Annotated in this window: 50 protein-coding genes and 1 pseudogene (1 of these 51 running past the window's edge); 23 read left to right on the top strand and 28 right to left on the bottom strand. The window is 71.7% G+C overall.

All coding sequences use genetic code 11. The features are described from left to right. Positions 1–548: the 5' portion of an LLM class flavin-dependent oxidoreductase gene (locus ACIRGB_RS00255; RefSeq protein WP_403856864.1), read on the bottom strand. The gene continues 481 nt to the left of window position 1, outside the view; the window shows 548 of its 1029 coding nt (coding positions 1–548); the start codon lies at positions 546–548; its stop codon lies off the left edge, out of view. 254 nt (positions 549–802) lie between these two features. Here ACIRGB_RS00255 and ACIRGB_RS00250 point away from each other — a divergent pair, with 254 nt between their 5' ends. Next, on the top strand, positions 803–1135 hold the full coding sequence (locus ACIRGB_RS00250; protein ID WP_403856861.1) for an ATP/GTP-binding protein: 333 nt from the start codon (positions 803–805) through the stop codon (positions 1133–1135). A gap of 8 nt (positions 1136–1143) precedes the next feature. Here ACIRGB_RS00250 and ACIRGB_RS00245 read toward each other — a convergent pair whose 3' ends face one another. The 7 genes from ACIRGB_RS00245 to mce form a co-directional block, all read right to left on the bottom strand. After that, the gene (locus ACIRGB_RS00245; RefSeq protein ID WP_403856858.1) at positions 1144–2013 is read right to left on the bottom strand and encodes an ABC transporter permease; all 870 of its coding nucleotides are present in this window, start codon (positions 2011–2013) and stop codon (positions 1144–1146) included. Continuing rightward, positions 2010–3263 (bottom strand): ABC transporter ATP-binding protein, encoded by a 1254-nt coding sequence (locus tag ACIRGB_RS00240; RefSeq protein ID WP_403856855.1) that lies wholly within the window; start codon positions 3261–3263, stop codon positions 2010–2012. Before ACIRGB_RS00240 ends, ACIRGB_RS00245 begins: the two co-directional genes overlap by 4 nt. 134 nt (positions 3264–3397) lie before the next feature. Continuing rightward, positions 3398–4168: an ABC transporter permease gene (locus tag ACIRGB_RS00235; RefSeq protein WP_403856852.1), complete on the bottom strand. Its 771-nt coding sequence runs from the start codon at positions 4166–4168 to the stop codon at positions 3398–3400. A gap of 2 nt (positions 4169–4170) precedes the next feature. Beyond that, positions 4171–5163 carry an ABC transporter ATP-binding protein gene (locus ACIRGB_RS00230; protein ID WP_403856849.1) on the bottom strand — a complete coding sequence of 331 codons (993 nt, stop codon included), beginning with the start codon at positions 5161–5163 and terminating at the stop codon, positions 4171–4173. A 111-nt stretch (positions 5164–5274) separates the two neighbouring features. After that, positions 5275–6207 (bottom strand): hypothetical protein, encoded by a 933-nt coding sequence (locus tag ACIRGB_RS00225; RefSeq protein WP_059301484.1) that lies wholly within the window; start codon positions 6205–6207, stop codon positions 5275–5277. A 207-nt stretch (positions 6208–6414) separates the two neighbouring features. Then, positions 6415–10395, bottom strand: coding sequence for a polarized growth protein Scy (scy, locus tag ACIRGB_RS00220; RefSeq protein ID WP_403856845.1), 3981 nt, complete (start codon positions 10393–10395; stop codon positions 6415–6417). Positions 10396–10629: 234 nt separating this feature from the next. Further along, complete coding sequence (gene mce / locus ACIRGB_RS00215) at positions 10630–11070, bottom strand: methylmalonyl-CoA epimerase (protein ID WP_059301486.1); 441 nt, start codon at positions 11068–11070, stop codon at positions 10630–10632. A 149-nt stretch (positions 11071–11219) separates the two neighbouring features. Here mce and ACIRGB_RS00210 point away from each other — a divergent pair, with 149 nt between their 5' ends. The 4 genes and pseudogenes from ACIRGB_RS00210 to ACIRGB_RS00195 all read left to right on the top strand — a co-directional run bounded on the left by ACIRGB_RS00210 (position 11220) and on the right by ACIRGB_RS00195 (position 14976). After that, a complete protein-coding gene (locus ACIRGB_RS00210) occupies positions 11220–12425 on the top strand; it encodes an acetyl-CoA C-acetyltransferase (protein WP_403856841.1) in 1206 nt (401 codons plus the stop codon). Positions 12426–12468: 43 nt separating this feature from the next. Continuing rightward, complete coding sequence (gene meaB / locus ACIRGB_RS00205) at positions 12469–13425, top strand: methylmalonyl Co-A mutase-associated GTPase MeaB (protein ID WP_403856838.1); 957 nt, start codon at positions 12469–12471, stop codon at positions 13423–13425. After that, positions 13421–13582 (top strand): annotated as a pseudogene (locus ACIRGB_RS00200) (cobyrinic acid a,c-diamide synthase); the annotation flags it as partial. The gene meaB and the pseudogene ACIRGB_RS00200, both read left to right, overlap by 5 nt. Positions 13583–13674: 92 nt before the next feature. Then, a complete protein-coding gene (locus tag ACIRGB_RS00195) occupies positions 13675–14976 on the top strand; it encodes an MFS transporter (RefSeq protein WP_403856835.1) in 1302 nt (433 codons plus the stop codon). Here the strand turns inward: ACIRGB_RS00195 and ACIRGB_RS00190 are convergent. Continuing rightward, positions 14903–15607 carry a PepSY domain-containing protein gene (locus ACIRGB_RS00190; protein ID WP_403856832.1) on the bottom strand — a complete coding sequence of 235 codons (705 nt, stop codon included), beginning with the start codon at positions 15605–15607 and terminating at the stop codon, positions 14903–14905. The two genes, ACIRGB_RS00195 and ACIRGB_RS00190, sit on opposite strands and share 74 nt — an antisense overlap. A gap of 125 nt (positions 15608–15732) precedes the next feature. On the opposite strand from ACIRGB_RS00190, the gene ACIRGB_RS00185 reads away from it, so the two are divergent. Then, a complete protein-coding gene (locus tag ACIRGB_RS00185; protein WP_403856829.1) occupies positions 15733–16401 on the top strand; it encodes a response regulator transcription factor in 669 nt (222 codons plus the stop codon). Further along, positions 16398–17822, top strand: coding sequence for an ATP-binding protein (locus tag ACIRGB_RS00180; RefSeq protein ID WP_403856826.1), 1425 nt, complete (start codon positions 16398–16400; stop codon positions 17820–17822). Before ACIRGB_RS00185 ends, ACIRGB_RS00180 begins: the two co-directional genes overlap by 4 nt. A 31-nt stretch (positions 17823–17853) precedes the next feature. Here the strand turns inward: ACIRGB_RS00180 and ACIRGB_RS00175 are convergent, their stop codons facing one another. From ACIRGB_RS00175 to ACIRGB_RS00160, 4 genes are all read right to left on the bottom strand, one after another. After that, on the bottom strand, positions 17854–18330 hold the full coding sequence (locus ACIRGB_RS00175) for a MarR family winged helix-turn-helix transcriptional regulator (protein WP_003973592.1): 477 nt from the start codon (positions 18328–18330) through the stop codon (positions 17854–17856). A gap of 101 nt (positions 18331–18431) precedes the next feature. Further along, a complete protein-coding gene (locus ACIRGB_RS00170; RefSeq protein WP_403856822.1) occupies positions 18432–19208 on the bottom strand; it encodes an AIM24 family protein in 777 nt (258 codons plus the stop codon). Further along, on the bottom strand, positions 19205–19855 hold the full coding sequence (locus ACIRGB_RS00165; RefSeq protein ID WP_403858157.1) for an AIM24 family protein: 651 nt from the start codon (positions 19853–19855) through the stop codon (positions 19205–19207). The genes ACIRGB_RS00170 and ACIRGB_RS00165 overlap by 4 nt, the downstream gene beginning before the upstream one ends. Before the next feature lies 1 nt (position 19856). Beyond that, on the bottom strand, positions 19857–20489 hold the full coding sequence (locus tag ACIRGB_RS00160) for an AIM24 family protein (protein WP_403858155.1): 633 nt from the start codon (positions 20487–20489) through the stop codon (positions 19857–19859). A 183-nt stretch (positions 20490–20672) separates the two neighbouring features. On the opposite strand from ACIRGB_RS00160, the gene ACIRGB_RS00155 reads away from it, so the two are divergent. From ACIRGB_RS00155 to ACIRGB_RS00135, 5 genes are all read left to right on the top strand, one after another. Next, complete coding sequence (locus ACIRGB_RS00155; protein ID WP_087807182.1) at positions 20673–21017, top strand: DUF3817 domain-containing protein; 345 nt, start codon at positions 20673–20675, stop codon at positions 21015–21017. Beyond that, entirely contained in the window at positions 21014–21307 is a 294-nt protein-coding gene (locus tag ACIRGB_RS00150) for an MTH1187 family thiamine-binding protein (protein ID WP_030187368.1), read from the top strand. The genes ACIRGB_RS00155 and ACIRGB_RS00150 overlap by 4 nt, the downstream gene beginning before the upstream one ends. Positions 21308–21427: 120 nt before the next feature. Next, on the top strand, positions 21428–21937 hold the full coding sequence (locus tag ACIRGB_RS00145; RefSeq protein ID WP_059301498.1) for a MarR family winged helix-turn-helix transcriptional regulator: 510 nt from the start codon (positions 21428–21430) through the stop codon (positions 21935–21937). Between the two features lie 86 nt (positions 21938–22023). Then, entirely contained in the window at positions 22024–22365 is a 342-nt protein-coding gene (locus tag ACIRGB_RS00140) for a DUF3817 domain-containing protein (RefSeq protein ID WP_403856817.1), read from the top strand. A gap of 93 nt (positions 22366–22458) precedes the next feature. Next, positions 22459–24159: a methylmalonyl-CoA mutase gene (locus ACIRGB_RS00135; protein ID WP_403856814.1), complete on the top strand. Its 1701-nt coding sequence runs from the start codon at positions 22459–22461 to the stop codon at positions 24157–24159. A gap of 114 nt (positions 24160–24273) precedes the next feature. Here the strand turns inward: ACIRGB_RS00135 and ACIRGB_RS00130 are convergent, their stop codons facing one another. After that, a complete protein-coding gene (locus ACIRGB_RS00130; RefSeq protein ID WP_403856811.1) occupies positions 24274–24909 on the bottom strand; it encodes a TetR/AcrR family transcriptional regulator in 636 nt (211 codons plus the stop codon). A gap of 252 nt (positions 24910–25161) precedes the next feature. Between ACIRGB_RS00130 and ACIRGB_RS00125 the strand changes: the two genes are divergently transcribed. From ACIRGB_RS00125 to ACIRGB_RS00110, 4 genes are all read left to right on the top strand, one after another. Next, on the top strand, positions 25162–26139 hold the full coding sequence (locus ACIRGB_RS00125) for a tetratricopeptide repeat protein (protein WP_403856808.1): 978 nt from the start codon (positions 25162–25164) through the stop codon (positions 26137–26139). Positions 26140–26778: 639 nt separating this feature from the next. After that, entirely contained in the window at positions 26779–27411 is a 633-nt protein-coding gene (locus tag ACIRGB_RS00120) for a DUF6230 family protein (protein WP_403856805.1), read from the top strand. A gap of 117 nt (positions 27412–27528) precedes the next feature. After that, a complete protein-coding gene (locus ACIRGB_RS00115) occupies positions 27529–28182 on the top strand; it encodes a DUF6114 domain-containing protein (RefSeq protein ID WP_403856802.1) in 654 nt (217 codons plus the stop codon). Further along, complete coding sequence (locus ACIRGB_RS00110; RefSeq protein WP_403856799.1) at positions 28172–29581, top strand: hypothetical protein; 1410 nt, start codon at positions 28172–28174, stop codon at positions 29579–29581. The genes ACIRGB_RS00115 and ACIRGB_RS00110 overlap by 11 nt, the downstream gene beginning before the upstream one ends. A gap of 76 nt (positions 29582–29657) precedes the next feature. Here ACIRGB_RS00110 and pyk read toward each other — a convergent pair whose 3' ends face one another. From pyk to pta, 3 genes are all read right to left on the bottom strand, one after another. After that, positions 29658–31088 (bottom strand): pyruvate kinase, encoded by a 1431-nt coding sequence (gene pyk, locus ACIRGB_RS00105; protein ID WP_403856796.1) that lies wholly within the window; start codon positions 31086–31088, stop codon positions 29658–29660. 74 nt (positions 31089–31162) lie between these two features. Next, a complete protein-coding gene (locus ACIRGB_RS00100; protein ID WP_403856793.1) occupies positions 31163–32383 on the bottom strand; it encodes an acetate kinase in 1221 nt (406 codons plus the stop codon). After that, the gene (gene pta, locus ACIRGB_RS00095; RefSeq protein WP_403856790.1) at positions 32380–34473 is read right to left on the bottom strand and encodes a phosphate acetyltransferase; all 2094 of its coding nucleotides are present in this window, start codon (positions 34471–34473) and stop codon (positions 32380–32382) included. Before pta ends, ACIRGB_RS00100 begins: the two co-directional genes overlap by 4 nt. 177 nt (positions 34474–34650) lie before the next feature. Here pta and ACIRGB_RS00090 point away from each other — a divergent pair, with 177 nt between their 5' ends. Next, on the top strand, positions 34651–35676 hold the full coding sequence (locus tag ACIRGB_RS00090) for an ATP-dependent 6-phosphofructokinase (RefSeq protein WP_052840620.1): 1026 nt from the start codon (positions 34651–34653) through the stop codon (positions 35674–35676). Between the two features lie 28 nt (positions 35677–35704). Here ACIRGB_RS00090 and ACIRGB_RS00085 read toward each other — a convergent pair whose 3' ends face one another. The 6 genes from ACIRGB_RS00085 to ACIRGB_RS00060 form a co-directional block, all read right to left on the bottom strand. Then, positions 35705–36418 (bottom strand): helix-turn-helix domain-containing protein, encoded by a 714-nt coding sequence (locus ACIRGB_RS00085; protein WP_403856787.1) that lies wholly within the window; start codon positions 36416–36418, stop codon positions 35705–35707. An 89-nt stretch (positions 36419–36507) separates the two neighbouring features. Next, positions 36508–37374, bottom strand: coding sequence for a carbohydrate ABC transporter permease (locus ACIRGB_RS00080; protein ID WP_403856784.1), 867 nt, complete (start codon positions 37372–37374; stop codon positions 36508–36510). Between the two features lies 1 nt (position 37375). Next, positions 37376–38320: a carbohydrate ABC transporter permease gene (locus ACIRGB_RS00075; protein WP_403856781.1), complete on the bottom strand. Its 945-nt coding sequence runs from the start codon at positions 38318–38320 to the stop codon at positions 37376–37378. Beyond that, complete coding sequence (locus tag ACIRGB_RS00070; protein WP_403856778.1) at positions 38317–39687, bottom strand: ABC transporter substrate-binding protein; 1371 nt, start codon at positions 39685–39687, stop codon at positions 38317–38319. Before ACIRGB_RS00070 ends, ACIRGB_RS00075 begins: the two co-directional genes overlap by 4 nt. 236 nt (positions 39688–39923) lie before the next feature. After that, entirely contained in the window at positions 39924–41822 is a 1899-nt protein-coding gene (locus ACIRGB_RS00065; RefSeq protein WP_403856775.1) for an ATP-binding protein, read from the bottom strand. 175 nt (positions 41823–41997) lie between these two features. Then, positions 41998–42837, bottom strand: coding sequence for a nucleosidase (locus tag ACIRGB_RS00060; RefSeq protein ID WP_403856772.1), 840 nt, complete (start codon positions 42835–42837; stop codon positions 41998–42000). A 27-nt stretch (positions 42838–42864) separates the two neighbouring features. Between ACIRGB_RS00060 and ACIRGB_RS00055 the strand changes: the two genes are divergently transcribed. After that, the gene (locus ACIRGB_RS00055) at positions 42865–43404 is read left to right on the top strand and encodes a hypothetical protein (RefSeq protein WP_403856769.1); all 540 of its coding nucleotides are present in this window, start codon (positions 42865–42867) and stop codon (positions 43402–43404) included. Positions 43405–43611: 207 nt separating this feature from the next. Beyond that, entirely contained in the window at positions 43612–45897 is a 2286-nt protein-coding gene (locus tag ACIRGB_RS00050; RefSeq protein WP_403858153.1) for a tetratricopeptide repeat protein, read from the top strand. Here the strand turns inward: ACIRGB_RS00050 and ACIRGB_RS00045 are convergent. Beyond that, entirely contained in the window at positions 45782–46474 is a 693-nt protein-coding gene (locus ACIRGB_RS00045) for a response regulator (RefSeq protein WP_403856766.1), read from the bottom strand. The two genes, ACIRGB_RS00050 and ACIRGB_RS00045, sit on opposite strands and share 116 nt — an antisense overlap. Continuing rightward, positions 46471–48144, bottom strand: coding sequence for an ATP-binding protein (locus ACIRGB_RS00040; RefSeq protein WP_403856763.1), 1674 nt, complete (start codon positions 48142–48144; stop codon positions 46471–46473). The genes ACIRGB_RS00045 and ACIRGB_RS00040 overlap by 4 nt, the downstream gene beginning before the upstream one ends. Before the next feature lie 155 nt (positions 48145–48299). Here ACIRGB_RS00040 and ACIRGB_RS00035 point away from each other — a divergent pair, with 155 nt between their 5' ends. The 4 genes from ACIRGB_RS00035 (at position 48300) to ACIRGB_RS00020 (ending at position 52976) form a co-directional block, all read left to right on the top strand. Next, a complete protein-coding gene (locus ACIRGB_RS00035; RefSeq protein WP_403856760.1) occupies positions 48300–49694 on the top strand; it encodes a cation:dicarboxylate symporter family transporter in 1395 nt (464 codons plus the stop codon). A 147-nt stretch (positions 49695–49841) separates the two neighbouring features. Continuing rightward, the gene (locus tag ACIRGB_RS00030) at positions 49842–50240 is read left to right on the top strand and encodes a MerR family transcriptional regulator (protein ID WP_403856757.1); all 399 of its coding nucleotides are present in this window, start codon (positions 49842–49844) and stop codon (positions 50238–50240) included. Between the two features lie 11 nt (positions 50241–50251). Then, the gene (locus ACIRGB_RS00025) at positions 50252–50566 is read left to right on the top strand and encodes a thioredoxin family protein (RefSeq protein WP_403858151.1); all 315 of its coding nucleotides are present in this window, start codon (positions 50252–50254) and stop codon (positions 50564–50566) included. A 142-nt stretch (positions 50567–50708) separates the two neighbouring features. Continuing rightward, on the top strand, positions 50709–52976 hold the full coding sequence (locus ACIRGB_RS00020) for a HelD family protein (protein WP_403856754.1): 2268 nt from the start codon (positions 50709–50711) through the stop codon (positions 52974–52976). Between the two features lie 16 nt (positions 52977–52992). Here the strand turns inward: ACIRGB_RS00020 and glgB are convergent, their stop codons facing one another. From glgB to ACIRGB_RS00005, 3 genes are all read right to left on the bottom strand, one after another. After that, complete coding sequence (glgB, locus tag ACIRGB_RS00015) at positions 52993–55464, bottom strand: 1,4-alpha-glucan branching enzyme (protein ID WP_403856751.1); 2472 nt, start codon at positions 55462–55464, stop codon at positions 52993–52995. Between the two features lie 40 nt (positions 55465–55504). Next, positions 55505–56935, bottom strand: coding sequence for a maltokinase (locus tag ACIRGB_RS00010; protein ID WP_403856748.1), 1431 nt, complete (start codon positions 56933–56935; stop codon positions 55505–55507). 97 nt (positions 56936–57032) lie between these two features. After that, a partial coding sequence (locus ACIRGB_RS00005) for an alpha-glucosidase C-terminal domain-containing protein (protein ID WP_403856745.1) occupies positions 57033–57458 on the bottom strand: 426 nt, incomplete at its 5' end.

The raw sequence follows: 57458 nt of genomic DNA, 5'->3' as shown, positions 1-57458 counted from the left end.
CTCGACGGCGAGGTGCAGGCGACGACGACCTCCGGGCCCGGCTCCTCGGAGAGGGACTCCGAGGGCCGCGGCACCACGGGCACCTCGCGGAAGCGGTAGCGCTCCCCGGAGGCGCCGACGGCCGGTTCGCGCAGCCAGCGCAGCAGCAGGTCGAGCGACTCCGGGAAACCCTTCTCGTACGCCTCCAGACCCGCGCCGAACACCTCCAGGTCCACCCACGGGCCGCCGCGGCCCACACCCAGCGAGAAGCGGCCGCCGCTCGTGACGTGCAGCAGCGCGGCCTGCTCGGCGAGCGCCACGGGGTGGACGGTGGGCAGCACACTGACCGCGGTGCCCACCCGCAGGCGCCGGGTGCGGCCCAGCAGCAGGGCGGCCAGGGTCACGGCCGACGGACACGTGCCGTACGGCACGAAGTGGTGTTCGGCCAGCCAGACGGTGTCGAGCCCGGCCTCCTCGGCGACCTCGGCCGAGCGGACCGCGCGGTGCAGCGCTTCCCCCTGGCCCTGGCCCGGGAACTGGGCCCCCAACACGAAACTTCCTACGCGCATTGCCTTTCCCTGCTTCCTCGGCCCCGACGTGGAGCTCCCCCGCACGGCATAACCGCCTGACACGTGCCGAGGACACGGCCGGACGGAGGGATTTGCGGATTGTCTGCAGAATCGGCCGTTGTGGGACGGCGCACGGGCCCGGACCGGAGCCCCGCGCGGGGGACTTGCGGGGCTCGGCGGCGTACGCGTACCCGTGTCCGTGCCGCGTAGGCTGGATGCCGCCCTGCTTCCTGTATAGCTCCGTGAGGTGTCCTGTGTCCCCGCGTCGCAACCGCCCCAAGGGAGCCGGTCCGTCCGGCCGGAGCGCCGAGGAGGACGGCTCCGGCCGTTACGGCGGCTGGCAGTCCTCGGAGAGCTGGCAGGGCGAGGAGTGGAGCGTACGGCACGTGGCGGGCGCGAGCGCGCGGGGCAAGGCGTACCGCTGCCCGGGATGCGACCAGCTCATTCCGGACGGCGTCCCGCACGTGGTGTCCTGGCCCGCCCACTCGGGCGTCGACGAGCGCCGGCACTGGCACAAGGCGTGCTGGAACGCGAAGGACCGCCGCACCACGCGGGTGCAGCGGTCCCGTAACGCGCCGAGGTTCTGACCGCCCGCCTACACGTCCCGCTTCTCCAGCAGGGCGAAGGCGGCGGCGAACGCGACCGCCGTCACGCCGAGCACGATCCACAGCGGGTCCCAGCCCGAGGGCCCGGACTCGGAGAGCGAGTTGGCGTAGAAGATGCTCAGCTGGTTCGGGATCGAGTACTCGAACAGGGCCTGCTGCACGTCCTTGAGCGACTCCGAGAACATGAACAGCGCGATCACCAGCGGGGCGAGCAGGATGCCGATCATGATGGTGATGGCGCCCGCCGAGTGCCGGATGATCGAGCCCATGGCCAGCGAGAGCAGCCCGAGCAGCGCGACGTAGAGCGAGACGCCGACGGTGCCCTTCAGCCACTCCGCGCCGGTCGGGTTCTCGGCGCCGTTGCCCTCCAGCATGGACACGTGGGCCAGCCCGACCAGCGTCGCGGAGACCAGCGTCACCACGAACGCCATCAGGAAGAACACGATGCCCTTGGCCGCCAGCACCCGGCCGCGGCTGGGGCAGGCGGTCATCGTCGTGCGGATCATGCCCGTGCCGTACTCCGAGGCGGTGGTCAGCACGCCGAGCGTGATCACGCACATGCTGCCGAGCAGCAGCCCGAAGAAGCCGAGGCTCAGCGCGCTCTCCCCGGCCAGGTCGGAGTCCGAGCCGGCCACCACCGCGCCGGCCAGCAGCCCGATGCCGAGGACCAGCAGGACGAACACGCCCAGCGTCCACATCGTCGAGCGCACCGACTTGATCTTCGTCCACTCCGAGGCCAGCGCGTGCACGAGGGTCGTGCGCACCACCGGGATCGGCGACGTGTAGGTCGGGTACGGCGAACCGGGCGCCGCGTGCCAGTCGGGCGCGGCCTGCTGCGTCGGGGGCTGGGGCGTGCTCATCGGGCGTCCTCGGGCTGGGTCGGGTCGGTGGCGGGCGCGGCCGCGGGCGGCGCCGGAGCCGCGGCGGGGGCCTGGGGCATCGGCGGGGCCTGGGGCGCCCGCTGCTCCGCGTACGGGTTGGCCGGCGGACCGCCCGGCACCGCCCCGGGCGCCACCGGTGCGCCGTACGGGCCCGCGGGGGCCTGGCCCGGCGCGCCCTGCGGCGCGGCGAAGGGCTGACCGCCCTGCTGGGGCGGCGGCGGGGCGTACCACCCGGGCTGGCCCTGCCCCGGTACCGGCATCGGCGGCTGCGCGCCGGGCGGCAGGGGCTGCTGGAGCCCGGCCTTCTGGTCGGCGGTCGACCGGTAGTCCACGGCGCCCTGCGTCATCCGCATGTACGCCTCCTCCAGCGAGGCCTGGTGCGGCGACAGCTCCCACAGCCGTACGTCGGTGTCGTGCGCGATGTCGCTGATCCGGGGGAGGGCGAGCCCGGTCACGCGCAGCGCGCCGTCCTGTTCGGGCATCACGTGCCCGCCCGCCTCGGTCAGCGCCGAGGTCAGCTTCTCGCGCAGATGCGGATCGGTGTCCGGCGTCCGCACCCGGGCGAAGTCGGCGGAGTTGGCCGAGATGAAGTCCGTCACGCTCATGTCGGCGAGCAGCTGCCCGCGCCCGATGACGATCAGGTGGTCGGCGGTCAGCGCCATCTCGCTCATCAGGTGCGAGGAGACGAAGACGGTGCGGCCCTCCGCCGCGAGCGCCTTCATCAGGTTGCGCACCCAGTGGATGCCCTCCGGGTCGAGGCCGTTGACCGGCTCGTCGAAGAGCAGCACCTGGGGGTCGCCGAGGAGCGCGGCGGCGATGCCGAGCCGCTGGCCCATGCCGAGCGAGAAGCCCTTGGAGCGCCGCTTGGCCACGTCCTGGAGGCCCACCACGCCGAGCACCTCGTCCACCCGCCGGGCCGGGATGCCGGACAGCTGGGCGAGGCTCAGCAGGTGGTTGCGGGCGGCCCGGCCACCGTGCACCGCCTTGGCGTCCAGCAGCGCGCCGACGTGGCGCGCGGCGTTCGGCAGCTTGCGGTACGGGTGGCCGCCGATCGTCACGTGCCCCGCGGTGGGGTTGTCCAGGCCGAGGATCATCCGCATCGTCGTCGACTTGCCGGAGCCGTTGGGCCCCAGGAAGCCGGTGACGGCACCGGGCCGCACCTGGAAGGAGAGGTTGTACACGGCGGTCTTGTCGCCGTATCGCTTGGTCAGGCCGACAGCCTCGATCATGCTCCGCACCCATCGGAAGGTTCAGGGACAGCAGGGCACACGCCCCCGTAAGGGTTAGGAGGATATCCAGGCGCTGACGGTTCCGTTCAAGCGCGGGCAAAATCCGACGCCGTACGAAGGCCGGGCGGAGGGGGTCAGGCGTCCCTCCGCTTCAGCACCGCGTAGCCGCCCACGAGCGCCGCGATCACCCACAGCGCCATGATCCCGAGACCGCCCCACGGCCCGTACGGGACGTCGTCGTCGATCGGCGTGACCACCTGCATGATCTTGCTGCCGGCCTGGTCCGGCAGGAACCGGCCGACCTTCTCCGTCGCGGGGACGTTGCCCAGGATGTTGGAGATCAGGAAGAAGAACGGCATCAGGATGCCCAGCGACAGCATCGGTGAGCGCAGCATCGCGGCGACGCCCATGGAGAACATCGCGATGAGGGTCATGTAGAGGCCGCCGCCGAACACCGCGCGCAGCACGCCCGGGTCGCCGATCGACGCCTTGAGGTCGCCGAGCATCGCCTGGCCCAGGAAGAAGGTGGCGAAGCTGGTGACCATGGCCACCACCAGCGCGAGGCCGGTGGCCACCGCGATCTTGCTGAACAGGAAGGTGCCGCGCCGCGGCACGGCGGCCAGCGAGGTGCGGATCATCCCGGAGCTGTACTCGTTGCTCACGACCAGCACCCCGAACACGATCATCGCCAGCTGGCCGAGGCTGGTGCCGGCGAAGCTGATGAAGGTCGGGTCGAAGGAGAGCTGGTCCCGCCGGCTCATGTCGTCGAACCCGCTCTTCGACAGGGCCGAGATCAGCATGCCGAGGGCGATGGTGACGACCACGGCGAGGCCCAGCGTCCACACCGTGGACGCGACCGACCGGATCTTGGTCCACTCGGACCGGACGACCTGTGTCGCCGCCATGCTCAACCCCTCTTCCAGTCGCTGCCCCACGGCTGCTGCGGAGGCTGCCCCGGTGGCTGTTGCTGCTGCGGCACCGCGCCGGGCGGCTGCCCGTCGTGCGCGTGGTACTCCACGGACTCCGCGGTCAGCTGCATGAACGCCTCCTCCAGCGAGGCCCGCTGCGGGCTCAGCTCGTGCAGCACGATCTGCTGCCGCGCCGCCAGCTCGCCGACCGCCTCCGACTTGTCGCCGTCCACCTCCAGGACCCCGTCGCCCGCCTCGACGACCGCGACCCCGGCACCGTGCAGCGCGTCGAGCAGCTGCTCGCGCTGCGGGGTGCGGATCCGGACGTAGCTGCGCGAGTTCTCCGCGATGAAATCGGCCATCGAGGTGTCCGCCAGCAACCGGCCCTGGCCGATGACCACCAGATGGTCGGCGGTCAGCGCCATCTCGCTCATCAGGTGGGAGGAGACGAAGACCGTACGGCCCTGCGCGGCCAGGGACTTCATCAGATTGCGGATCCAGTGGATGCCCTCGGGGTCCAGGCCGTTGACCGGCTCGTCGAACATCAGGATCCGCGGGTCGCCGAGCAGCGCGCCGGCGATGCCGAGCCGCTGCCCCATGCCGAGCGAGAAGCCCTTGGTCTTCTTCTTGGCGACCGCCGAGAGCCCGACCGTGTCCAGGACCTCGCGCACCCGGCTCGCCGGGATGCCGTTGCTCTGCGCGAGGCACAGCAGGTGGTTGTAGGCGCTGCGCCCGCCGTGCCAGGCCTTGGCCTCGAGCAGCGCGCCGATGTACGTCAGCGGGTCCTTCAGCTGCTCGTAGCGCTTGCCGTCGATCCGCACGTCCCCGGCGGTCGGCCGGTCCAGGCCCAGCACCATCCGCATGGTCGTCGACTTGCCCGCACCGTTGGGGCCGAGAAAGCCCGTGATGATGCCGGGTCTGACGGTGAAGGAGAGATTGTTGACCGCCACCTTCTCGCCGTACCGCTTGGTCAGCCCCTCGAGCTCGATCATGGCGCCCACGGTAGAACGGCACGAGGCCCACTGCCACCCCAGTGACAGAAGGCCTCGTCCTTGTTCGTGCGAATTCAGCAGGCGTACGCCCCTCGTGCGGGCCGAACCGCCTCAGCGGGACTGCTGGGCCGGCACCCCGCGGGAGACCGACTCGTCCTCGACCGCCGGAGCGGCGGCCACCGCGGCACCCGTGAGGGACGCCAGCATCTCGCGCACGTTGGTCAGCTGCGCGTTGATGGAGTCGCGGCGGTTGGTGAGGGCGGCCAGCTCGCGCTCCGACTCCGAACGGATCCGGTCGGCCTTGGCGTTGGCGTCGGCCACGATGTCCTCGGACTGGCGCTGCGCCGTCTCCACGGTCTGGCGGGCCCGGCGCTCGGCGTCCGTGCGCAGCTTCTCCGCCTCCAGGCGCAGCTGCTCCGCGCGGTGCTCGATCTCCGCGAGCCGCTTCTCGGCCTTGGCCTGACGGGAGGCCAGGTCCCGCTCGGACTGCTCGCGGCGCTTGGCGAGGTTCGTCTCGAAGTCGGCGGCGGCCTGCGCGGCCTTGGCGCGGGTCTCCTCGAACAGGGCGTCGGCCTCGTCGCGCTTGGACTGCGCGTCCTTCTGCGCCTCGGAGCGCAGCTGGGAGGCGTCGCTCTTGGCCTTCTCGACGATCCGGACGCCCTCGTCCTCGGCCTTGGCCTTGCGCTCGGCGGCGTACGACTCCGCGTCATTGCGCACCTGCTGGGCGGCCGACTCGGCCAGCTCGCGGTGCTGCTCGGCCGCGCGCCGGGCCTCCTCGCGCAGGTCCTTCGCCTCTTCCTCGGCGAGCCGCAGGATCTTCTCGACCCGGGCACCGAGACCGGCGTACGACGGCTCGGCGTCGTTGACCTGGGCCTGGGCGTTCTGAGTCTCGAGGTGGAGCTCCTCGATGCGCTTTTCCAGAGCGGTGATGCGGGCGAGAGCGCTGTCACGGTCGGAGACGAGCTTGGAGATACGTTCGTCCACCTGAGCGCGGTCGTACCCACGCCGCACAAGCTCGAAGCCGTAGGGGGAAGTGTCGCTCATGGGGTTCCTGTCGAAAGAGACCGGGTGAGGTGATAGAGGGAATCCTAGGCGCCAATGCGGTGTGTCATCGAGCGGATGCACGTTTGGTACGGAGAATGACACCTCTTTTGAGTGGCTGACCCATGGATGGCTTGCCAAAGTTCGAGTGAACGGTCCCGTCGGGACTCGGCCAAAGATCTCCAGCAGACACCGAATACGCCCCGGATGCTAGCCGTCTGACGACTTGCCACCCGAACGTGGGGCGCCCACCGTCGCACCGGCCTTCACCCCGTTGTCCTTCGCGCTCCCGGGCGCCTCGAAGGACTCCAGTGCCTCCAGCACGTCCTGCACCCGGGAGATCTCCGCGTTGATGTCCTCGCGGCGCCGGACCAGCACCTCCAGCTCGCGCTTGCCCTCGTCGACCGTGCGCCGGGCCTCGCGGACCGCCTCGGCCTTCAGCTCCTCGGCCTCGCGGACCAGGGTGGCCTTCTTCTGCTCGGCCTCCTTGAGCAGCCCCTCGGCCTTCTTGACGGCGGCGATGCGCACCTTGCCCGCCTCGGAGTTGGCCTCCGACACCAGCTCCTTGGCCTTCGCCTCCGCCTTGGCCAGCTGCTCCTCGGCGGCCTTGATGAGCGCGTCGCAGCGGTCGCCGGCCGACTTCATCGTCTCGGCGGCCTCGCGGCGGGCCCGCTCGTGCAGCTCCTCGATCTCCGAGGTGAGCCGCTCGCGCAGCTCCTCCGCGCGCTCCCTGATGGCGGTCGCGTCCCGGCGGGCGCCGACCAGCAGCTCGTCCGCGTCCGTACGGGCCTTCTCCACCCGGGTGTTGCCCTCGACCGTCGCCTCCTGGACGATCCGGTCGGCCTCCGTGCGGGCCGCGCCGACCATCGTGTCGGCCTGCGACTCGGCGTCCGCGGTGGTCTTCTGCGCCTGCTGCTGCGCCTCGGTGAGCAGCTTGTCGGCCTCGGCGGTGGTCTCCGTGATGAGCGTGTCGACCTGCTCGGCGGCCTCCGAGCGCCGCTTGTTGGCGTCCTTGCGGGCCTCGTCGAGGGTCCGCTCGGCCTCCTCGCGGGCCGCCGTGGTGACCCGCTCGGCCTCCGCGGCCGCCTCACGGCGGACCCGGTCCGCCTCGGTGCGGATCCGCTCGGCGTGCTGCTGCGCGGAGCCGACGGTGTCGGCGGCCTCGGCCCGCAGCCGCTCCGCCTCCCCGGTGGCGTCCGAGACCAGCTGCTCGGCCCGGGCGCTCGCCTCGGCGCGGACCCGGTCGGCCTCGGCGATCGTCTCGGTGCGCAGCCGCTCCGCCTCGGTGGCCGCCTCGCTCCTGACCCGCTCGGCCTCGCTCGCCGCCTCGGCGGTGACGCGCTCCGCCTCCGCGAGTGTCCGGGTCCGGATCCGGTCGGTCTCGGCCGCCGTCTCGGTGGTGAGCCGCTCCGCCTCGGAACGCGCCTCGGTGATCAGGGTGTCCGCCTGCGTCGCCGCGTCGGACCGGATGCGGTTGGCGTCCTCGCGGGCGTCCGCCCGGGTGCGGGACGCGGACTGCTCGGCCTCGGCGATGGTGTCGGAGGCCTCCGTGCGCACCCGCTGGGCGTGCTCGGAGACGTCCGCGCGGATCCGCTCGGCCTCCGTGACGGCCTCGGACACGGTCCGCTCGGCCAGCGCCTTGGCGGCCTCGGTCTCCTCGTGCGCCTCGCGCCTGAGCCGGCCGGCGTCCTCCCCGGCCCGCTCGCGCTCGGCGTAGGCGTCGGCGCGGACCCGGTCCGCCTCCTCCTGGGCCTCGTGCCGGGTGCGCTCGGCGGCGTGCTCGGCGGCGCTGCGCAGCCCGGTGATCTCCTCCTGGGCCTGCTCGTGCAGCCCGGCGACCGACTCGCGCACCTGCGTCGCGTGCTGCTCGGCGGCCGACACCATCTCGGTGGCACGCCGGTCGGCCTCCTCGACCAGCCGGGTCGCCTCGGCCTGTGCCTCCTCCACCCGGTTGCGCGCCGAGGCCAGCAGCTCCTCGCTCTGCTCGCGGGCCCGCAGACGCTCCTGGTCGGCCTCCTGCCGGGCCGAGCCGAGCAGTTCCTCCGCCTCGCGGCGGCGCCGGGCGGCCTCCTCCTGGGCGGCGGCCAGCGCCTCCGACGCCTCGGCCGCGATGCGCTCGGCGGCGGCCTGAGCTTCCGCCCGCACCCGGTCGGCGCTCTCCTGCGCCTCCGACTTCAGCCGCTCCGCCTCGTTGGAAGCCTCCGAGCGCAGCCGTACGGCGACGGCCTCGCCCTCCGCGCGGGAGGCGGACGCGTCTGCGGCGGCCTCGGTGCGCAGCCGCTCGGCCTCCGTCTCGGCCTGCTGCTGGAGCGCACGGATCCGCTCCGCGGCCTCGGTGCGCAGCCGCTCGCTCTCCTCGGCGGCCTCGCGGCGGATCCGCTCGCCCTCCTCGCGGGCCTCGCTCAGGGCCTGCTCGGCCGCGGTGCGGCGCTCCTCGGCCTCGGTGTGCAGCCGCGTCAGCTCCTCGGCGGCCTCCGCCTGCCGGGCCTCGACGGCGCGCTCGGTCTCCTCGCGCAGCTCGCGGGCGGCCCGCTCGGCCTCCGCCTGGAGCTCCGCCACCCGCTCGGCGGCCTCCGCGCGGTGCCGCTCGGCCTCCGCACGGGTGCGCTCCAGGGTCTCCTCGGCCTGCCGGCGCAGGGTCGTCGCCCGCTCGATGGCCTCGGTGCGGACCTTCTCGCTGTCCGCCGTCGCGCTCTGCCGCAGCTCGTCCGCGTCCGCCTTGGCCTTGGCGAGCAGCTCCTCGGCGGTCTTGGCCGCCTCCTCGATCTGCGCCACGGCCTCCTTGCGGGCCTCGGCGCGGATCTTCTCGCCCTCGGCGACCGCGTCCGCCCGCAGCTGCTCGGCCTCGCCGCGCAGCCGGCGCGCCTCCTCCTGGAGCTCGACGGTCTTGGCGCGGTACTCCTTGGTGTCGTCCTTCGCCGCGCCCTTGAGCTGCTCGGCGATGTCGTGCGCCTCGGCGCGCAGCCGGTCCGCCTCGGCCTCGGCCTCCGAGCGGATCCGCTCGGCCTCCTCGGTGGCGGCCTTCGTGGTGCGCTTGGCGTCCTCGGACGCCTTGTTCAGCACGTCCTCGGCGGTCTTGGCCGCCTTGGACAGCTGGGTGGCCGACTCCTCGGCGGTGATCGTGCGCGCCTTCTCGGCGGCCTCGGTGACGATCCGCTCGGCCTCGGCACGGGCGTCCGCGACCACCTGCTCGGCCTCGGACCTGGTGTTCTCCGCGTCCTTGGTGGCCTCGCCGACCAGCCGGGCGACCTGCTCCTTGGCGGTGCGGGTGCGCTGCTCGTTGGTGGCCTCGGCGCTCGACAGCGCCTTGGCCGCGGCCTCCTCGGCCTCGGCGACCACCTTCTCGGCCTCGGCCTGCGCCTTGCGCAGCGCCTCCTCGGCCTCGGTCATCCGCTGCTCGGCGGTGCGGCTCAGCTCCTGGGCCCGGCGCCGGGCGTCCTCGGACTCGGTGGCCGTGGAGGTGCGCAGCTGCTCGGCGTGGTCGGTGGCCTCCTGCGCCTGCGTGGAGGCGGCGTTCAGCAGCCGCTCGGCGTCGGCACGGGCCCGGCGCAGGATCTGCTCGGCCTCGGCACGCGCGCTCTCCGCGTCGCTGCGCAGCCGCTGCCGGGCCTCGGCGGTCAGCCGCTCGGCCTCCGCGCGGGCCGCGGCCATGGCCTGCTCGGCCTCGGCGCGGGACTCGTCGAGCAGGCGCCGGGCCTGCTGCTCGGTGCGGGCGCGCAGCTGCTCGGCCCAGGCCACGTTCTCGTTGACGTGCGACTCGACGGTCTGCCGGCGCTCGGCCAGCTCCTGGTCCAGCTGCTGGCGGCGGGTCACCGCCTCCTGGTGCAGCTCCGCCTGGAGCCGGGCGGCCTGCTCGGCGTGCTCCTGGAGGATCCGCTGGGTCTGCGCCCGCGCCTGGCTCAGCTCCCGCTCCGCGTCGGCGCGCAACTGGTCGGCCTGCGTCTGCGCGTTGCGCAGCAACTGCTCGGCCTGGTACCCGATGTCGCCGCCGTCGAAGGCGGGCCGGGACATGATGGTGCGCCGCGCCTCGTGCAGCTTGGCGCGCAGCACCTCGACCTGGTAGCCGAGGTCCTCGGCGTGCTGGATCGCCTTTTCCCGCTCGGTCTTCAGCCGCTTCATCTCGGCCTCGAACCGAGAGAGGTGGTCGACGTCAGCCGCCGGCTCTCGCTCCTGGCTCTCGTAGCCCCGCACTGCGCGGTCCCATCCGTCCCCTGGTCGCAAATCTTCCCGAACGGGCTCCGTCCGTCCGCCGGACGGGGCCCCCGGGGAATGGTGTCAGATCAACGGCGGGGCATGTGCTGCTGCCCCGTCGCCGACCCCCCGAAACACGACCCCGGCGGTCCCGTCGTCGCACGATGACAGGACCGGGTCACCCTGGACTGAGCGGCGACCGCACCCAACCCTACCGGCCCCTATGTACGAGGGTCAGTGCTCAGGTGACTCAACGGCCGCCGATGTGACCAGTTCTGTCAGTACGCCGTGGCAGTCCTTGGGGTGCAGGAAGGTGATCCGCGACCCCATGGAACCCCGCCGGGGCTCGTCGTACAGCACGCGGACGCCCTTGCCCCGGATGTCCGCGGCGTCCGCGTCCACGTCCGCCGTACCGAACGCGATGTGGTGGACGCCCTCGCCGTTCTTGGCCAGCCACTTGCCGACCGCGGAGTCCTCGCGGGTGGGCTCCAGGAGCTGGAGGTACGAGGCGCCCCCGTCCGACGTATCGTTGATCTTGAGCATGGCCTCCCGCACGCCCTGCTCCTCGTTGACCTCGGTGTGGAACACCTCGAAGCCGTAGGTGGCACGGTAGAACTCGACGGTCGCGTCGAGGTCGTGGCAGGCGATTCCGATGTGGTCGATTCGCGTCAGCATGGTCTCAGTGCAGCGCTCCGGAGGTGGTTACGCAACGTGCGCGCGATCACACCGACAGCCCGGTGACGGGCGGGATACCGCTCAGTACATTCGAGTAAACCCTCGTTCACTCCTCGGCCTGTGCGGGCCGGAAAAGGGGATCGCAGCCCATGTCTTCTGCATCGAACGGCACGACTTCCGTCATCGTCGCGGGTGCCCGCACCCCGATGGGGCGGCTGCTCGGCTCCCTGAAGTCCTTCTCCGGGGCCGACCTCGGCGGCTTCGCGATCAAGGCCGCGCTCGACCGCGCGGGGATCGGCGGCGACCAGGTCCAGTACGTGATCATGGGGCAGGTGCTCCAGGCCGGCGCCGGGCAGATCCCCGCCCGCCAGGCCGCCGTCAAGGCCGGCATCCCCATGAGCGTCCCGGCGCTCACGATCAACAAGGTCTGCCTCTCCGGCCTCGACGCCATCGCACTCGCCGACCAGCTCATTCGCGCGGGTGAATTCGACGTGATCGTCGCCGGCGGCCAGGAGTCCATGACCAACGCCCCGCACCTGCTGCCCAAGTCCCGCGAGGGCTACAAGTACGGCGCGGTCGAGATGATCGACGCCATGGCCCACGACGGCCTGACCGACTCCTTCGAGAACATCGCCATGGGCGAGTCCACGGAGAAGCACAACACCCGGCTCGGCATCGAGCGCGCCGCCCAGGACGAGATCGCCGCCCTGTCCCACCAGCGCGCCGCCGCCGCCCAGAAGAACGGCGTCTTCGACGCCGAGATCACCCCGGTCGAGATCCCGCAGCGCAAGGGCGACCCGGTGCTGTTCGGCAAGGACGAGGGAATCCGCGGCGACACCACCGCCGAGTCGCTCGGCAAGCTCCGTCCGGCCTTCGCCAAGGACGGCACCATCACCGCGGGCTCCTCCTCGCAGATCTCCGACGGCGCGGCGGCCGTGGTCGTCATGAGCTGGGCCAAGGCCGAGGAGCTGGGCCTGGAGTGGATCGCGGAGATCGGCGCCCACGGCAATGTCGCGGGCCCGGACAACTCTTTGCAGTCGCAGCCGTCGAACGCCATCCGGCACGCCCTGAAGAAGGAGGGCCTGGAGGTCGGCGACCTGGACCTCATCGAGATCAACGAGGCCTTCGCGGCCGTCGCCGTCCAGTCAATGAAGGACCTCGGCGTGTCCACCGAAAAGGTGAACGTCAACGGTGGTGCCATCGCCCTCGGGCACCCGATCGGCATGTCCGGGGCCCGGCTGGTGCTGCACCTCGCCCTGGAACTGAAGCGGCGCGGCGGCGGCGTCGGCGCGGCGGCGCTGTGCGGCGGCGGCGGTCAGGGCGACGCGCTGATCGTGCGGGTGCCCGGGGCCTGACCCCGGAGCCACGACATTCCGAACGGAGCTGAACGGAGCTGTGATGCAGGACGTCTCCTCACTGGTGGCCCAGGCCCGAGAAGGCCGGCCGCGGGCCGTGGCCCGGCTGATCTCCCTGGTCGAGGGGGCGTCCCCGCAGCTCAGGGAGGTCATGGAGGCGCTCGCGCCGCTCACCGGCAACGCCTACGTGGTCGGTCTGACCGGCTCCCCGGGCGTCGGCAAGTCGACGTCCACCTCGGCGCTGGTGACGGCGTACCGCAAGCAGGGCAAGCGGGTCGGCGTGCTCGCCGTCGACCCGTCCTCCCCCTTCTCCGGCGGCGCCCTGCTCGGTGACCGGGTGCGGATGTCGGAGCACGCCTCCGACCCGGGCGTCTACATCCGCTCGATGGCGACCCGCGGCCACCTCGGCGGCCTCGCCTGGGCCGCTCCGCAGGCGATCCGCGTGCTGGACGCGGCCGGCTGCGACGTGATCCTGGTGGAGACGGTGGGCGTCGGCCAGTCGGAGGTCGAGATCGCCTCCCAGGCCGACACCTCCGTGGTCCTGCTCGCCCCCGGCATGGGCGACGGCATCCAGGCGGCCAAGGCCGGAATCCTGGAGATCGGCGACGTCTACGTCGTCAACAAGGCCGACCGCGACGGCGCCGACGCGACCGCCCGCGAGCTGAACCACATGCTCGGTCTCGGCGAGGCCCGCGCCGCCGGCGACTGGCGCCCGCCCATCGTCAAGACGGTCGCCGCCCGCGGCGAGGGCGTCGACGAGGTCGTCGAGGCGCTGGAGAAGCACCGCGCGTGGATGGAGGAGCGGAACGTCCTCGGCGAACGCCGTCGCGCCCGGGCCGCCCGCGAGGTCGAGACGATCGCCGTCACCACCCTGCGCGAACGCATCGGCGATCTGCACGGGGACCGGCGGCTGGGCGCCCTGGCGGAGCGCATCGTCGCGGGGGAGCTGGATCCGTACCGGGCGGCGGACGAACTGGTCGCGGGGCTGACGCAGGGCTGAGGGGTGCGGGGCGGGGTTTCCGGGGGTGTTTCTTTCGCCCCCGCCGCCCCTTCCCGTTCCCGTCCCCGGGGGCTGCGCCCCCAGACCCCGCTTTCGGCCTGAACGGCCTCGTCCTCAAGCGCCGGACGGGCTAGAATCCCCCGCGTGTTCCTCCTCTTGGCCTAGGGCCCGCCCCGCACGCGACCGCCGCATCCGGCCGTCGCGCGCATCGGCGTCCCCTCGTTGCCTTCCTGTTGAGGAACCCTTCGCGTGTCCACGCCTCTTTCGCGGCCCTCGTACGCCGCGGTACTCCGTGTCCCCCATGCCCGCCGCACGTTCGCGGCCGCCCTGGTCGGGCGGCTGTCGTACGGCACGGTCTCCCTCGCCCTGATGCTCTCCCTGACCCGGTCCACCGGGTCGTACGCCGTGGCCGGGCTGGTCATGGCGCTCTTCGGCGCCACGGGCGTCTTCCTCTCCCCCTACCGTGCCTCCCTCGTCGACCGGCACGGTCCGCGCCGGGCCCTGCTGCCCATGGCCCTGCTCTACGCCGTGCTGCTCTGCGTGCTGGCGGCGGCCTGCCGGCGTCCGGGCGCCTCCGAGGCCGTCCTCGCGGTGACCGCCGCGTCGGCGGGCGCGTGCACGCCCCCGCTCGGTCCCACGATGCGCGCGGTGTGGGCTCAACTGCTGCCCGACCGGGCCCTGTTGCAGCGTGCCTACAGCCTGGACGGCGTCGCCGAGGAACTGCTCTTCGTCTGCGGCCCGCTCCTGGTCGGCGGCATCGTCGCCGTCGCCCCGCCGGTGGTGGGCGTCGTGCTCAGCGCGGTGCTGGTGGCGGTCGGCACCCTCGCCTTCGTCACCTCACCGGCGACCGACGCGTCGGCCCCGGGGGCAGGGCGGGAGAAGAGCGACGGCCCCGCGTCCGGGGACGGCGGCCCCGGACAGGGCCGGGCCCTGATGCAGCCCGTCGTCGTCGCGGCGGCCGTCGGCGTCTCGGTGAGCGCCGTCGACCTCCTCGTCGTGGCCTTCGCGGGGGAGCGCGGCCTCGGGGACGGCGCGGTCGCCTGGGTGCTGGCGGCGCTGTCGGTGGGCAGCGCGGTCGGCGGGCTCGTCAACGGCGCCGTCGCCTGGAGTTCGCCCACCCGGGCCCGGCTCCCGTTCTTCGCGGCCGGTGTCGGCCTCTGCCTCGCCGCCGCGGGCCTCGCGCCCGGACTCGGCACGCTGGTCCTGGGCGTCATGTGCGCCGGGCTGTTCGTGGCCCCGGCGCTCACCACGGCGTACCTGATCGCCGACGAGAGCGCGGCGCCCGGGTTCCGGGTCCGGGCGGGCGCCTGGTGCAACACCGCCGTGAACGCCGGGATGTCCGCGGGTGCCGCCGCGGTGGGCCTGCTGGTGGAACGGCTGCCGCTGCCGGTGTGCTTCGCCGTGTCCGGCGCGGTCGCCGCGGCGGCGGCACTGGTGCCGGGGCACCGCCGCGGTTCCGCCCGGCGGGCGGGGCCGATCAGTCGTCGTCGGAGCCGTCCGAGTCGTCGGAGCCGTTCGGGTCGTCCGAGTCGTGCGAGCGGTCGGCCGTGACCTTGCCGGTCTCCGGGGCGACCCGCCAGTCCTGCTCGCCCTTGCCCGAGGCGTGCGTCTCGACCTCCCAGGCGGGCTTGCCGTCGCCGCGGTAGCCGTCCTCGTCCAGCTCGACGGAGGTGACGGTGCCGTGTCCCGCCGCCGCCTTCGCCGCCTCGGCGGCGTCGACGGAGGCACCCTTGAGGGCCGTGCGCACCTCGGCGGTGCCGTCCTCGTCGTCGTCCCGCTCCGAGCCCAGCACCTTGCCGGTGGCCGGGTCCACCCGGACGCTGTGCCAGGTGCCGTCGCCGGAGAGGACGTCGACCTCCCAGGCCGCGCGCTCCTTGCGGTCGTTGCCGTCGTCGTCCTCGTCGTCCAGTTCGGCGGAGACGGCGGTGCCCGGGGTTTCCGCCAGGGCGGCGGCGACGGCGTCGGCCGCCGTCACCTTCGAGGCGGCGGCGCCGGAGTCGTCGCGCCGGTCGTCGTCACGGTCGTCGGCCTCGTCCCGTACGCCGCCGTCGTCCGACACGCTCACGTCCGCGCGGGGCGCCGTGCCCCGGTCGTCGTCCGCCGTCGTCGCCAGGGCCGTCGCCGTACCGCCCCCGACCAGTGCGGCGGCGGTGACGGCGGCGATCACGATGTTGCGCTTCATGCGGTTCTCCTCCGAGTCGTCCAGAGTCCAGCGGTTTCCGGTGACTTCACTGTCGCGGACCGACGCTGAGGCCAGGCTGAAGCCGCCTGAAGGGATCTTCAGCTCCGCTTTGCCACTCTTGACCCATGCGCCTGTTGATCGTGGAGGACGAGAAGCGCCTCGCCGTGTCGCTCGCCAAGGGCCTCACCGCCGAGGGATACGCCGTGGACGTCGTCCACGACGGCCTGGAGGGACTGCACCGGGCGGGCGAGGGCGTGTACGACCTCGTCATCCTCGACATCATGCTGCCCGGCCTCAACGGCTACCGGGTCTGCGCCGCCCTGCGCGCCGCCGGGCACGACGTGCCGATCCTGATGCTCACCGCCAAGGACGGCGAGTACGACGAGGCCGAGGGCCTGGACACCGGCGCGGACGACTACCTCACCAAGCCCTTCTCCTACGTCGTCCTGGTCGCCCGGGTGAAGGCCCTGCTGCGGCGCCGGGGACAGGGCGCCGGTGCCTCTCCCGTGCACGTCCACGGCGACCTCAGGGTCGACACCGCCGCCCGCCGGGTCTTCCTCGGCGAGGACGAGGCCACCCTCACCGCCAAGGAGTTCGCCGTCCTGGAGCAGCTCGTGATGCGGGCCGGGGAGGTGGTGTCCAAGGCGGAGATCCTGGAGCACGTCTGGGACTTTGCCTACGACGGCGACCCGAACATCGTCGAGGTGTACGTCAGCGCGCTGCGGCGCAAGCTGCGCGCCGGGCTCATCCGGACCGTGCGCGGCGCCGGCTACCGGCTGGAGACCGGGCGGTGAGCCGCCTCTTCGGCTCGGTGCGGGCCCGCGCCACGCTCGCCGCGACCCTCGTGGTCGCCGTCGCCCTCGTCGCGGCCGGCACCGCCGTCCTGCTGTCCCTGCGCTCCAACCTGCTCGGCGAGGCGGGCACCCAGGCGGAGCGCTCGGCGCGGGACGTGGCGACCGCGCTGGCCGTCGGAACGCGGTACGGCGAACTGAACCTGGACGTCGACGACCGCCCGGTGCAGGTCGTCGACGAGTCGGGCGCACTGGTCGCCGCCAGCGAGGACCTGGAGCGGATCACCGGCACCGGCGTCGACGCGGTGAAGCCGCAGCCGTCCGCCACGGCCGGCGACACCGGCGACGAGGGCTCCGACGACGAGGACGACTCCGGCGACGCGCTAGACGCCGGCGAGATCGGTGAGCGGACCACCGTCAGCGACGGCACGGCGACGATCGACGGCGACACGGAGGACTACCGCTTCGCCGCCGTGCCCGTGGAGACCCGGCGCGGAGACCGGCTCACCGTCTACGCCGGCGCCCCGCTCTCCGCCGAACACGGCGCCGTGAACACCGCGCTGACCGTGATGCTGATCGGCTTCCCGCTGCTGCTCGCGGTCGTGGCGTGGGTGACCTGGCTGGTCACCCGGCGCGCGCTGCGCCCGGTGGAGGGCATCCGGCGCGAGATGGCCGCGATCACCGCCAGCGAGGACCTGGCACGCCGCGTCCCGGTGCCGGACACCCACGACGAGGTGGCCAGGCTCGCCTCGACCACCAACGAGACGCTGGCCGCGCTGGAGTCCTCGGTGGAGCGGCAGCGCGGCTTCGTCGCGGACGCCTCGCACGAGCTGCGCAGCCCCATCGCGTCGCTGCGCACCCAGCTGGAGGTCGCCGCCGCCCATCCGGAACTGCTGGACCTGGACGGCGCCGTGGCGGACACCGTACGGCTCCAGCGGCTCGCCGCCGACCTGCTGCTGCTGGCCAGGCTGGACGCGGGGGAGCGGCCCGCCGACGCCCGGGTCGACCTCGCGGCGCTCGCGCGGGAGGCGGCCGAGGGCCGGGCCGGGGTGAGCGTGCGGGGCGAGGGCGCGGTGCGGGTGGCCGGATCACGGGGGCAGCTGGGGCGGGTACTGGCCAATCTGCTCGACAACGCCCAGCGGCACGCCCGTTCGGCGGTGGAGGTGTCCGTGCGGCGGGACGGGGACGCGGTGGTGGTCGCCGTGGCCGACGACGGCGAGGGCGTGCCGGCGGCCGACCGGGAGCGGATCTTCGAGCGCTTCGTACGGCTCGACAGCGCCCGCAGCCGTGACGACGGCGGCGCCGGTCTCGGGCTGGCCATCGCCCGCGACGTCGCCGTCCGGCACGGCGGCACGCTCACGGTGCACGACGCACCGGCAGGCGGCGCCCTGTTCGAGCTCCGCCTGCCGGGTGCCCGGGCCTGAACGGCTCAGGGGGTCGTGAACAGGGCCGTGATCAGGGCCGTCCCCGCTGCCCGCGCAGGTGTTCCGCGATGGGCTTGAGCGCCTTGTCCAGCTCCGTCAGGTCCTCCGGGGCCAGCAGGTCGATGAAGTGCCTGCGGACGGAGGCCACGTGGTGCGGCGCGACCTTCCGCATCGTCTCCAGGCCGTGCTCGGTGAGGACGGCGAAGAGCCCGCGCCGGTCGGACTCGCAGTTCTCCCGCCGGACCAGGTTCGCGTTCTCCATGCGGGTGATCTGGTGGGAGAGGCGGCTCTTGGACTGCATGGTGGCGGTGGCGAGGTCGCTCATCCGCATTCTGTCGCCCTCCGACTCGGAGAGGTTCACCAGGATCTCGTAGTCGTTCATTGTCAGGCCGAACGGCTGCAGGTCCTTCTCGAGCTGGTGCGTCAACAGCCTGTTGACCTCCAGGTGGGTGCGCCAAGCACACTGCTCCGTATCGGTCAGCCAGCGAGTGGCCGTCTCGGTCTCCATGAATGAAGTCTACCTAAAAGGTTGAAAGGCGAACTAGTGAGGGGTTGTCCGTGACGGTGACGGTGCGCACGCGTTCGATGTCACACTCCGCAGATTACCGCTCACAGCCCGAAGCGGCGCTGGAGGTCCCCCAGCTGTCCGGGAAGCCCCGATGCCCCCGAGCGGCCTCCCGGCGCTCCGGAGGCGCCGCCGCCGGGCACCCCCGCCTGCTGCGGAGGGGCTCCCACGGCCTGCTCCGCCATCAGCGCCTCGCTCGACTGGAGCAGCACCGTGCCGGCCCCCACGAACTCGAACTGGTGCTCCTCCCCGGAGGCCCCGCCGAGCCCCGTCATCGCACGTAGACCGCCCAGTAGGCCGGTCATGTACCCGTGGTCGTAGTGGTGGCACGGGGACGGGCAGTCGGCCCAGCCGACCAGGGCCTGCGGGTCGACCCGGACCGGCGGTTCCACGAACACCACCGGACCGTTCGACGCGGCCACGAACTTTCCGGTTCCGATCAGCGTCAGGAAGCCCGGCACGATCGACTGCTTCAGCGCGAGGCTTGGCTGAAAAGCGAGCAGGTTGCCCGAGCGAATGGTCAGGTTGCCGTCGTCCAGATCGTATGAATTCACGTCGAAGGCCCGGTCGGCGAGGAGCATCTTGCCCGAGCCCTCCGCCACGACCCAGTCGCTCGCGTGCAGAGGCGAATGGAACGACGTGCGCACCAGACGGTCCAGCCGGCCGTGCCCGATCCCGTTGAAATCGATCGTCCCGTAGTAGGCGATCATCTTCCCCTTCTGGAGGAACCACTGGCTCCCCTTCAGCTCCACGCAGAAGGTGTACGCGTTGACGTTGTCGTCCGCCGGCAGCGTCGCCGGGTCGTGGTGGACCGTGCTCACAGCTTCTCCTCCGACGCCTGGACGAACACCGTGCCGCTGCCGCTCAGCTCCAGCTGGAACGCCTCGCCGGAGCCGCGCCCCACCATGTCCCGCCAGCCCAGGGCCGTGGACAGCTTGTTGCGCACGTCGCCGTAGTGGGCGACGTACGCCTGCGGGTCGACGCGCACCGGGCGCTGCGGGGTGATGGGCACCTCGAAGACCCCGCCGTGGGCCATCACCGCCACCGACCCGTGGCCCTTGAGGGACGTGGTGAACAGCCCCTGCCCGCTCACCTGGCCCCGCACCATGCCCATGACGCCGCCCTGCGAACCGAGGAACACCGTGCTCTGCTCCAGGGTGCCCTCGAAGGCGAGGAGGCGGTCCGCCTCGACGTACAGGGTGTCGCCCGCCAGGTTGATCACCTGGACGTGGTGGCCGCCGTGCCCGAAGAACACGGTGCCGCTGCCCTCGACGGTCATCAGCGGCGTGTCCTCGTTGGCCACCCGGCGCCCGATCATCGACATGACCCCGCCCTGGCCGCCGCGGAGATTCGGGGTGAAGGACACCTCGCCGCGGTAGGCGAGCATGGCACCGCGCTGACTGAACAGCCGCTGCCCGGGTGCGACGGTCGCCTGGACCATCTTGGAGTTGATCTCCTGGAAGGCCATCTCAGACATCCCCCGCGATCGTGTTCCGCTCGCTCGGCTGCACGTACACCAGGCCGTCGCCCTCGAAGCGGATCTGGAAGGCCTCGCCGCCGCCCTCCCCGAGCAGCGTGCGGAAGGTCACACCCGACTGGAAGGACTGCCGCAGGTTCCCCTGGTGCGCCACGTACGCCCCCGGGTCGACGGTCAGCGGGTACTGCGCGCTGACCCGCAGCACCACCGCGGGACCGTCGGACATGATCGCCGCCTGCCCGTGCCCCTCGATCGTCGTGGTGAACAGCCCGTTGCCCTGGGAGGCGCCGCGGGTGCCCGTGAAACTGGTGCCGGTCCGCAGCCCGGCGTCGGCCGCCAGGAAGTTGCTCGACTCGACGTACAGCGTGTCGCCCTGGAGTCCCACCAGCGTGATCTCCGAGGCCCGGTCCGCGAACCAGCAGGTCCCCTGCCCCCTCACCTCCATCACCGTCATCTGCTCGCCGGTGATCCGCCGGGTCACCATCCCCCGGAGGCCCTCACCGCCGCCGCTCAGCTTCTTGAAGGCCATCTCCCCGTCGTACGCGACCATCGAGCCGTTCTTCGCCTTGACGGCGTCTCCGGTCATGTCGACGGCGAGGACCCTGCTGCCTTGAAGTCGGAACATCGCCACGCTGTGAACGTAGCCCCGCCACGGGTGGACAGAACAGGGCCCACGGGTGGAGACCGACCCTGAGTCCATCCCTTGGGGCAGTGTTTGCCACAATGGGCGAACGATTGTGCTTCCGTTCACAAGGCGGAGCGCACACCGCCCGCGCCGTCAGCGACTCTCTCCTCCCGAAGGTGACCCGTGGACCTCAAGACCGCCACCGCCCTCCGCCGCCTCCGTCTGGTCTCGGCCCCCGAGGCGATCTCGTTCCTCCTCCTGCTCGTCTGCTCCGTCCTGAAGCGGACCACCGACTTCAACGCGGTGCCGGCGATGGGCATGATCCACGGCGTCCTCTTCGTGCTGTACGTGATCTTCTGGGCGGACGCCTGGAACCGCGCCAAGTGGCCGCTGAAGACCGCCGCGCTGTACTTCGTCCTCTCGGTCCTGCCGACCGGCGGCTTCTTCGCGGACCGCAAGCTCAAGCGCGAGGCCGAGACCGCGGTCATCGCCTCCCGCGCCCGCCAGGAAGGGATCGTCAACGCATGATCGTCGCCTTCTCCGTGACGCCGCTCGGCGTCGGCGAGGACGTGGGGGAGTACGTCGCCGACGCCGTCCGGGTGGTCCGCGAGTCCGGGCTGCCGAACCGCACCGACGCCATGTTCACGTCCGTCGAGGGCGAGTGGGACGAGGTCATGGACGTCGTCCGGCGGGCCGTCGCCGCCGTCGAGGCGCGGGCGCCGCGGGTCTCCCTGGTCCTCAAGGCCGACATCCGCCCCGGCGTGACGGACGGCCTGACGTCGAAGGTCGAGACGGTCGAGCGCCACCTCGCCGGATGAGCGACCCGGGAGCGCTCGGGAGCGCTCGGCGAGCGCCCCGGCGCGGGCGGTGGTGCCGAGCGGTATCGAAAGGCGAGACGGGGCTGACCGGCATATGACCGGCCGGTAAGGTCTCTTGCCGTGCCGAAGCCCCTCAGTCTCTCCTTCGATCCCATCGCCCGAGCCGACGAACTCTGGGCACAGCGCTGGGGCGGTGTGCCCTCCATGGCCGCGATCACCTCGATCATGCGGGCCCAGCAGATCCTGCTGGGCGAGGTCGACGCCGTGGTCAAGCCGTACGGGCTGACGTTCGCGCGGTACGAGGCGCTGGTGCTGCTCACCTTCTCCAAGTCGGGCGAACTGCCGATGTCCAAGATCGGCGAGCGCCTCATGGTGCACCCCACCTCCGTGACGAACACCGTCGACCGGCTGGTGCGCTCCGGCCTGGTGGCCAAGCGCCCCAACCCCAACGACGGCCGCGGCACGCTGGCCACCATCACCGACAAGGGCCGCGAGGTCGTCGAGGCGGCCACCCGCGACCTGATGGCGATGGACTTCGGCCTGGGCGCGTACGACGCCGAGGAGTGCGGGGAGATCTTCGCGATGCTCCGCCCGCTGCGGGTCGCCGCGGGCGATTTCAAGGAGGACTGAGCGAGGGGACCGGGCGACCGGGCAGGCCCGGCGAGTCGCCCGACCCGGTCGAAGATCGCGCGAAACGGGCGGTTACGCTCGGAGCCATGAAAAAGAGCGTGCTGACCCGCTACCGGGTCATGGCGTACGTCACCGGAGTGCTGCTGATCGCGCTGTGCCTCGGCATGATCGCGAAGTACGTCCTGGATCTGGGCGGCGCCGCCGACTTCACCCAGGTCGTCAGCATCGCCCACGGCTGGCTGTACGTGATCTACCTGGTCTTCGCCTTCGACCTGGGGTCCAAGGCGAAGTGGCCGGTGAAGAAGCAGCTGTGGGTGCTGCTCGCCGGAACCGTGCCGACCGCGGCCTTCTTCGTGGAGCGGCGGATCAGCCGGGAGCTGGACGCCAAGGTCGCCGCCACCGAGGCGCCCGCGTCCGTCAAGGCGTAACCGGCCCCACACGGGCCGTCCCACCGCCGTGCGGACACCCGTACGGCGGTAGCCCATCGACATTTACTTGGACGTCCTAGTAAATTCGGGGGTATGGACGCTCACGCCATAGAAGAGGGCCGCCTTCGCTGGCAGGCCCGGTACGACGCGGCGCGCAAGCGCGACGCGGACTTCACGACGCTCTCCGGCGACCCCGTGGAGCCGGTGTACGGGCCCCGGCCGGGGGACGAGTACGAGGGCTTCGAGCGGATCGGCTGGCCGGGCGAGTACCCCTTCACCCGCGGCCTGTATCCGACCGGGTACCGGGGGCGTACGTGGACCATCCGGCAGTTCGCCGGGTTCGGCAACGCCGAGCAGACCAACGAGCGCTACAAGATGATCCTCCGCAACGGCGGCGGCGGGCTCTCGGTCGCCTTCGACATGCCGACGCTGATGGGCCGCGACTCCGACGACCCGCGCTCGCTGGGCGAGGTCGGGCACTGCGGGGTGGCCATTGACTCGGCCGCCGACATGGAGGTCCTGTTCAAGGACATCCCGCTCGGTGACGTGACGACCTCCATGACGATCAGCGGGCCCGCCGTGCCCGTGTTCTGCATGTACCTGGTCGCCGCCGAACGCCAGGGCGTGGACGCGTCCGTGCTGAACGGCACGCTCCAGACCGACATCTTCAAGGAGTACATCGCCCAGAAGGAGTGGCTCTTCCAGCCCGAGCCGCACCTGCGCCTGATCGGCGACCTGATGGAGTACTGCGCGGCCGGCATCCCGGCCTACAAGCCGCTCTCCGTCTCCGGGTACCACATCCGCGAGGCCGGGGCGACGGCCGCGCAGGAGCTGGCGTACACCCTGGCGGACGGCTTCGGGTACGTGGAGCTGGGGCTGTCGCGCGGGCTGGACGTCGACGTCTTCGCCCCCGGCCTCTCCTTCTTCTTCGACGCGCACCTCGACTTCTTCGAGGAGATCGCCAAGTTCCGCGCGGCGCGCAGGATCTGGGCCCGCTGGATGCGCGACGTGTACGGGGCGCAGACCGACAAGGCGCAGTGGCTGCGGTTCCACACCCAGACCGCCGGTGTCTCGCTGACCGCGCAGCAGCCGTACAACAACGTGGTACGGACCGCCGTGGAGGCGCTGGCCGCCGTGCTCGGCGGGACCAACTCCCTGCACACCAACGCGCTCGACGAGACCCTCGCCCTGCCCAGCGAGCAGGCCGCCGAGATCGCCCTGCGCACCCAGCAGGTGCTGATGGAGGAGACCGGCGTCGCCAACGTCGCCGACCCGCTGGGCGGTTCCTGGTTCATCGAGCAGCTGACCGACCGGATCGAGGCCGACGCGGAGAAGATCTTCGAGCAGATCAAAGAGCGGGGGCTGCGCGCCCATCCCGACGGGCAGCACCCCGTCGGCCCGATCACCTCCGGGCTGCTGCGCGGCATCGAGGACGGCTGGTTCACCGGCGAGATCGCCGAGTCGGCCTTCCGCTACCAGCAGGCGCTGGAGAAGGACGACAAGAAGGTGGTCGGCGTCAACGTCCACACCGGCTCCGTCACCGGCGACCTGGAGATCCTGCGGGTCAGCCACGAGGTCGAGCGGGAGCAGGTGCGGGTGCTGGGCGAGCGCAGGGCCGCCCGTGACGACGCGGCCGTGCGGGGGGCGCTGGACGCGATGCTGGCCGCGGCGCGTTCCGGCGGGAACATGATCGAGCCGATGCTGGACGCGGTGCGGGCGGAGGCGACGCTGGGGGAGATCTGTGGGGTGCTGCGGGAGGAGTGGGGGGTGTACACGGAGCCGGCGGGGTTCTAGGCGCCGCGTGCTTCGGTGGCCGTTCCAGGGGGCTCCGCCCCCTGGACCCCCGGGCCTATGCCCACCCACCACCCGACTCGGTCGGTCTAGAGGTCACCCGCCACCCGTCACCCGTCACCCGTCGTCCGACTCCGGCGGCCGGGAGGTGAGCCCCCGCAGCAAGACCTGGGTGAAGCCGCGTACCCAGTCCGCGTTGGCGGTCTGTGCGCTGACCAGGGTGCGGTGCACCACCGCTCCCGCGACCATGTCGAAGATCAGGTCCACGGTGCGGGCCGCCTCCGCGGCGTCCGGCTCCGGCGGCAGCTCGCCCCGGGCCTGGGCCCGCGCCCTGCCCTCCAGCACCAGGCGCTTCTGCCGCTCGACGATCGAGGTGCGGATGCGCTCGCGCAGCGCGTCGTCCCGGGTGGACTCCGCGACCACCGCCATCAGGCCGCTCCTGGCCTCCGGACGGGCCAGGATCGCCGCGAACTGGAGCACCACGCCCTCGATGTCGGCGGCGAGGGAGCCGCGGTCGGGCAGTTCCAGCTCGTCGAAGAGCTCCGCCACCGCGTCCACGACCAGCTCGTTCTTGCCCGCCCAGCGGCGGTAGAGCGTCGTCTTGGCAACCCCGGCCCGCGTGGCGACGTCTCCCAGGGTGAGCTTCGACCAGCCGAGGTCGACCAGCGCGGCCCGCGTCGCGGCCAGGATCGCGGTGTCCGCCGCGGCACTGCGCGGGCGCCCGGCACGGCCGGCGGGGGTGCTGCTCTGCATCCCCCGACCTTAACCGGCGGGTAACACGCGGTCGGTCGTGAGGCAGATCACCGCGGCGGGGTGTTCCCGCGGGCCGTCCCGGTATTACGCTACGAGTCGTAGCGAAAGCGCGGGTCCGCCCGCGCCCCAGCGACGACCACGGGCGTGGGGTGGGGACCCGGCGCCGAGCAGGACACACGCGAACAGCACACATCCGGGCGGGCTTTCGACCCGGTTTTCACACGCGCGCGCCGTACGGGGGAGGATAGGCCCATGCAGCCACGGAACATGTCCATGAGCGGGGTCGTCGACCTCGCCGCGGTGAAGCAGGCCCAGGAAGCCAAGGCGAAGGCGGAGCAGGCGCGCGCCCAGGCGGCCCGTCAGGGCGGTACGGGAGCCGTCTCCCCGGCCGACCTCGTCATCGACGTCGACGAGGCCGGTTTCGAGAGCGAGGTTCTCCAGCGGTCCACCGAGGTCCCGGTCGTCATCGACTTCTGGGCCGAGTGGTGCGAGCCCTGCAAGCAGTTGAGCCCGGTCCTGGAGCGGCTCGCCGTCGAGTACAACGGGCGCTTCCTCCTCGCCAAGATCGACGTCGACGCCAACCAGATGCTGATGCAGCAGTTCGGCGTCCAGGGCATCCCCGCCGTGTTCGCGGTCGTCGCCGGACAGGCGCTGCCGCTCTTCCAGGGTGCCGCCGGTGAGGCGCAGATCCGCCAGACCCTGGACCAGCTGGTGCAGGTCGGCGAGGAGCGCTTCGGTCTGACCGGTCTGGTCGTCGACCCCGAGGCGGAGCCGGGCGCTGCGCCGTCCGCCGCCCCCGAGCGCCCGGCCGGGCCGCACGACGCGGCTCTCGACGCCGCCGTGCAGGCGATGGACGCGGGTGACCTGGGCGGCGCGGTCCAGGCGTACAAGAACGTGCTGGCCGAGGAGCCGGGCAACACCGAGGCGAAACTGGGCCTGGCCCAGGCCGAGTTGCTCCAGCGGGTGCAGAACGCCGATCCGCAGCGGGTCCGTCAGGAAGCGGCCGACAAGCCGGGCGACGCCCAGGCGCAGATCGCCGCCGCCGACCTGGATCTGGTGGGCGGTCACGTGGAGGACGCCTTCGGGCGCCTGATCGACACGGTGCGCGTCACGGCCGGGGACGACCGGGACGCCGTACGGCTGCGGCTGCTGGAGTTGTTCGAGGTGGTCGGTGCCGACGACCCGCGGGTGACCGCGGCGCGCCGGGCACTCGCCCGCGCCCTGTTCTAGTCCGCGTCGGGGTCTGCGTTCTAAACGCCATCGACGTGTGGCGGGTGTGAAGGACCTGTCGAAGAGGCGTCACTGCGGCCGCGCTTTACCAAAACTTGGTAATCGCGGCCGCTGTTACTGGCAGTAAGTCAGCGGCGTCGATCTGTCGGACTCTGTCCATCGATCAATAGTTTTGTTCTGCCCTCATGACACACCCAGCGTCGCCGTTCGAGACCGGTGTGTCGTCCCGCCGTTACCCGGCCGCTACTAGCCAGTAACGAACCCCCTTGTGTCGACGGCGAGAATGCACCACGATCGGCGACGCTCGGTCCATTCCCGTACCCCGACAGCCGGTCGGGTGGCGGGGGTTCCTGGGTCCCCACCGAGCAGGGTCGGCGGCAGTGGTGCCGGCCCTTGGGCAGGGGGGTCTTCGCTCATCCGGCGAAGCCTGTCCAGCAGGGTTGTGCGTGATGCGTGTCAGGCGCGACCAGTGGTTGTCGCTCGGGGGTGATCGCCGGTTATTCGGGCGCGTTGTACGTGCCGCCGAGTGCGGGCGCTCTCCTTCCCGAGGACGTAGCACTTCTCCCATCCCTGCCAGACCGCGCCGCCGAACCGGCGGCCGGCCGAGGCCAGGAGATGTACGTCCGAGAAGGAGGAAATATGGAGTCCCAGGTGCGTGGCGGGACCAGATGGAAGCGGTTCGCTGTGGTCATGGTGCCCAGCGTGGCCGCCACGGCTGCGATAGGCGTCGCGCTCGCGCAGGGCGCTCTCGCCGCGTCGTTCAGCGTTTCCGGCCAGTCGTTCAAGGTGACGGCGGACCAGCTCGACGGCACGGGCTTCTCCCAGTACGGGGCGATCGATTCGGGCTACACGCTGAAGGGCGAGAAGACGGCTCACCCCGTCGCGGTCTCGGCGTTCAAGTCCGCGCAGATCAAGAACATGTGCCAGTCCGTGGTCACCCCGGACATCCCGCTGATCGGTTCGGTCAGCCTCATGCTGAAGGCCGGCGGTGGCAACACCCCGGTCAAGGCGGAGAACCTGTACATCGACGTCGAGGACCTCTCGGCCGATGCCACGTTCCGCGGCATCGACATCGGTGTGGCAGCCAAGGACGCCAACAAGGGTCCCGGCATCAAGAAGGGCGACACGGCGAACCCGTACGGGTTCGCGCAGCAGGCCGACTCGGCCACGCTGAAGAACGTGAAGCAGACGGCGTGGGCGACCACCGCCGGAACCTTCAAGCTCAGCGGTCTGAAGATGTCGCTGTCCAAGGGTGTCAAGGAGTGCTACTAAGCACTCGTTGACGGGCGGGGGAGCCGGTGGCGCCCCCGCCCGTCCACTCTCCGGCCGTGCCTTCACGTGCGGCCCACATCTCCACCACAGCAAAGCCGTACCAGGGAGCTGTTTTCCATGAGCGCCGAGACTCCTGCAGCAGCCGGCCAGTTCACCCGCCGTAGGCTGCAGTTCCGTGCCTGGCGAGGCGGGCGGCCGTTCTGGGCCGGCCTGTTCATCGCGCTCGGCGGACTCCCCATCGCCTACTTCCCGTACGCGAACCTCCAGATCGGTCACCTGACCCTCGCGATGGCGACCACCGCGGGCTCCGGCTCCCTGATCATCGGTGTGCTGCTGGTCGTCCTGGGCGTCAGCCTGTGGTTCCAGAAGCACATCCGGGTCTTCGCCGGTGTGGCGGCGATCCTGCTGGCGCTGGTGTCCATCCCCGTGTCCAACCTCGGCGGTTTCCTCATCGGCTTCCTGCTCGCGCTGGTCGGCGGGGCGATGGCCGTGTCGTGGGTGCCGGGCGAACCGCCGCAGACCGAGCCGCCGCTGGAGGGCAAGGGCACGGACGGCGCCCCCGAGGGCGCGGTCCCCGGAGCTGCGGCCGACGACACCGCGTTCCCCGGCTTCCCGGGGCCCGGGACCCAGGCGTCCGGCCCAGCGGTGCCGGGGCCGCGGGGCGGGATGGACGACGGGGAGCCCTCCCAGGGCTTCATGGCACCGGGGGCGCACGATCTGTCAGGAACGAGCCCGGCCAACGGGGCGAACGGGAGGCACAGTGCCGGCTGACGAGGTGACCCGCGGGACTGACGTGGAGTCGTCCCGTGTGAGAACCGGGCCGCGCCACGCGGCACCCAAGAAGCCGTTGTTCACCAGGTTCCACATGCCGGCCGGCAAGGCGATAGCCATCGCGGCGATGCCCACGGCCGTCCTCATGGGGATGGGGTTCACGCCGACGCTCGCCCTCGCCGACGGCAACGACGCGGCGCCGCCCTCCAACAGCCTGACGGCCGACGAGTACAAGGACTGCGTGGCGGCCCTGGAGGACGCCGAGAAGGACCCGTCCGCCTCGCCCACCCCCTCGCCCTCGGCGACCGACGGGGCCGACGACGGCAAGGACGACGCGAAGGAGCCCGACCCCTCGGCCTCCACCGGGGACACCGGCGAGGACGCGGGCACGGACGCCGGCTCGGACCAGGACGACCCCTCTTCGCCGGATTCAGGTTCCGACGACAAGGGCGCCGAGGACGAGCAGGACGCCCCCGCCCCGAGCCCCTCCGCGTCGCAGAGCCAGGAGGCGTCCGGTTCGAGCGCGGCGGAGCCGTCCCCCTCCGAGTCGGAGGACAAGGGCGGGCTGCTGGACGGCCTCGGCGACACCCTCGAGGGCATCTTCACCGGCGGCAAGAAGGCCGAGGAGAGCCCGAGCCCCACGCCGACCCCGTCGGCCTCCGAGGGCGCGTCCGACGCGTCCGACGCGCTGAAGGACACGACCGACACGGTCACCGGCACCGCGAAGGACACCGTCGAGGGCGCGACCGGCACGGCGTCGAAGGCGGCCGAGGACACCGCGGACACGGTGGACAAGGCGGCCGAGGCGGCCAGGAAGGCGGCCGAGAAGGCCAAGGAGGACGCGGAGAAGGCCAAGGAGGACGCGACCGCCACGCCCAGCTCCAGCGCCTCCGAGAGCGCCGACGAGGCCGGCAAGGACGCCGAGGACTGCCCGGCCGCCACCGACGCGGAGGGCGGCGTCGACAACAAGCTGCCGCTGCCCGACGACCCGTGGTACCTCAACGCCAGCTCGCTGCTGCTGAAGGGCGCCTCCTACAAGGGCGTCGTCGAGGTGCGGACGGCCAACGGCACCACCAAGAAGGTGCTGAAGTACGTCATCTCCAACGGCACCGACATCGGCGACCTGCACCAGACGGTGAAGGACGAGCAGGCCGGCAAGACCTACCACGTGCAGGCGGCCAAGGGCTCCACGTCCACGATCCGCGACGGCGAGACGGTGATGTACACCGAGAGCATCTCGGGCAACCTGCTCGGGCTGATCCCGATCACCTTCGACCCGGAGAACCCGCCGCCGCTGGACATCCCGCTGATCTACTTCACCAAGGTCACGGTCGTCCAGGCCGGGCAGTTCGGCGGCACGCTGCACGTGCCGGGGCTGCACCAGTACACGACCGACTGAGCACATCCGCACCACGCCCGAGGGCGCCCCCTGCGGCAGGGGGCGCCCTCGGTGCGTACGACGGAGGCGGGGGCGGTCAGCCGCGCCGCGTCTCGCCCAGGTGCAGGACCCGGACCATGTTGGTGGTGCCGGGCACGCCGGGGGGCGAACCTGCGGTGATCACGACGACGTCGCCGTCGTTGAACCGGCCCAGGCGGGCCGTCTCCTGGTCCACCAGGTCGACCATCTCGTCGGTGCTGTTCACGAACGGCACCACGTGCGGCTCCACGCCCCAGCTGAGCGCCAGCTGGTTGCGGGTGGACTCGTCGGTGGTGAAGGCGAGGATCGGCTGGCAGGCGCGGTAGCGCGAGAGCCGGCGGGCGGTGTCGCCGGACTGGGTGAAGGCCACCAGGCCCTTGCCGCCGAGGAAGTCGGCGATCTCGGCGGCGGCCCGGGCCACCGAACCGCCCTGCGTGCGCGGCTTCTTGCCCGGCACCAGCGGCTGGAGGCCCTTGGAGAGCAGCTCCTGCTCGGCAGCGGTGACGATCTTCGACATCGTCTTGACGGTCTCGATCGGGTACGCGCCCACGCTCGACTCGGCGGACAGCATGACCGCGTCGGCGCCGTCCAGGATCGCGTTGGCCACGTCGGAGGCCTCGGCGCGGGTCGGACGGGAGTTGGTGATCATCGACTCCATCATCTGGGTCGCCACGATCACCGGCTTGGCGTTGCGCCGGCACAGCTCGATCAGGCGCTTCTGCACCATGGGGACCTTCTCGAGCGGGTACTCGACGGCCAGGTCGCCACGGGCGACCATCACGCCGTCGAACGCCATCACGACGTCCTCCATGTTCTCGACCGCCTGGGGCTTCTCCACCTTGGCGATCACGGGGACGCGGCGGCCCTCCTCGTCCATGACGCGGTGCACGTCGGCGACGTCCTTGGCGTCCCGGACGAAGGAGAGGGCGACCATGTCGCAGCCCATGCGCAGCGCGAAGCGGAGGTCCTCGACGTCCTTCTCGCTCAGCGCGGGGACGTTGACCGCCGTGCCGGGCAGGTTGATGCCCTTGTGGTCGGAGATGACGCCGCCCTCGATGACCATCGTCTTCACCCGGGGGCCCTCGACCTCGGTGACCTTCAGCTCGACGTTGCCGTCGTTGATGAGCACCTGGTCGCCCTTGGTGACGTCACCGGGCAGGCCCTTGTACGTCGTGCCGCAGATCGTCCGGTCGCCGGGGACGTCGTCGGTGGTGATGGTGAACTCGTCACCGCGCACCAGCTCGACGGGGCCCTCCGCGAAGGTCTCCAGGCGGATCTTGGGGCCCTGGAGGTCGGCGAGGACACCGATGGCCCGGCCCGTCTCCTTGGCGGCGGCCCGCACCCGGTCGTAACGACCCTGGTGCTCGGCGTGGGTGCCGTGGCTGAAGTTGAAGCGGGCCACGTTCATGCCGGCTTCGATCAGCGTGACGAGCTGCTCGTGGGAGTCGACCGCGGGGCCGAGAGTACAGACGATTTTCGAACGGCGCATGGGTGCCATCCTATCGGTTTGTTTCGGCGCGGAATATTCCGTCTGGCGGAAAATACAAAAGGGCGGGATGCCGCTCAGGTGAGAGGGGGATTCCCCGATTCATTTACCAGTGCATAGGTCTGTGTCGCGATCTCCATTTCCTCGTCCGTCGGTACCACCGCCACCGCCACCCGCGCCCCCGCGGGCGAGATCAGCCGGGCCTCGTCGCCGCGTACGGCGTTCAGCTCGCCGTCGACCGCCAGGCCGAGCCCCTCCAGGCCCGCCACGGCCGCCTCCCGCACCGGCGCCGAGTTCTCCCCGACCCCGGCCGTGAACGCCACGGCGTCCACGCGTCCGAGAACGGCGTAATAGGCGCCGATGTACTTCTTCAGCCGGTGAATGTAGACGTCGAAGGCCAGCTGCGCCCGCTCGTCACCGGCGTCGACACGGCGGCGGATCTCCCGCATGTCGTTGTCGCCGCACAGCCCGATCAGACCGCTCCTCTTGTTGAGGAGAGTGTCGATCTCGTCGGCGGACATTCCCCCAACACGCATCAAATGGAAGATGACGGCCGGGTCCATGTCTCCCGAGCGCGTACCCATCACGAGCCCCTCCAAAGGCGTCAGTCCCATGGAGGTGTCCACGCACCGCCCGCCCCGCACGGCCGAGGCGGACGCCCCGTTGCCCAGGTGCAGCACGATGACGTTCACGTCCTCGGGCGCCCTGCCCAGCAGCCGCGCGGTCTCCCGGGAGACGTACGCGTGCGAGGTGCCGTGGAAGCCGTAGCGCCGGACGCGGTGCGCGTCGGCGGTCTCGACGTCGATCGCGTAGCGGGCCGCGGACTCCGGCATCGTCGTGTGGAAGGCCGTGTCGAAGACGGCGACCTGCGGCAGGTCGGGGCGCAGCGCCTGCGCGGTGCGGATGCCGGTGAGGTTGGCCGGGTTGTGCAGCGGGGCGACCGGCACCAGCCGCTCGATCTCGGCGAGCACGGCGTCGTCCACGACGGTCGGCTCGGTGAACTTCAGTCCGCCGTGCACCACCCGGTGCCCGATCGCGGCCAGCTCCGGCGAGTCCAGGCCGAGGCCGTCCTTGGCCAGCTCGGCCGCCACGGCCTTCAGCGCCGCCTCGTGGTCCGGGACGGCCCCGCTCCACTCCCGGCCGCCGCTACCGGCCGGCGTGTGCTTCAGCCGCGAGGTCTCCTCGCCGATCCGCTCGACGAGGCCCACGGCCAGGCGCTCACCGCCGCGCATGTCGATCAGCTGGTACTTCACCGACGACGAGCCGGAGTTGAGAACGAGGACACGGGTGCCGGTCACTGGTCGGACGCCTTCTCACTGGGGGACTGCTGGGCCTGGATCGCCGTGATGGCGACGGTGTTGACGATGTCCTGCACGAGCGCGCCCCGGGACAGGTCGTTGACCGGCTTGCGCAGGCCCTGGAGGACCGGGCCGACCGCGATGGCGCCGGCCGAGCGCTGCACCGCCTTGTAGGTGTTGTTGCCGGTGTTCAGGTCGGGGAAGATCAGCACGCTGGCCTGCCCGGCGACCGCCGAGCCGGGCAGCTTGGTGGCGGCCACCGACGGTTCGACCGCCGCGTCGTACTGGATCGGCCCCTCGATGCTGAGGTCCGGGCGGCGCGAGCGGACCAGCTCGGTCGCCTCGCGCACCTTGTCGACGTCCGCGCCGGAGCCGGACGTGCCGGTCGAGTACGACAGCATCGCGATCCGCGGCTCCACCCCGAACTGCGCCGCCGTCGACGCGGACTGGGCGGCGATGTCGGCGAGCTGCTCCGCGTCCGGGTCCGGATTGACCGCGCAGTCGCCGTAGACCAGCACCTTGTCGGCCAGGCACATGAAGAAGACCGAGGAGACGATCGCGGCGTCCGGCTTGGTCTTGATGATCTCGAAGGCCGGGCGGATGGTCGCCGCCGTCGAGTGCACCGACCCCGACACCATGCCGTCGGCGAAGCCCTCCTGCACCATCAGCGTGCCGAAGTAGTTCACGTCGGAGACCACGTCGTGGGCCAGCTCCACGGTCACGCCCTTGTGGGCGCGCAGGGCGGCGTACTTCTCGGCGAAGGAGTCGCGCAGCTCGCTGGCGGCCGGGTCGATCAGCTCGGCGCCGCCGAGGTCGATGCCGAGGTCGGCGGCCTTCTTGCGGATCTGCTCGACCGGGCCGAGCAGGGTCAGCTCGCACACGCCCCGGCGCAGCAGCACCTCCGCCGCGTGCAGCACCCGCTCCTCGGTGCCCTCGGGCAGGACGACCCGGCGCAGGTCGGAGCGGGCCTGTTCGAGCAGCTTGTGCTCGAACATCATCGGCGTGACGCGGTCGCTGCTGGGGGCGGAGACCCGCTGGTTCAGCTCGGCCGTGTCCACGTACCGCTCGAACAGGCCGAGGGCCGTCTCCGCCTTGCGCGGGGAGGCCGCGCTCAGCTTGCCCTCCAGGGAGAACAGCCGCTCGGCGGTCGGGAAGCTGTTGCCGGTCACCGAGAGCACCGGGGTGCCGGGGGCCAGCCGGTCGGCGAGGGTGAGGATGCCCTGGCCGGGCACCTCGTCCAGGGTCAGCAGGACCCCGGCTATCGGCGGGGTGCCGGCGCTGTGCGCGGCCAGCGTGCCGATCACCAGGTCGGCGCGGTCGCCGGGGGTGATGACCAGGCAGCCCGGGGTCAGGGCGCCGAGCAGGTTGGGCAGCATGGCCCCGCCGAAGACGAAGTCCAGCGCGTCGCGGGCGAGCCCGGAGTCGTCCCCGAGCACCACCCGGGCGTCCAGGGCGTGCGCGATCTGGGAGACCGTCGGCGCGGACAGGGCGGGCTCGTCCGGCACCACCCAGCACGGCACCGGCAGCCGGTGCGCGAGCCGCTCGGCGATCTCGTCCCGGTCCTCGCGCGCCACCCGGTTGGTCACCATGGCCAGCACGTCGCAGCCGAGGCCGTCGTAGGCGCGGAAGGCGTTGTGGGTCTCCGCGAGCACGGACTCGGCGCTCTGCTTGCGGCCGCCGACGACGGGGAGGACCGAGGCGCCGAACTCGTTGGCGAGCCGCGCGTTCAGCGACAGCTCGTCCGGGAACTGGGTGTCGGCGTAGTCGGTGCCCAGGACGAGCACGACGTCGTAGTCCCGCGCCACCAGGTGGAAGCGGTCGACCAGCGCGGACACCAGCTCGTCCACGCCCTGTTCGGCCTGGAGGAGGGAGGCCTCCTGGTAGTCCATGCCGTAGACCGTGGCCGGGTCCTGCGCGAGCCGGTAGCGGGCGCGCAGCAGCTCGAAGAGCCGGTCCGGCCCGTCGTGCACCAGGGGACGGAAGACGCCGACCCGGTCGACCTGCCGGGTCAGGAGTTCCATCACCCCCAGCTCGACGACCTGGCGGCCGTCGCCGCGGTCGATACCGGTCACGTACACGCTGCGCGTCACGCGTGCTCTCCGTTTCGTCGGGGTGAGCGTTTTTCGTCGGGCTGAGGAGGTGGGCGGAACCCTCTTGACAGTACCTCTGGCGAGGGTTAAGGCGCCCGTCAGCGTCCACCGCCGTCCGGGCCGTGAAACAATTGAATCGGCTCACCGGTGTCAACAGCGAGCAGGAGACACAGCACGATGCGTATCGGAGTTCTCACCGCAGGCGGCGACTGCCCCGGCCTGAACGCAGTGATCCGGTCGGTCGTGCACCGAGCGGTCGACAACTACGGCGACGAGGTCATCGGCTTCGAGGACGGCTACGCCGGACTGCTGGACGGCCGGTACCGCACGCTCGACCTCAACGCGGTCAGCGGCATCCTGGCCCGCGGCGGCACCATCCTCGGCTCCTCCCGCCTGGAGCGCGACCGGCTCCGCGAGGCCTGCGAGAACGCCTCGGACATGATCCAGAACTTCGGCATCGACGCCCTGATCCCGATCGGTGGCGAGGGCACGCTCACGGCCGCCCGGATGCTGTCCGACGCGGGCCTCCCGGTGGTCGGCGTGCCGAAGACCATCGACAACGACATCTCCTCCACCGACCGCACCTTCGGCTTCGACACGGCGGTCGGCGTCGCGACCGAGGCGATGGACCGCCTCAAGACCACCGCCGAGTCCCACCAGCGCGTGATGGTCGTCGAGGTCATGGGCCGGCACGCCGGCTGGATCGCCCTGGAGTCCGGCATGGCGGCCGGCGCCCACGGCATCTGCCTGCCCGAGCGGCCCTTCGACCCCGCCGACCTGGTCAAGATGGTCGAGGAGCGGTTCGCCCGCGGCAAGAAGTTCGCCGTGGTCTGCGTCGCCGAGGGCGCCCACCCCGCCGAGGGCTCCATGGACTACGGCAAGGGCGCCATCGACAAGTTCGGCCACGAGCGCTTCCAGGGCATCGGCACCGCGCTCGCCTTCGAACTGGAGCGCAGGCTCGGCAAGGAGGCCAAGCCGGTCATCCTCGGCCACGTCCAGCGCGGCGGCGTGCCCACCGCGTACGACAGGGTGCTCGCCACCAGGTTCGGCTGGCACGCGGTGGAGGCCGCGCACCGGGGTGACTTCGGCCGGATGACGGCGCTGCGCGGTACCGACGTCGTCATGGTGCCGCTGGCGGAGGCGGTCACCGAGCTGAAGACGGTCCCGAAGGACCGGATGGACGAGGCGGAGTCGGTCTTCTAGACCCCGGCCGCCCTCCCGCCGGGGGTGCCTACGGGTGCTTCTCGACCGCCGACCAGAAGTGGTCCACGATCCGGTCCAGGAAGTCCCGGCCCCCGGCACTCGAGTCGGGGGCGCCGCCGCCCCAGCTGAGGGTGGCGGTCATGCGCCCCTGGTAGTCCTGGTGCAGTACCTGGAGGACGTTCTCCAGGACGCGCCGGTCCAGTGGCGCCAGCTTGGCGATCGGGCGCACACAGCCCTGCCAGCGGGTGGTCACCGCACTCGTCAGCAGGTCGGCCAGCTTCTCCTCGCGCCCGGTGACGGTCACGAAGTCGGGCAGCGTCAGGCCGAGCACGTCGGCGAGCTGGGCCGACTGGCGGTCGGTGCCGCGCCAGTGGTCCGCCTCCTCCATCCGCAGGTAGGCCGGGAGCCCGAGGCCGACCGCACGGGCCACGTCCTCGGGCGCCAGCCCGCGGGCGACGCGGTGCTCGCGCAGGGACTGCGGCCGGCCCATCAGCTCACCGGGCGAGCACCACAGCACCCCGGCGAGCGCGGTCAGTTCGGGGCCTTCGGGGGAGACGGTCCCCCGCTCCCAGGCGACGACGAGGTCGGGGCCGACGTACGGCAGGCCGTACGAGACGCGTATGCCGTGGGCGACGTGCTCGGGCCCCATGTTGAGGGCGGCACGCAGCCGGCGGGCGGCGAGGGCGTTGAACGGGGGGCCCGACTGGTTCGGGCCGGGTGAGGGTCGGCGCACGCGCCACACCGTAGGGGTCCGGGGCGGTGCTGACTACGGGCTGTTCGGCCAGCGATACGGATTGTAGGAACGTACGGGACCTCGGCGCACTCATCCCCTCATCCCTTGACCGCCCCGCCCAGCGCGAACCCGCCGCCCAGCCGCCGGGAGATCAGCACGTACAGCAGCACGACCGGCGTCGAGTAGACGATCGAGAACGCCGCCAGCTGCCCGTACGCCACCATGCCCCGGTTGCCGAAGAAGTCGTTGATGCTGACCGAGGCCGGCATCTGGTCCGGAGAGAGCAGCAGCATGAAGGGGACGAAGAAGTTCCCCCACATCTGCACGAACGAGAACACCGTCACCACCGCCACCCCGGGCCCCATCAGCGGCAGCACGATCCGCAGCAGCGACTGGAACGACGACGCCCCGTCCGTCCACGCCGCCTCCTCCAGCTCCTTCGGCACGCCGTCCATGAAGTTCTTCATGAGCCAGATCGCGAACGGCAGTTGCGAGGCGGCGAAGAAGAAGATCGTCCCCTGCAAGGTGTCGATCATGTTCACCCGCACGAACAGGGCGTAGACGGGCACCATGATCGCCGTGATGGGGAGGCTGGTCGCGAACAGGACGGTGAGCAGGAACGGCCGGTTCAGCCGGGACCGGAAACGGGAGAGCGGATACGCCGCGAGCGCCGCGCACACCACCGTCAGCAGGGTCGCGCCGCCGCACAGGATCAGGCTGTTGAGCAGCGGGGTGAAGGTGATCTCCGGGGTGAGGATCGCGTCGAAGTTCTCCAGCGTGACCCCGTCGGGCGCCTTCACGCGCAGGCCCGCGTGCGGGTCGAGGGCGGACAGCACCACCCAGGCCAGCGGCAGCACGAAGGCCGCGGCCACCACCAGCAGCCCGGCGTCGGCGGCCGCCCGGCGCCGGTTGCGCCGGGAGGAGGGGGTGCGGCCGGGGGTACGGGACGTGACCGTGGACGCCATGTCAGACCTCCGTGCGCAGCAGGCGCAGGTACACGACCGAGAACAGCGAGCCGATCAGCAACAGCAGCAGCGCCACCGCCGTGCCGTACCCGATCAGGCTGTTCTGGAAGGCCTGCTCGTACATGAACAGCGGCAGCGTCTGGCTCTTGCCGCTCGGCCCGCCCCGCGTCATCACCCAGATCAGCCCGAAGACCGACAGGGTCTGGAGCGTGTTGAGCATGAGGTTGGTGCCGATGGAGCGCCGGATCATCGGCAGCGTGATGTGCCACATCCGGCGCCAGCCGCTCGCGCCGTCGACCTCGGCGGCCTCGGTGACCTCCTTGGGGATCTCGTTCAGCGCGGCCGAGTACACCAGCATCGAGAACGCGGTGCCCCGCCACACGTTGGCGAAGGACACCGCCAGGATCGGCAGCGTGAACAGCCAGTTCTGCGAGGGCAGATGGAGCCAGTCCAGGATGGCGTTGAGGGTGCCCTCGCGCCGGAAGAAGGCGTAGAGCAGGAAGCCCGCCACCACCTCCGGCAGCACCCAGGCCGTGACAACGATGCCACCGGTGAGCGTACGGACCGGCTTCGAGGCCCGCTGCATCAGCGAGGCCAGGGCGAGCCCCAGGGTGTTCTGCCCGATCAGCGAGGACAGCACGGTGAACACCAGGGTCAGCCATACGGCGTTGAGGAACGCCTCGTCCTGGAAGGCGCGGGTGAAGTTGTCGAAGCCGACGAAGGACTCCTGGGCCTGACCGGTGAGCTGGAGGTCGGTGAAGGCGATGACGACGCAGTAGACGATCGGGCCGGCGAGGAAGAGCAGCAGCAGGACGACGGCGGGGGAGACGGGCAGGGCACGGACCAGGGAGCGGCGGACGGTGCCGGTCCGCGCGCCGGAGGCGGCCGGGGAGGCGGGGCTCTTGCGGACCTCCGGCCCCGTGTGCTCCGGCGCGGTGGCCGTCACTTGCTCACCACCTGGTTGTCGGTGGCCTCCTTGAGCGCCTCGTCGTAGCCGCGCGCCGCCTCCTGGACCGACGTGTCGCCGGTCGTGACGCCCTCCATGGCCTCCTGGATGGCGACGGACACCTTGGGGTACGCCGGGTAGGCGGGCCGGTAGTGGGTGTCGGCGACGAGGTCGGTGAAGAACTTGATGCCGGGCTGGGCGCCGATGTACGCGGGGTCCTTCGCGACGTCCGCACGGACCGCGATGCCGGAGTTGGCGATGTACCACTTCTGGGCGTTGGCCTTGGTCTGCATCGTCTTGATGAAGTCGAAGGCGAGGTCCGGGTTGCCCGCCTTGGCCGGGATGGACCAGGTCCACCCGCCGGACATGCTCACCCTGCCGGGCGCCTGCCCGTGCTGCGTGGGCATGGCAGCGAGCCCCAGCTCCTTGGACCACTCGGGCCACTCGTGCCCGCTGCCCTCCAGCCAGTCCTGCGGCAGCCAGGAACCGTCGAGCGCGATCCCGAGCTTGCCCTGCGGCAGCAGCTCACCGCGGATCTTGGTGGAGAAGTTGGGGTCGAGTGCGTCGGAGACCTCCGGGCCGAGCTTCTCCTTGTACACCGTCTCGACGAAGGAGAGGGAGTCCTCGAACCCCTGCCCCGCCGTGATCCACTTCTTGCTCCCCTTGTCGTACAGCGGATCGGAGGAGCCGTCCCCCGTGCCGTACAGCAGCATCTCGAAGCCCTGCATGGTGGCCATCTCACCGGCGGGCTTGCCCGTGTAGACGTTGAGCGGCGTGACGCCCGGCACCTTCTCCTTGATGGCGCGGGCGGCGTCGAGGACCTCGTCCCAGGTCTTCGGCTGCCAGTCGGCGGGCAGCCCGGCCTTGGCGAACACGTCCTTGCTGAACCACAGGCCCCGGGTGTCCGTCCCGTCCGGAACGCCGTACGTCTTCCCGTCCTCGCCCTTGGCCGCCGCCTTCGCCGTGTCGATGAACTGGTCCCAGTCCTTCCACTCGGCGAGGTAGTCGTCGAGCGGCTTCAGGTACCCGCTGGTGATGTCCGAGTTGATGAGGAACGTGTCCTCGTAGACCAGGTCGGGGGCGGTCTTGGGGGAGCGGAGCATCTGCTGGAGCTTGGTGTAGTACTCCGAGTCCGGCGCCTTGATCGGCACCAGCTCGACCTTCTTCCCGGGGTTGGCCTTCTCGAACTGCTTCTTGACGCCTTCGAGGTAGGTGTCCATCACCTTGATGGAGTTGTCCGTCGACTGCTTGAAGGAGACCTTCACCGTGTCCGGATCACTGCCGGAGCCGCTTGAGCAGGCGGCGAGCGAGGTGGAGGCGAGCGCGGTGAGGGTGAACAGGGCGGTGAACCGGACGGTGGAACGCACGGCATGACCTCCTACGGGCACACGACACTGTGGCCTGGACGGCTGCTCGGCGAACGTAAGAGGAGTGGTCTAGTCAGGTCAATGCGTGTGCGCAGGATTGCTGCAGGACGTGATCGGCACCTTCAGTGTGACTGGTTCGCACGGGTCACGGCGCGGGCAGTGCTTCAGGGCCACGGGCTGGACGGCATGGGAGACGCGGAGGTCCAGGGGGCACCGGCGGTGGCGTGAGGACGGTTCTATTCCAGGTTCTCGGCCTCTGAGCGGGCCCGGGCGGCCAGAGCAGGGGCGTCGGCACGGGTAAGGGCGTCGGCAGCCTGGAGCCAGCAGGCGCGGGCGTCGGCTGAGCGGTGGGTGGAGCCATAGGTGAGGGCCAGTTTCACGAGGGTGCTGGCGGCCACGTACCAGTCCTCGAATTCCCAGCGAATTGCGAGGGCTTCACCGTACGCATCGATCGCCTCCTCCGTCCGGCCCGCATCTCGAAAGGCACTACCAAGGTGGTGCCAGCTATGGGCCTCGCCGAGCCGGTCCCCGGCGGCCTGGGACATGTCGCGGGCGCGGCTGTGCGCGTCGATTGCGTCTTGCGCTCGACCCATCTTCCGCAGAGCCACACCGAGGTTTCCCCATGCGTCGGCCTCGCGAAGGTGGTTCCCGGCGGCGTGGGACATGTCGCGGGCGCGGCGGTGGGCATCGATCGCCTCTTCCAGTCGGCCCGCTTCCTGCAGGGCGGCTCCGAGGTGATTCCACGCACTGGCCTCGTAGGGGGTGTCTTCGAGGGCGTGGAACATGTCGCGGGCGCGAGTATGGGCGTCGATCGCTTCTTCGACCCGGTCCACGGCCAGTAGCGCGAGGCCGAGGTTGTTCCATGCCCCAGCCTCGCTGTGCGACTCTCCGGCGCGGTGGGCGGCCTCCTGCGCGGCACGGGTGATGGTGATCTTGTCGTCGAAGTACCGTCGCCAGTCGAGATATTCCGCCAGGCACAGGGCCAGCCGCGTCGCCATGTCCGCGTATCGCTCCACATGTGCCCACGATGCTGCCGCCACCAGACCCGCCCGCTCCGCGTCCAGCCATGCCAGTGCCTGCGCGCGGTCGGCGAACCGCTCGGGCGGTGGCTTTCCTGGCAGCCACCGCAACCGGTCATCCGCCGCATTCGCCCACTGCCAGTAGAACGTCAGGAGTCGCTCCCGTGCCGTCTCCCCCTCCTCATGGAAGTCGGCGTCCTCCCGCACCACACTCACCCCGAAGGCCCGTACCAAGTCATGCAGCCGCCACCGCATGTCCCTGGCCGTCGGTACAGCCGTGACGAGACTTGCGGCGACCAGGTCTTCCAGCAGTTCCAGGGCGGCATCCACGTTCAGTGCGGTCAAGGCCGCCACGGCCTCCGTGCTCGTGTCGGCGCCGGGAACCAGGGCCAACAGACGCAACAGCCGAGCCTGGTCGGACGGCAGGCGACGGTAGGACGCCGCCAGCACCGGGCGAAGGGCAAGGGAGCGCCCGTACTGGTCCGTGCCCCTGCTGCCGTGGTCCAGGACGGCCGTCGGGTCCCCGGCCTTCTGGATCTCGGTCACCAGCGAGGCGATGTCACGGAGACGGCGCCTGCGCAACATCGCAGCGGCGATGTGCAGCGCGAGGGGCAAGTGTCCGCAGAGAGACACCAGTGCGTGTACGGCGTCCGGCTCCTGTGCCGTGCGCTCATCGTGTTCGTCGGCGTCCTGCAGCGCGCGGGTCACGAGAACGACCGCTTCGTCCGGATCAAGGGGTTCCAGGTCGATGAGACGCACAGGGATGGCGTCCGGCCGGTCCCGGGTCGTGATCAGCACCCGGTGGCGATCGGTGCCGGGCAGTAGACCGAGAAACTGGGTCGGTTCCGAGACGTTGTCGAGGATCAGCAGCGTCCGCTCCCGCCGTCCGGCGAGGAGAGCACGGTAGGAGTCGTATTGCTGCGTCGCTGTCGGCGGCAGATCAGAACCCTGAACTCCCAATGCGTCCAGCAGCGCCAGTACCGCCTGATCCGCCGTCACGGGATTGCCGCTGTAGCCCCGAAGATCCACGAACAGTGTTCCGCCAGGGAACCATCCTTCGGCGCAGGCCCGATGTGCCGCCTCCACCGCCAGCGCTGTCTTGCCGATACCGCCCATCCCCGTGACGGCGAAGACGAGGACAGGAAGCGCGACCGAGTTCCTCGACGTGGGCGCGAGCTGCGCCAGCAGCCGATCCAGCTTCGCCGCCCGTCCCGTGAAGACGAGTGGGCGAGGTGGCAGCGTGGCACTCGCCCGTGGGACCGGGCCGTGGACGGTCTGCTTGTCCCTGCTCTCAGCTCTGCTTGCCGGTGACGGGGCCATGGAAGGTGCCGCCCCGGAAGTCGACGTGGTCTCCGCCGTATGTCGCCCGTTGGGGCCCCTCCTCGGAGTCCGAGGAGCCCTCGCGGGGCCGGTGTTTGTGCATCACCGCCACCGTCACCGCCGCGGCCTGTTTGGCGGCGCGCTGCTGTGAACCCGAGGCGTCGGCCTTGTGCTTCTTGGCGTCGGCACGGTCGCTGATGCCCCGGACGACCAGGGCGTTCAACTGGCCGCTCAGGTGGGCCGCCTGGAGGGCGCCGGAGCCTTCCATCTCGATCGCGCCCGCGTCGTTGTAGTTCCCGCGGATTAACAGGGCGATCTCGGACTCGGCGTCCGCCAGGACGACGTCCCCCGTGGCGATCGGCACGAAGTGCGCCCGTACGTCGGGCATGTCACGTACGGCGGAACGTGCCGCCTGTTCCAACGCGTGCGAGCCCGGCAGTGCTTCCGGCCGAACCAGGAAACCGTCCGGTGTCTGCTTGCCGCCGTGGACCTCGTACACCTTCGTGCCCACGACGACGTCGCCGATCTCGATGTCGTCCTTCAGGCTGCCGGCGACTCCGACGAACAGCACGGCCTCGGGGCGCAGCCAGTTGATGAGCTGGGTGGTGAGAGCGGCGGCCCGCTCGGCGCCCATGCCCAGCTCGGCGAGGGCGACGTGCCAGGAGGTGTCCGGCAGACGGCCCACTTCGACCCGGGTGCCGTCCCGGTGCACCCGCTCCTCCCGCTCCTCGACGTGCACGCGGACCGCGGCGTATTCGAGCGGGAGTGCGGTCAGCACCAGAACGGTGGGCTGGGTGTCCGGCATAGTCATAAGTTACCGCTGGGAGAAGGGGATCGAGTGCCGGAACAGGACTTCACGGTGGGGCAGTTGCTGCTCGCCGAGTACGAGAGCGTGAAGAGCGAGCAGAGGGCGAGGATCGGGTTCCGGGACAATCTCCTCTACGTGACGCTGGCCGTCGTGGCCGCCGTCATCGCGGCCACGGCACAGGCCGAGCAGCCCTCGATGCTGCTGGCGCTGCCGCCGGTGTGTCTCGTCCTCGGGTGGACCTATCTCGTCAACGACGAGAAGATCTCGGCGATAGGGCTCTACGTCCGGGACGATCTGGGGCCCAAGCTGGCCGAACTCGCGGCGCACAGCAGCGGGTTCGCGACCTTCGGGTGGGAGGCGTACCACCGGAGCGACACCCGGCGCCGGTCCCGCAAGACGATCCAGACCGTGATCGACCTGACGGCGTTCTGCGCGGTACCCCTGGCGGCGCTGGTCGTTTTCTGGGTGAACGGGGACGCCACCCGGCTGCTCGTCGCGCTCTCGGTGCTGGAGGCGCTCGCCGTGGCGGGGCTCGCCGCGCAGGTCGTGTGGTACGCGAAGGCGGCGTGATCGTCCCTCCGGCAGGGAGGTACGGCGCGGATGGAAACGGCACTGCTGACGGCCCTGGCCGAGGGAGCGGGCGGAGACGAGGGGCGCCGGGCGGTGGAGGCGCTGGCGCGGGTGCTGGGGCTCGGTGTCGGCACGTCCGTCCGGGACATCGCGAAGGCGGTCGCGGAACCGGCGCGGCGGGATGCCGTGCGGGAGTGGGGCGAGACGGTGGCGGAGCTGCTCGCCGCCGAGCCGTCCGGCGTCGCCGGTGCCGTCGCACGGGCCATGGAGCGGTCGGCGCCGGGCAGCGGAGCGTCCTGGTACGGCGGCGACCACACCGACTTCCGGGGCGGCGTCTTCCTGCGCGAGGTGATCGGCGTACAGGTCGTGGTCCAGGAGGGCGGGACGGCCGTCCCGGAGGCGATGGCGGGCCTGCCGCCGAGGCCCGGCGGGTTCACCGGTCGGGACCGCGAGTCCGAGGACCTGTTGCGGGCGCTGGACCCGGACGGTGCGCGGTCCGCCGCGGCGCCGGTCGTCTCCGTGTCCGGTCTCGGCGGCATCGGCAAGACCGCGCTCGCCGTCGAGACCGCGTACCTCGCCCGAGAACGGGGCTGGTTCCCCGGCGGGGTGCTCTTCATCGACCTGCACGGCTACGACCGGGAACCCGTCACCGCGGACCGAAGTCTGCGAACCCTGCTGCACGCTCTCGGTACCCCGCCGGAACACCTGCCCACGACCACGGACGAGCGGGCCGCGCTCTACCGCTCGACGCTGGCCGTCCGGGCCCGCGAACGAGGCGGGGTGCTGGTCCTGGCCGACAACGCCTCGTCGGCCGACCAGGTACGGCTCCTCGTGCCGGGTGACCCCCGGCACCGCGTGCTGGTCACGTCCCGTGACCGGCTGCCCCAACTCGGCGCGCGGCTCCTGCCGCTGGACGAACTCGGAGCGGGGGAGGCGTACGAACTCCTCGACCGCGCCCTGCGGATCGCCGATCCGCACGACGGCCGGGTGGGCGACGACCCCGGCACGAGCGGCCGACTCGCGAGCCTCTGCGGGCACCTTCCGCTGGCCCTGCAGATCGCGGCCGCCCTGCTGGCGGCCGATCCGGGCAGGCCGGTGACCGAACTCGTGGCGGAACTGGCCGAGGCCCACGACCGGCTGGACCACCTCGACGACGGCGAGCGCAGTGTTCGCGCCGCCTTCGAGCTGTCCTACCGCCGACTGCCGCCCGAGCAGGCCCGGCTGCTGCGCCTGCTCGCGCTCGCGCCTGGACCCGAGGTGAGCGACGAGGTCGTCGCCGCGCTGGTCGGCGCCGGCCGTCCTGCGGTGCGTGACCAACAGGCTCTGGCCCGGGCGCACCTCGTGGAGAGGGGGCACACGCGCGGGTGGTGGCGGTTGCACGATCTGGTGCGGGTGTTCGGGGCGGGAGTGGTGGCCCGAGTAGAGGGTGACGCCGCGCGGGCGCGTGTGCTGCGGCACTACCTGGAGCGGGCCCGCGCGGCGGACGCGCGCCTGCGGCCCCGCACGGAGGACGACGAGGAGACCGGGCCGTTCCGGAGTCGGGAGGATGCGCTCGCCTGGTTCGACGCGGAGCGCGCCGGGCTCGTGGCCGCCGTCCAGTGGGCGACGGACCGACCATTGGCCTTCGACGCCGCCCAACTGGCCAGTGCGCTCGGTGAGTACTTCGAGTGGCGGCGCTTCTTCGATGACACGGTCACCGTGTGCCGGGCCGCCTGTGCCGCCGCACGCCGGGAGGGTGACAAGGCCGTCGAAGCCGCCGCCTGGAACAGGATGGGAAACGCCCTGCGGGGAGGCAGCCGGCTCAGGGAGGCGTGGGAGGCGCACCAACGGGCGGGCGACCTCTACGACGCGGTGGGCCACGACAACGGCAAGGCGATGGTGGTGTCCAACCTCGGCAACATCCTCGGTGACGTGGGTCAGGTCGACGGGGCCGTCGAAGCCTTCCACACCGCCCTCGGCCTCTTCCGCCGCACCGGGGACCGGCACAGCGAGGCCGGTGTGTGGAACAACCTCGCCATCACCCTGCGCAAATCCGGCCGTGTCGACGAGGCCCTCGACGCCCTGCGCGCCGCCCTCGACCTCTACCGGGAGACGGGGGACCGGCCCCGCGAGGGCAGGGCCTGGCACAACTACGCCGTTGCCCTCAACGCGCGGGGCCGTACGGCGGAAGCCGTGACCGCCTGCCTCGACAGTCTGGACATCTGTGAGGAGTTCGAGGACTGGCACGGTGCCGCCCGGACGCTGTACGCCCTCGGGCTCGTGCACGAGACGGCCGGGGACGCCGAGCGGGCCCGCGCGCGGATGACGCAGGCCGCCGACGCCTACGAGCGGGCGGGCTCGCCCAAGGAGGCCGAACAGGCGCGCAGAGCGGCGCGGCTCACCGCCCCCGTACCCACCGGTACACCAGCTCCGGCCGCCCCACCTGCCCGTACTGCGGGCTCCGCACCGCCCGGCCCGCGTCGACCAGGTGCTCCAGGTATCGCCGGGCCGTGATGCGGGAGATGCCCACCGCCTCGGCGACCCCGGCCGCCGTGAGGCCCTCGGTCGCGCCGCGCAGGGCGCCCGTCACCCGTTCCAGGGTCGGTCCGCTCAGGCCCTTGGGCAGGGCCGCCGGGCCGGGGGCGCGCAGGGTGGCCAGGGCGCGGTCGACCTCGTCCTGGCCGCTGGCCTCTCCGGCGGTGCCCCGGAACTCGGCGTAACGGACCAGGCGGTCGCGCAGGGTGGCGAAGGTGAAGGGCTTCAGGACGTACTGGACGACGCCCAGCGACACCCCCTCGCGCACCATCGTCAGGTCCCGTGCCGACGTCACCGCTATCACGTCGGTGTGGTGTCCCGCCGCGCGCAGTGACCGGGCCAGCTGGAGTCCGTGCACGTCGGGCAGGTGCAGGTCGAGCAGGAGCAGGTCGACCGGCGTGCGGTCCAGCATGCGGCGTGCCTCCGCGCCCGTGTGCGCCTTGCCGACCGCGACGAACCCCGGCACGCGGCCGACGTACAGGACGTGGGCGTCGGCGGCGACCGGGTCGTCCTCGACCACCAGGACCCGGATGGGCTGTGCGTCGGCGGTGCTCACACCGCACCCCCGGTGCCCGGTCTGCTGCCCGTCACCGTCGCCGGGGCCGGCCCGCCGCCCCCGGCATCGCCCAGCGGCAGCCGGGCCTCGAAGCGGGCGCCGCCGCCCTCGGCCTCCGTGACGGTCAGGGTGCCGCCGTGCCGCCGCACCGCCTGCCGGACCAGGGCGAGGCCCAGGCCGCGCCCGCCCTCGTCGGCCGGCTTGGTCGAGTAGCCCCGCTGGAAGACCAGGTCGGCATGGGCCGGGTCGACCCCGGCGCCGGTGTCCGACACCCGCAGCACCAGCTGGGAGCCGTCGGCCCCGGCCCCTTCCGTGTACGCCGCCACCGTCACCCGCGACGGCACCGCCCCCTGGGCCGCGTCCACCGCGTTGTCCACCAGGTTGCCCAGGATCGTCACCAGGTCCCGGGCGGGCAGCGACGGCGGCAGCAGTCCGTCGTCCAGCCGGCTCTCCTGCGACACCACCAGCTCCACTCCCCGCTCGTTGGCCTGCGCCGTCTTGCCCAGCAGCAGCGCCGCGAGCACCGGCTCGCTCACCGCCGCCACCACCTGGTCGGTGAGGGCCTGGGCCAGCTCCAGCTCCGCCGTCGCGAACTCCACGGCCTCCTCCGCCCGCCCCAGCTCGATCAGCGACACCACCGTGTGCAGCCGGTTCGCCGCCTCGTGCGCCTGGGACCGCAACGCCTGGGTGAAACCGCGCTCGGAGTTCAGCTCGCCGGTCAGCGACTGCAACTCGGTCACGTCCCGCAGCGTCACCACCGTGCCCCGGTGCTCACCGCCGGAGACCGGCGAGGTGTTCACCACCAGCACCCGCTCCGCCGCCAGGTGCACCTCGTCCACCCGCGGCTCCGACGCCAGCAGCGCCCCCGTCAGCGGCGAGGGCAGCCCCAGGTCCGCGACCGAGGCGCCGACCACGTCACCGCGCACGCCGAGCAGCTCCCGTCCGCCGTCGTTGATCAGCGCGACACGGTACTGCCCGTCCAGCATCAGCAGGCCCTCCCGCACCGCGTGCAGCGCCGCCTGATGGTAGTCGTGCATCCGGCTCAGCTCGTCCGCGTTCATCCCGTGCGTGTGCCGGCGCAGCCGCGCGTTGATCACGTACGTGCCGACCGCGCCGAGCAGCAGCGCCCCGGCCGCCACCCCCGTCAGGGCCGTGAGCTGCTCCTGCGCCCGCTTGCTGATCTCCTCGACCTTGATCCCGGCGGAGACGAGGCCGACGATCCGGCCGTCGTCCACGACCGGTGTGACCGCCCGGACCGAGGGGCCGAGCGTGCCCGTGTAGGTCTCGGTGAAGGTCTCGCCCCGCTGCGCGCGCTCGATGTGGCCCTGGAAGGGACGACCGATCTGGTCCGGCTTGGGGTGGGTCCAGCGGATGCCCCGCGGGTTCATGATCGTCACGAAGTCCACGTCGGTGTCCCGCATGACCCGCACCGCGTACGGCTGGAGGCGCGCCGTCGGGTCCGGGGTGCGGATCGCCGCCGCCACGGACGGCGAGTCGGCGATCGCCAGCGACACCGCCCTGGCCTGGCGCCCGGCCGCCTCCTCCGCCTGCCCCCGGTCGCTGATGTAGCTGAACAGCGCGTACCCGGCCACGACGACCGCTATCAGGACGGCCTGCATGGCGAAGAGCTGCCCCGCCAGGCTGCGGGGTCTCGGGACGCGGAGGTGCATGCCGCCAGTCTCCCTCGTGGCTGGATGGTGAACTCAATGAACGCAAGGGTGACCGCGCTCACAGGCCGGGAGATAGTCACCGCATCCCCGATCCACACCCCCGGACGTGAGCCGCACGCCGGTGAGTACCGACGACGTCGTCAAGGAGGGCAGCCGTGACCAGCAACGCCGCTACGGCACCTGCCGCACCCAAAGCCAAGCGCGACCGCACGCACTATCTCTACATAGCCGTGATCATCGCGGTCGCCCTCGGCATCGCCGTCGGTCTGATCGCGCCGGACTTCGCCACCGAGCTGAAGCCGCTCGGCACCGGCTTCGTGAACCTGATCAAGATGATGATCTCGCCGATCATCTTCTGCACGATCGTGCTGGGCATCGGTTCGGTCCGCAAGGCCGCCAAGGTCGGCGCGGTGGGCGGTATCGCCCTGGTCTACTTCCTGGTGATGTCGCTGGTGGCGCTCGCCATCGGCCTGATCGTCGGCAACATCCTGGACCCCGGCACGGGCCTCGCGGTCACCGATGCCGTCAAGGAGACCGGCCAGGCGCAGGTCGACGCGGAGGCCAAGGGCACCGTCGACTTCCTGATGGGCATCATCCCGACGACGATCGTCTCCGCGTTCACCGCGGGCGAGGTCCTGCAGACCCTGCTGATCGCCCTGCTCTGCGGCTTCGCGTTGCAGGCCATGGGCAACGCCGGCCAGCCCGTGCTGCGCGGCATCGAGCACATCCAGCGGCTGGTCTTCCGCGTCCTGGCGATGATCATGTGGGCGGCCCCGGTCGGTGCCTTCGGCGCCATCGCCGCCGTCACCGGCTCGGCGGGCGTCGACGCGCTCAAGAGCCTGGCCGTGCTGATGCTCGGCTTCTACGTCACCTGCGTCCTGTTCCTCTTCCTGGTGCTGGGCACGGTGCTGCGCGTCGTGGCCGGGATCAACGTCTTCTCGCTCTTCAAGTACCTGGGCCGCGAGTTCCTGCTGATCCTGTCCACCTCCTCGTCGGAGTCGGCGCTGCCGCGCCTCATCGCGAAGATGGAGCACCTGGGCGTCAGCAAGCCGGTGGTCGGCATCACCGTCCCGACCGGCTACTCCTTCAACCTCGACGGCACCATGATCTACATGACCATGGCCTCGCTGTTCATCTCGGACGCCATGGGTACGCCGATGTCGATCGGCGAGCAGATCCCGCTGCTGCTCTTCCTGCTGGTGGCCTCCAAGGGCGCCGCCGGTGTCTCCGGCGCCGGTCTCGCCACGCTGGCCGGCGGCCTCCAGTCGCACAAGCCCGCCCTGGTGGACGGGATCGGCCTGATCGTCGGCATCGACCGCTTCATGAGCGAGGCCCGCGCCCTGACCAACTTCGGCGGCAACGCCGTCGCCACCGTCCTCATCGGCACCTGGACCAAGGAGATCGACAAGGACCGGGTGAACGAGGTGCTCGCCGGCCGGGTGCCGTTCGACGAGAAGACGCTGCTCGACGACGGCCACGGCACCGCCGACGCCGAGGACGCGCCGGACCTGCCCGAGCCGGGCGGCGAGAAGGAACTGGCGAGGGCCTGACGCCCGTACGCCGCCCCCGCACCCCGGGCGGCTGAGGTGCTCCCCCCGTTGCTCAGCCGCCCGGCCCCCCGAAGAAGCCCCGCGCCCTCCCCCCCCGGCGCGGGGCTTCTTGCCTTGACGTCCGGGTCAAGGCTTACGTTCGTCGGCATGCGAATCGGCGAGCTGGCCGCACGGGCCGGGACCACCACGCGGACGCTGCGGTACTACGAGTCGCGGGGCCTGCTGCCCGCGCGGCGGGGCGACAACGGCTACCGCACCTACGACGAGGACGACCTGAAGCTGCTGCGGCAGATCAGGACCCTCCAGGACTTCGGGTTCGACCTGGAGGAGACCCGCCCCTTCGTGGAGTGTCTGCGCGCCGGGCACCCCGAGGGCGACTCCTGCCCGGCGTCCCTGGTGGTCTACCGGCGCAAGCTGGCCGAGCTGGACACGCTGATCGAGCAGCTCACGTCGGTGCGCGCGCAGGTCGCCGCGCAGCTGACGCGGGCGGAGGCGGCGGCTCTGGGGGGTCCGGAGCCGAAGTGCGAACTGGGAGGACACGGATGAAGACCAGCGGGGTGCCCGAGGTGACGGACGCGGACTTCGCGACGGAGGTGATCGGGTCGGACCTGCCCGTGCTGGTGGAGTTCACCGCCGACTGGTGCCCGCCCTGCCGGCAGATGGCGCCGGTGCTCGGCGCGCTCGCCGAGGAGGAGGGCGAGCGGCTGCGGGTGGTGCAGCTGAACGTCGACCGGAATCCGGCGACCACGAACGCGTACAAGGTGCTGTCGATGCCGACGTTCATGGTGTTTCGCGGAGGCGAGCCGGTGAAGTCGATGGTCGGCTCCCGGCCCAAGCGGCGGCTCCTGGAGGAACTGGCCGACGTGCTCTGACCGGCCCGGCAGACCGGTCGGCCCACGGTCGGCCACGAAAAAATCCCCCGAGCAATTGCGCTCGGGGGATTTCTCTGCGTATATTCGTTGATTCGTGACTTCAGAAGAATGAGGTCGCGAAGAAGTTCAGTAGGCACAGTATATGCGGCCGGGAGTGGAATTGTCAAACACCGAATTTCCGGACGATGAATTGCTGCACGAGCAGGAATTCATCGACGGACTGTACGCGCGCGTGGACGCGCTGCGCGGCGACGCCGAGGACTCCGTCACCGACGCGCTCGCGCAGGGCAACACCCCCCAGCAGGCGCGCCTGGAGCGGGACATCCTGGTCGCCGAGCGCTCCGGGCTGCTCGCCGCGCTCAACGCGGTGGACGGCTCCCTCTGCTTCGGCCGGATCGACCTCACCTCCGGGCAGGCCCACCACATCGGCCGCATCGGACTCCGCGCCGACGACGCCGAACGCACCCCCGTCCTCATCGACTGGCGGGCCGGTGTCGCCCGCCCCTTCTACCTGGCCACCGGCCACACCCCGATGGGGCTGCGCCGCCGCCGGCACATCACCAGCGAGGGCCGTACGGTCACCGCGCTGCACGACGAGATCCTCGACCTCGGCGACGAGAGGCGCACCGGCCACGAGGACCCCTCCGGCGACGCCGTGCTGCTCGCCGCGCTGAACTCCGCGCGCACCGGCCGCATGGGCGACATCGTGCAGACCATCCAGGCCGACCAGGACCGCATCATCCGCGCCCCGCACCGCGGCGTCCTGGTCGTCGAGGGCGGCCCCGGCACCGGCAAGACCGCCGTCGCCCTGCACCGCGCCGCCTACCTCCTCTACGAGCACCGCGAACTGCTCGCCAAGCGCGCCGTCCTCATCGTCGGCCCCAACCCGGCCTTCCTCGGCTACATCGGCGAGGTGCTGCCCTCGCTGGGCGAGACCGGGGTGCTCCTCGCCACCGTCGGCGAGCTGTTCCCCGGTGTGCAGGCCACCGCGACGGACACCCCCGAGGCGGCGGCGGTGAAGGGCCGGGCCGACATGGCCGACGTGCTCGCCGAGGTGGTCCGCGACCGGCAGGCGCTGCCCGACCCGGTGATCGCGATCGAGCACGACCGCGAGATCCTCATGCTCGACGACGACCTGGTCAACGTCGCCCGCGAGCGCACCCGCGCCGCGAAGCTGCCGCACAACGCGGCCCGCGAGCACTTCGAGGGCCACATCCTCAACACCCTCACCGACATGGTCGCCGAGCGCATCGGCACCGACCCCTACGACGGCTCCAACCTCCTCGACCCCAGCGACATCACCCAGATCCGCGACGAACTCGCCGAGAACCCCGAGGTCTGGTCCGCCGTCGACCAGCTGTGGCCCCGGCTCACCCCGCAGCGTCTGGTCGCCGACTTCCTCGCCGCCCCCGAGGGCTTCCTGCCCGCCGAGGACGCCGCCGCCGTCCGCCGCCCGGTCACCCGGCACTGGACCGTCGCCGACGTGCCCCTCCTGGACGAGGCGGCCGAACTGCTCGGTGTGGACGACCGGATCGCCCGCTCCCGCGCCGAACGCGAGCGCGCGGAGCAGATCGCCTACGCGCAGGGCGTGCTGGACGTGTCGTACGCGTCCCGGACCTACGAGTTCGAGGACAAGCACGACGACGACGCCGAGGTCCTGTCCGCGCACGACATCATCGACGCCGAGCGGTTCGCCGAGCGCCAGGAGGAGGACGACCACCGCAGCGCCGCCGAACGCGCCGCGGCCGACCGCACCTGGGCGTTCGGGCACATCATCGTGGACGAGGCGCAGGAGCTGTCCCCGATGGCCTGGCGGCTGCTGATGCGCCGCTGCCCGACCCGCTCGATGACCCTGGTCGGCGACCCGGCGCAGACCGCGGAGGCGGCCGGTGTCGGCTCCTGGTCGAAGATCCTCGCCCCCTACGTCGAGGACCGCTGGGAGCACACCCGCCTGGGCGTCAACTACCGCACCCCGGCCGAGATCATGGACCTGGCGGCGGCCGTGGTCCGTGCCGAGGACCCGTCCTTCGAGCCGCCGAGTTCGGTCCGGTCCACGGGCGTACGGCCCTGGGTCCGCGCCACCGGCGACCTCCCGGCCGCCGTCGCCGAGGCGGCGCGGGAGCTGACCCCCGAGGAGGGCCGCCTCGCCGTCATCGCCCCGCGCGAGCTGCACCGGGTGCTCGCGGCCCGGCTCGACGGCGTGACGGCGGGCGCCGAGCCGGACCTGACGCGCAAGACGGTCCTCCTGGACCCGCGCCAGTCCAAGGGCCTGGAGTTCGACTCCGTCCTGGTCGTCGAGCCCGGCCGCTACGGCACCAGCGACCTGTACGTCGCCCTCACCCGCGCCACCCAGCGGCTCGCCGTCCTGCACAGCGAGCCGCTGCCGAAGGGGCTGGTGGACGCGGACTGACGGACGGACCCGCCCGTCAGGCCGGACGCAGCCACACCGTCGCCAGGGGCGGCAGGGTCAGCCGGATACTCGCCGGGCGGCCGTGCCACCCCTGTGCCTCCGGCTTGACCGGGTCCGGGTTGACGACGTCGCCGCCGCCGTACCGGGCGGCGTCGGTGTTGAGCACCTCGTGCCAGGCCGGGACGTCCTCGGGGACGCCGAGGCGGTAGCCGGGGCGGACCACCGGGGCGAAGTTCGACACCGAGAGCAGCGGGGTGCCGTCGGCGTCCAGGCGCAGGAAGGCCAGCACGTCGTCCTCGGCGGCGTCCCCGACCACCCAGGCGAACCCGGAGGGATGGGTGTCGCGCCGCCACAGCGCGGGCGTGGCCCGGTAGACGGTGTTCAGGTCCCGCACCAGGTCGCGCACGCCCCGGTGGTCCGCCGCCGCCCCGTACTCCGGGTCCAGCAGCCACCAGTCGGGGCCGTGCGCCTCCGACCACTCCGCGCCCTGGGCGAACTCCTGGCCCATGAACAGCAGTTGCTTGCCGGGATGGGCCCACATGTAGCCCAGGTACGCCCGTTCGTTGGCACGCTGCTGCCACCAGTCGCCGGGCATCTTCGACACCAGCGACTTCTTGCCGTGCACCACCTCGTCGTGCGATATCGGCAGCACGTAGTTCTCGCTGTACGCGTACACCATGGAGAAGGTCAGCTCGCCGTGGTGGTACTTGCGGTACACCGGCTCGCGGCTCATGTACTCCAGCGAGTCGTGCATCCACCCCATGTTCCACTTCAGCCCGAAGCCCAGTCCGCCGAAGCCGCTCGGCCCCTGGTGGTGCGTGGCCCGGGTGACCCCGTCCCAGGCCGTCGACTCCTCCGCCACCGTCACCACGCCGGGCACCCGCCGGTACAGCGTCGCGTTCATCTCCTGGAGGAACGCCACCGCGTCCAGGTTCTCCCGGCCGCCGTGCTCGTTCGGCGTCCACTGGCCCGGCTCGCGCGAGTAGTCCAGGTACAGCATCGAGGCGACGGCGTCCACGCGCAGGCCGTCGATGTGGAACTCCTCGCACCAGTACACGGCGTTGGCCACCAGGAAGTTGCGCACCTCCCGGCGCCCGAAGTCGAACTCCAGCGTCCCCCAGTCCGGATGTGCCGCCCGCAGCGGGTCGGAGTGCTCGTACAGCGGGCGCCCGTCGAACTCGGCCAGCGCCCAGTCGTCGCGCGGGAAGTGCGCCGGCACCCAGTCCATCAGCACGCCGATCCCGGCCCGGTGCAGCCGGTCGACCAGGTACTTGAAGTCGTCGGGGTCGCCGAGCCGGGCCGTGGGCGCGTAGAAGCCGGTGACCTGGTAGCCCCACGAGCCGCCGAAGGGGTGCTCGGCGACCGGCATCAGCTCGACGTGGGTGAAGCCCAGGTCGGCGACGTAGGCCGGGAGCTGCTCGGCCAGCTCGCGGTAGGTCAGTCCGGGGCGCCAGGAGGGCAGGTGGACCTCGTACACCGACATCGGCGCCTCGTGCGCGGGCGCGTCCGCGCGGAGGGCCAGCCACTCCTCGTCGCCCCATGTGTAGTGCGAGGCGTGCACGACGGAGGACGTGGCGGGCGGCACCTCCGTACGGCGGGCCAGCGGGTCGGCGCGGAAGGTGCGGGAGCCGTCGGGCCGGGTGATCTCGAACTTGTACAGCTCGCCCGCGCCGACACCGGGCAGGAACAGCTCCCACACCCCGGTCGGGCCGAGGGAACGCATCGGGTGGCCGGTACCGTCCCAGAAGTTGAAGCCGCCGGCCACCCGGACCCCGCGCGCGTTCGGCGCCCACACCGCGAACCGGGTGCCCGCCACCCCGTCCCGCGTCGTCGGGTGCGCGCCGAGCGCCCGCCACAGCTGCTCGTGCCGCCCCTCGCCGATCAGGTGCAGGTCCAGATCGCCCAGGGTGGGCAGGAAGCGGTACGGGTCCTCGGTCTCCTGGACCGTCCCCTCGTAGGTCACGAGCAGCCGGTGCACCGGGACCTCGTCCAGCGGCACGAGACCGGAGAAGAACCCCTCGCCGTCGTCGTGCAGCTCGACCCGCAGCTCCCCGGACAGCACGGTCACGGCCAGGGCGTACGGCCGGAACGCGCGGAACGCGACGCCCCCGGGCACCCGGTGGGCGCCGAGCACCGCGTGCGGATCGTGGTGCGTGCCGGCGAGCAGCCGCTCCCGGTCGCCGGGGTCCAGCGCGGGGGAGACGGCGGCCTCGGTCTCGGGGGAGGCGACGGTGGGACCTGCTCCCACCCCGGGCGCGGTCTTCCTCGGGGCCGCCTTCTTGGCGACCGTCTTCTTGGCCACGGCCTTCTTGGTGACCGCCTTCTTGGTGACCGCCTTCTTCGCTACGGCCTTCTTCGCGACTTCCTTCTTCGGGGCGGCCTTCTTCGCGGGCTTGGCCGTCTCCTTCCCGGCTGTCTGCTTCCCGGTCGTCTTCTTCCCGGTCGTCTTCTTCGGGTCGGGGCCGCTGGACGAGGGGCGGGGGGTCACGGGCGGGGCCTCCTGGGCGGAGTGGGAGCGGGCGTGGGCGTCATGCGGGCTCGGGCACGGACAGGCGGCGCACCGCCGCCAGGGGTACCGGGAGCCAGTCGGGACGGTGCCGGGCCTCGTACAGGACCTCGTAGACCGCCTTGTCCGTCTCGTAGGCGCGCAGCAGCACCGGATCGGTGCGCGGGTCGCGGCCGCCGGCCTCCGCGTACCCGGTGCAGTACGCGGCCCGGCAGGACTCGGCCCAGCCCGGCACGCGTACCTCGGCCGATGCCGCGGCGTAGTCGAAGGAGCGCAGCATCCCGGCGACGTCCCGCACCGCGGGCTGCGGCAGTCTGCGCTCGGCCAGGGGTTTCGCGGGCTCCCCCTCGAAGTCGATCAGCGACCACTCCCCGTCGGGCGAGCGCAGGCACTGGCCGAGGTGCAGGTCGCCGTGGACGCGCTGCGCGGTCCAGGTGCGGCCCTCGGCGGCCAGGTCGGCCAGCGCCGTGAACGCCGTCCGCAGCGCGGGGGCGTACGACCGCAGCAGGGGTACCGCCTGCGCGGCCTCCTCCAGCCGCTCGATCATGCCGTCGGCGAGCTGCCGCGCCTGGGCGTGGCCGAGGGTGACGGTCGGCAGCGCGCGGGCCAGCGCGGTGTGCACCTCGGCGGTGGCCCGCCCGAGCGCCCGGGCCTCGGCGGTGAAGTCCTCGCCCTTGGCCAGCTCGCGCAGCGCCAGCTCCCAGCCGTCGGTCGCCCCCTTCAGATAGGGCTGGAGCACGCCCAGCACCCAGGAGCGGTCGGCCAGCTCGGCCGTCATCCATCCCGCCGGTGCCGGCACCCGGGGGCAGCCCTCGCGGGCCAGGGCCAGCGGCAGCTCCAGGTCGGGATTGACGCCGGGCACGATCCGCCGCAGCAGCTTGAGGATGAACGTATCTCCGTACACGACGGACGAGTTGGACTGCTCGGCGGTCATCAGCCGTGGCACCAGCCCGCCGCGTATCCCGCCCGTGCGTATCTCCTCGTCCGGCTCAGGCTCAGGCTCCGGCTCCCCGCGCTCGAAGCGCAGCGCGCCGATACGGGCCCGCGTACGCAGCGCCTCCAGCAGCACCTCGGCGGGGCGGGTGTCGTAGAGGGCGTCGTAAGCGGTGCGTCCGGCCGCCGGGCCCTCGGTCACCTGCCCGATCAGCGCGGGCGCCAGCCGGGGCGGCAACGCCTCGCGGGTGCCGATCAGGAGCTGGTAGCAGTCGCCCGGCTCCTCGGCCGCGCCACCGGCCGGCGTGTGCCGCTGGTGGGTGCGGACCAGCACGTGGTGGAGGCCGAGGCGGGAGTCGGCCGGGAGCAGCTCGGTGGCCGCGACCAGCGAGAAACCGGTGACCGGGCGCCCCTTGCCGGCGAACCAGCGCTGCCGCGGCAGCCACTGGCGCAGCAGTGGATCGAGTGACGCAAGGAGGTCCGGCGGGCTCGCATGGGTGCGTATGGCGGCTTCCGACATGACGTCGCGTCCTTTCCCCGGATCGTCGGGGTGGTTACTGATGCGTGCCCCGGGCGGAACGGTGGAAACCGCCTCGCCCGGGGATGGGGGCCGGTATCTAGACCGCGTCCTTGCGCAGCCGGAACCAGTAGAAGCCGTGACCGCCCAGGGTGAGCAGGTACGGCAGGTCGCCGACGGCCGGGAAGCGGACCCCGCCGAACAGCTCGACCGGATGGCGCCCGCCGAAGGCGCTGAGGTCGAGCTCGGTGGGCTGGGCGAACCGGGAGAAGTTGTGGACGCACAGCACCAGGTCGTCCCCGTACTCCCGCAGGAACGCCAGGACCGCGGGGTTGGAGGAGGGCAGTTCGGTGTAGGTGCCCAGGCCGAAGGCGGGGTTCTGCTTGCGGATCTCGATCATGCGGCGGGTCCAGTGCAGCAGGGACGAGGGCGAGGCCATGGACGCCTCGACGTTCGTCACCTGGAAGCCGTAGACCGGGTCCATGATCGTGGGCAGGAACAGGCGTCCGGGGTCGCAGGTGGAGAA

The organism is Streptomyces sp. NPDC102490 (assembly GCF_044765285.1).
Lineage (GTDB): Bacteria > Actinomycetota > Actinomycetes > Streptomycetales > Streptomycetaceae > Streptomyces.
The sequence above is the reverse complement of the archived record's forward strand: the minus strand, read 5'-3'. Positions and strand labels throughout refer to the sequence as shown.

Coding starts and splice junctions, on each gene's coding strand:
- ACIRGB_RS00245 (WP_403856858.1), bottom strand. CDS start 2,013: ATGAGCACGCCCCAGCCCCCGACGCAGCAGGCCGCGCCCGACTGGCAC.
- ACIRGB_RS00240 (WP_403856855.1), bottom strand. CDS start 3,263: ATGATCGAGGCTGTCGGCCTGACCAAGCGATACGGCGACAAGACCGCC.
- ACIRGB_RS00235 (WP_403856852.1), bottom strand. CDS start 4,168: ATGGCGGCGACACAGGTCGTCCGGTCCGAGTGGACCAAGATCCGGTCG.
- ACIRGB_RS00230 (WP_403856849.1), bottom strand. CDS start 5,163: ATGATCGAGCTCGAGGGGCTGACCAAGCGGTACGGCGAGAAGGTGGCG.
- ACIRGB_RS00225 (WP_059301484.1), bottom strand. CDS start 6,207: ATGAGCGACACTTCCCCCTACGGCTTCGAGCTTGTGCGGCGTGGGTAC.
- mce (WP_059301486.1), bottom strand. CDS start 11,070: ATGCTGACGCGAATCGACCACATCGGAATCGCCTGCCACGACCTCGAC.
- ACIRGB_RS00210 (WP_403856841.1), top strand. CDS start 11,220: ATGTCTTCTGCATCGAACGGCACGACTTCCGTCATCGTCGCGGGTGCC.
- meaB (WP_403856838.1), top strand. CDS start 12,469: ATGCAGGACGTCTCCTCACTGGTGGCCCAGGCCCGAGAAGGCCGGCCG.
- ACIRGB_RS00190 (WP_403856832.1), bottom strand. CDS start 15,607: ATGAAGCGCAACATCGTGATCGCCGCCGTCACCGCCGCCGCACTGGTC.
- ACIRGB_RS00185 (WP_403856829.1), top strand. CDS start 15,733: ATGCGCCTGTTGATCGTGGAGGACGAGAAGCGCCTCGCCGTGTCGCTC.
- ACIRGB_RS00175 (WP_003973592.1), bottom strand. CDS start 18,330: ATGGAGACCGAGACGGCCACTCGCTGGCTGACCGATACGGAGCAGTGT.
- ACIRGB_RS00165 (WP_403858157.1), bottom strand. CDS start 19,855: ATGGCCTTCCAGGAGATCAACTCCAAGATGGTCCAGGCGACCGTCGCA.
- ACIRGB_RS00160 (WP_403858155.1), bottom strand. CDS start 20,489: ATGTTCCGACTTCAAGGCAGCAGGGTCCTCGCCGTCGACATGACCGGA.
- ACIRGB_RS00150 (WP_030187368.1), top strand. CDS start 21,014: ATGATCGTCGCCTTCTCCGTGACGCCGCTCGGCGTCGGCGAGGACGTG.
- ACIRGB_RS00140 (WP_403856817.1), top strand. CDS start 22,024: ATGAAAAAGAGCGTGCTGACCCGCTACCGGGTCATGGCGTACGTCACC.
- ACIRGB_RS00135 (WP_403856814.1), top strand. CDS start 22,459: ATGGACGCTCACGCCATAGAAGAGGGCCGCCTTCGCTGGCAGGCCCGG.
- ACIRGB_RS00130 (WP_403856811.1), bottom strand. CDS start 24,909: ATGCAGAGCAGCACCCCCGCCGGCCGTGCCGGGCGCCCGCGCAGTGCC.
- ACIRGB_RS00125 (WP_403856808.1), top strand. CDS start 25,162: ATGCAGCCACGGAACATGTCCATGAGCGGGGTCGTCGACCTCGCCGCG.
- ACIRGB_RS00120 (WP_403856805.1), top strand. CDS start 26,779: ATGGAGTCCCAGGTGCGTGGCGGGACCAGATGGAAGCGGTTCGCTGTG.
- ACIRGB_RS00115 (WP_403856802.1), top strand. CDS start 27,529: ATGAGCGCCGAGACTCCTGCAGCAGCCGGCCAGTTCACCCGCCGTAGG.
- pyk (WP_403856796.1), bottom strand. CDS start 31,088: ATGCGCCGTTCGAAAATCGTCTGTACTCTCGGCCCCGCGGTCGACTCC.
- ACIRGB_RS00090 (WP_052840620.1), top strand. CDS start 34,651: ATGCGTATCGGAGTTCTCACCGCAGGCGGCGACTGCCCCGGCCTGAAC.
- ACIRGB_RS00080 (WP_403856784.1), bottom strand. CDS start 37,374: ATGGCGTCCACGGTCACGTCCCGTACCCCCGGCCGCACCCCCTCCTCC.
- ACIRGB_RS00065 (WP_403856775.1), bottom strand. CDS start 41,822: ATGGGCGGTATCGGCAAGACAGCGCTGGCGGTGGAGGCGGCACATCGG.
- ACIRGB_RS00060 (WP_403856772.1), bottom strand. CDS start 42,837: ATGACTATGCCGGACACCCAGCCCACCGTTCTGGTGCTGACCGCACTC.
- ACIRGB_RS00040 (WP_403856763.1), bottom strand. CDS start 48,144: ATGCACCTCCGCGTCCCGAGACCCCGCAGCCTGGCGGGGCAGCTCTTC.
- ACIRGB_RS00030 (WP_403856757.1), top strand. CDS start 49,842: ATGCGAATCGGCGAGCTGGCCGCACGGGCCGGGACCACCACGCGGACG.
- ACIRGB_RS00020 (WP_403856754.1), top strand. CDS start 50,709: ATGCGGCCGGGAGTGGAATTGTCAAACACCGAATTTCCGGACGATGAA.
- ACIRGB_RS00010 (WP_403856748.1), bottom strand. CDS start 56,935: ATGTCGGAAGCCGCCATACGCACCCATGCGAGCCCGCCGGACCTCCTT.